This is a genomic window from Thaumasiovibrio subtropicus, assembly GCF_019703835.1.
In the GTDB taxonomy this organism is placed as follows: Bacteria; Pseudomonadota; Gammaproteobacteria; order Enterobacterales; family Vibrionaceae; genus Thaumasiovibrio; species Thaumasiovibrio subtropicus.
The window spans coordinates 1,729,546-1,786,911 of sequence record NZ_AP023055.1 but is presented as its reverse complement, the minus strand read 5'-3'; the positions used below and the strand labels follow the sequence as shown (position 1 = coordinate 1,786,911).

Annotated in this window: 53 protein-coding genes (1 of these 53 only partly in view); 25 read left to right on the top strand and 28 right to left on the bottom strand. The window is 47.1% G+C overall.

Annotated features, from left to right (window positions below; genetic code table 11):
• Positions 1-705 precede the first annotated feature (705 nt).
• Together TSUB_RS24270 and TSUB_RS24265 are read left to right on the top strand one after the other, a co-directional pair.
• Positions 706-2,271, top strand: coding sequence for an ATP-binding cassette domain-containing protein (locus TSUB_RS24270; protein ID WP_221274617.1), 1,566 nt, complete (start codon positions 706-708; stop codon positions 2,269-2,271).
• 413 nt (positions 2,272-2,684) lie between these two features.
• The gene (locus tag TSUB_RS24265; protein WP_087026343.1) at positions 2,685-3,428 is read left to right on the top strand and encodes a hypothetical protein; all 744 of its coding nucleotides are present in this window, start codon (positions 2,685-2,687) and stop codon (positions 3,426-3,428) included.
• A gap of 35 nt (positions 3,429-3,463) precedes the next feature.
• Here the strand turns inward: TSUB_RS24265 and TSUB_RS24260 are convergent, their stop codons facing one another.
• The 4 genes from TSUB_RS24260 to TSUB_RS24245 form a co-directional block, all read right to left on the bottom strand.
• Entirely contained in the window at positions 3,464-4,489 is a 1,026-nt protein-coding gene (locus TSUB_RS24260) for an extracellular solute-binding protein (RefSeq protein ID WP_087026340.1), read from the bottom strand.
• A 258-nt stretch (positions 4,490-4,747) separates the two neighbouring features.
• Entirely contained in the window at positions 4,748-5,230 is a 483-nt protein-coding gene (locus TSUB_RS24255) for a hypothetical protein (RefSeq protein ID WP_087026336.1), read from the bottom strand.
• Between the two features lie 368 nt (positions 5,231-5,598).
• Entirely contained in the window at positions 5,599-6,774 is a 1,176-nt protein-coding gene (locus tag TSUB_RS24250) for a MerR family transcriptional regulator (protein ID WP_087026333.1), read from the bottom strand.
• Positions 6,775-6,852: 78 nt separating this feature from the next.
• Entirely contained in the window at positions 6,853-8,055 is a 1,203-nt protein-coding gene (locus TSUB_RS24245; protein ID WP_087026330.1) for an MFS transporter, read from the bottom strand.
• 289 nt (positions 8,056-8,344) lie between these two features.
• Between TSUB_RS24245 and TSUB_RS24240 the strand changes: the two genes are divergently transcribed.
• Entirely contained in the window at positions 8,345-10,333 is a 1,989-nt protein-coding gene (locus TSUB_RS24240; protein WP_087026327.1) for an NERD domain-containing protein kinase family protein, read from the top strand.
• A gap of 39 nt (positions 10,334-10,372) precedes the next feature.
• On the opposite strand, the gene TSUB_RS24235 is transcribed toward TSUB_RS24240, so the two are convergent.
• From TSUB_RS24235 to TSUB_RS24215, 5 genes are all read right to left on the bottom strand, one after another.
• Positions 10,373-10,711, bottom strand: coding sequence for a tRNA-binding protein (locus TSUB_RS24235; RefSeq protein ID WP_087026324.1), 339 nt, complete (start codon positions 10,709-10,711; stop codon positions 10,373-10,375).
• Positions 10,712-10,960: 249 nt separating this feature from the next.
• On the bottom strand, positions 10,961-11,671 hold the full coding sequence (locus TSUB_RS24230; RefSeq protein WP_087026321.1) for a helix-turn-helix domain-containing protein: 711 nt from the start codon (positions 11,669-11,671) through the stop codon (positions 10,961-10,963).
• Positions 11,672-11,993: 322 nt separating this feature from the next.
• The gene (locus tag TSUB_RS24225; RefSeq protein ID WP_087026318.1) at positions 11,994-12,455 is read right to left on the bottom strand and encodes an RDD family protein; all 462 of its coding nucleotides are present in this window, start codon (positions 12,453-12,455) and stop codon (positions 11,994-11,996) included.
• Positions 12,456-12,457: 2 nt separating this feature from the next.
• Positions 12,458-12,865, bottom strand: coding sequence for a DUF4259 domain-containing protein (locus TSUB_RS24220; protein WP_159065052.1), 408 nt, complete (start codon positions 12,863-12,865; stop codon positions 12,458-12,460).
• 158 nt (positions 12,866-13,023) lie between these two features.
• A complete protein-coding gene (locus tag TSUB_RS24215) occupies positions 13,024-13,635 on the bottom strand; it encodes an HAD family hydrolase (protein WP_087026312.1) in 612 nt (203 codons plus the stop codon).
• Positions 13,636-13,969: 334 nt separating this feature from the next.
• Here TSUB_RS24215 and TSUB_RS24210 point away from each other — a divergent pair, with 334 nt between their 5' ends.
• Positions 13,970-14,692 carry a hypothetical protein gene (locus TSUB_RS24210; RefSeq protein WP_159065051.1) on the top strand — a complete coding sequence of 241 codons (723 nt, stop codon included), beginning with the start codon at positions 13,970-13,972 and terminating at the stop codon, positions 14,690-14,692.
• A 30-nt stretch (positions 14,693-14,722) separates the two neighbouring features.
• Here the strand turns inward: TSUB_RS24210 and TSUB_RS24205 are convergent, their stop codons facing one another.
• Genes TSUB_RS24205 through TSUB_RS24195 form a run of 3 tightly spaced genes read right to left on the bottom strand, consistent with a single transcriptional unit; the run spans position 14,723 to position 17,732 of the window.
• A complete protein-coding gene (locus tag TSUB_RS24205) occupies positions 14,723-14,956 on the bottom strand; it encodes a FeoB-associated Cys-rich membrane protein (protein WP_087026306.1) in 234 nt (77 codons plus the stop codon).
• Positions 14,957-14,971: 15 nt separating this feature from the next.
• Positions 14,972-17,452, bottom strand: coding sequence for a ferrous iron transport protein B (feoB, locus tag TSUB_RS24200; protein WP_087026303.1), 2,481 nt, complete (start codon positions 17,450-17,452; stop codon positions 14,972-14,974).
• Position 17,453: 1 nt separating this feature from the next.
• Positions 17,454-17,732, bottom strand: a complete 279-nt coding sequence (locus tag TSUB_RS24195; protein ID WP_246616497.1) for a FeoA family protein — start codon at positions 17,730-17,732, stop codon at positions 17,454-17,456.
• A gap of 210 nt (positions 17,733-17,942) precedes the next feature.
• Between TSUB_RS24195 and TSUB_RS24190 the strand changes: the two genes are divergently transcribed.
• The 3 genes from TSUB_RS24190 (at position 17,943) to TSUB_RS24180 (ending at position 20,300) form a co-directional block, all read left to right on the top strand.
• Positions 17,943-18,254: a hypothetical protein gene (locus tag TSUB_RS24190; protein ID WP_087026300.1), complete on the top strand. Its 312-nt coding sequence runs from the start codon at positions 17,943-17,945 to the stop codon at positions 18,252-18,254.
• A 65-nt stretch (positions 18,255-18,319) separates the two neighbouring features.
• Entirely contained in the window at positions 18,320-19,105 is a 786-nt protein-coding gene (locus TSUB_RS24185; RefSeq protein WP_087026297.1) for a DUF4198 domain-containing protein, read from the top strand.
• A 190-nt stretch (positions 19,106-19,295) separates the two neighbouring features.
• On the top strand, positions 19,296-20,300 hold the full coding sequence (locus TSUB_RS24180; RefSeq protein ID WP_087026294.1) for a Gfo/Idh/MocA family protein: 1,005 nt from the start codon (positions 19,296-19,298) through the stop codon (positions 20,298-20,300).
• A gap of 173 nt (positions 20,301-20,473) precedes the next feature.
• Here the strand turns inward: TSUB_RS24180 and TSUB_RS24175 are convergent, their stop codons facing one another.
• Positions 20,474-20,839, bottom strand: coding sequence for a hypothetical protein (locus TSUB_RS24175; protein ID WP_087026291.1), 366 nt, complete (start codon positions 20,837-20,839; stop codon positions 20,474-20,476).
• A gap of 638 nt (positions 20,840-21,477) precedes the next feature.
• On the opposite strand from TSUB_RS24175, the gene trpS reads away from it, so the two are divergent.
• On the top strand, positions 21,478-22,500 hold the full coding sequence (gene trpS / locus TSUB_RS24170; RefSeq protein WP_087026288.1) for a tryptophan--tRNA ligase: 1,023 nt from the start codon (positions 21,478-21,480) through the stop codon (positions 22,498-22,500).
• 69 nt (positions 22,501-22,569) lie between these two features.
• Here the strand turns inward: trpS and TSUB_RS24165 are convergent, their stop codons facing one another.
• Positions 22,570-23,385 carry a LysR family transcriptional regulator gene (locus TSUB_RS24165; protein WP_087026285.1) on the bottom strand — a complete coding sequence of 272 codons (816 nt, stop codon included), beginning with the start codon at positions 23,383-23,385 and terminating at the stop codon, positions 22,570-22,572.
• A gap of 96 nt (positions 23,386-23,481) precedes the next feature.
• Here TSUB_RS24165 and TSUB_RS24160 point away from each other — a divergent pair, with 96 nt between their 5' ends.
• A complete protein-coding gene (locus tag TSUB_RS24160) occupies positions 23,482-24,525 on the top strand; it encodes an aldo/keto reductase (protein WP_087026282.1) in 1,044 nt (347 codons plus the stop codon).
• 131 nt (positions 24,526-24,656) lie between these two features.
• Here the strand turns inward: TSUB_RS24160 and TSUB_RS24155 are convergent, their stop codons facing one another.
• Positions 24,657-25,250, bottom strand: a complete 594-nt coding sequence (locus TSUB_RS24155; RefSeq protein WP_087026278.1) for an HAD family hydrolase — start codon at positions 25,248-25,250, stop codon at positions 24,657-24,659.
• A 16-nt stretch (positions 25,251-25,266) separates the two neighbouring features.
• Positions 25,267-25,947 (bottom strand): HAD family hydrolase, encoded by a 681-nt coding sequence (locus TSUB_RS24150; RefSeq protein WP_087026275.1) that lies wholly within the window; start codon positions 25,945-25,947, stop codon positions 25,267-25,269.
• 185 nt (positions 25,948-26,132) lie between these two features.
• On the opposite strand from TSUB_RS24150, the gene TSUB_RS24145 reads away from it, so the two are divergent.
• Positions 26,133-27,017, top strand: coding sequence for a LysR family transcriptional regulator (locus TSUB_RS24145; protein WP_087016399.1), 885 nt, complete (start codon positions 26,133-26,135; stop codon positions 27,015-27,017).
• A gap of 5 nt (positions 27,018-27,022) precedes the next feature.
• On the opposite strand, the gene TSUB_RS24140 is transcribed toward TSUB_RS24145, so the two are convergent.
• From TSUB_RS24140 to TSUB_RS24130, 3 genes are all read right to left on the bottom strand, one after another.
• Positions 27,023-27,829, bottom strand: a complete 807-nt coding sequence (locus TSUB_RS24140; protein ID WP_087016398.1) for a HEAT repeat domain-containing protein — start codon at positions 27,827-27,829, stop codon at positions 27,023-27,025.
• A 138-nt stretch (positions 27,830-27,967) separates the two neighbouring features.
• Complete coding sequence (locus TSUB_RS24135) at positions 27,968-29,023, bottom strand: alcohol dehydrogenase family protein (protein WP_087016397.1); 1,056 nt, start codon at positions 29,021-29,023, stop codon at positions 27,968-27,970.
• Entirely contained in the window at positions 29,023-29,541 is a 519-nt protein-coding gene (locus TSUB_RS24130; protein WP_087016396.1) for a TetR/AcrR family transcriptional regulator, read from the bottom strand. The genes TSUB_RS24135 and TSUB_RS24130 overlap by 1 nt, the downstream gene beginning before the upstream one ends.
• 277 nt (positions 29,542-29,818) lie before the next feature.
• Between TSUB_RS24130 and TSUB_RS24125 the strand changes: the two genes are divergently transcribed.
• Entirely contained in the window at positions 29,819-30,787 is a 969-nt protein-coding gene (locus tag TSUB_RS24125) for an alpha/beta hydrolase (RefSeq protein WP_087016395.1), read from the top strand.
• 18 nt (positions 30,788-30,805) lie between these two features.
• On the opposite strand, the gene TSUB_RS24120 is transcribed toward TSUB_RS24125, so the two are convergent.
• Positions 30,806-31,717 (bottom strand): LysR family transcriptional regulator, encoded by a 912-nt coding sequence (locus tag TSUB_RS24120; protein WP_087016394.1) that lies wholly within the window; start codon positions 31,715-31,717, stop codon positions 30,806-30,808.
• A gap of 97 nt (positions 31,718-31,814) precedes the next feature.
• Here TSUB_RS24120 and TSUB_RS24115 point away from each other — a divergent pair, with 97 nt between their 5' ends.
• Positions 31,815-32,282: a DMT family transporter gene (locus TSUB_RS24115; protein ID WP_087016393.1), complete on the top strand. Its 468-nt coding sequence runs from the start codon at positions 31,815-31,817 to the stop codon at positions 32,280-32,282.
• A gap of 6 nt (positions 32,283-32,288) precedes the next feature.
• On the top strand, positions 32,289-32,699 hold the full coding sequence (locus TSUB_RS24110; RefSeq protein ID WP_087016392.1) for a DMT family transporter: 411 nt from the start codon (positions 32,289-32,291) through the stop codon (positions 32,697-32,699).
• Positions 32,700-32,735: 36 nt separating this feature from the next.
• On the opposite strand, the gene TSUB_RS24105 is transcribed toward TSUB_RS24110, so the two are convergent.
• Positions 32,736-34,382, bottom strand: coding sequence for a methyl-accepting chemotaxis protein (locus tag TSUB_RS24105; RefSeq protein ID WP_087016391.1), 1,647 nt, complete (start codon positions 34,380-34,382; stop codon positions 32,736-32,738).
• A 433-nt stretch (positions 34,383-34,815) separates the two neighbouring features.
• Here TSUB_RS24105 and TSUB_RS24100 point away from each other — a divergent pair, with 433 nt between their 5' ends.
• The 3 genes from TSUB_RS24100 (at position 34,816) to TSUB_RS24090 (ending at position 37,425) form a co-directional block, all read left to right on the top strand.
• Positions 34,816-35,484, top strand: coding sequence for a recombinase family protein (locus tag TSUB_RS24100; protein ID WP_159064754.1), 669 nt, complete (start codon positions 34,816-34,818; stop codon positions 35,482-35,484).
• 14 nt (positions 35,485-35,498) lie between these two features.
• Positions 35,499-36,308: a siderophore-interacting protein gene (locus tag TSUB_RS24095; protein WP_087016389.1), complete on the top strand. Its 810-nt coding sequence runs from the start codon at positions 35,499-35,501 to the stop codon at positions 36,306-36,308.
• A gap of 178 nt (positions 36,309-36,486) precedes the next feature.
• Complete coding sequence (locus tag TSUB_RS24090; protein WP_246616496.1) at positions 36,487-37,425, top strand: LysR family transcriptional regulator; 939 nt, start codon at positions 36,487-36,489, stop codon at positions 37,423-37,425.
• A gap of 64 nt (positions 37,426-37,489) precedes the next feature.
• Here TSUB_RS24090 and TSUB_RS24085 read toward each other — a convergent pair whose 3' ends face one another.
• Positions 37,490-38,455 carry a DUF2860 family protein gene (locus TSUB_RS24085; RefSeq protein ID WP_087016388.1) on the bottom strand — a complete coding sequence of 322 codons (966 nt, stop codon included), beginning with the start codon at positions 38,453-38,455 and terminating at the stop codon, positions 37,490-37,492.
• Positions 38,456-38,652: 197 nt separating this feature from the next.
• On the opposite strand from TSUB_RS24085, the gene TSUB_RS24080 reads away from it, so the two are divergent.
• From TSUB_RS24080 to TSUB_RS24060, 5 genes are all read left to right on the top strand, one after another.
• Positions 38,653-39,039, top strand: coding sequence for a hypothetical protein (locus TSUB_RS24080; protein WP_087016387.1), 387 nt, complete (start codon positions 38,653-38,655; stop codon positions 39,037-39,039).
• 404 nt (positions 39,040-39,443) lie between these two features.
• On the top strand, positions 39,444-40,406 hold the full coding sequence (locus TSUB_RS24075; RefSeq protein WP_221274616.1) for an efflux RND transporter periplasmic adaptor subunit: 963 nt from the start codon (positions 39,444-39,446) through the stop codon (positions 40,404-40,406).
• Entirely contained in the window at positions 40,403-43,456 is a 3,054-nt protein-coding gene (locus TSUB_RS24070; protein ID WP_087016314.1) for an efflux RND transporter permease subunit, read from the top strand. Before TSUB_RS24075 ends, TSUB_RS24070 begins: the two co-directional genes overlap by 4 nt.
• Positions 43,457-43,656: 200 nt before the next feature.
• Positions 43,657-44,949, top strand: a complete 1,293-nt coding sequence (locus TSUB_RS24065; RefSeq protein ID WP_221274615.1) for a MipA/OmpV family protein — start codon at positions 43,657-43,659, stop codon at positions 44,947-44,949.
• 244 nt (positions 44,950-45,193) lie between these two features.
• Positions 45,194-46,741 (top strand): sensor histidine kinase, encoded by a 1,548-nt coding sequence (locus TSUB_RS24060; protein WP_087016310.1) that lies wholly within the window; start codon positions 45,194-45,196, stop codon positions 46,739-46,741.
• Between the two features lie 22 nt (positions 46,742-46,763).
• On the opposite strand, the gene TSUB_RS24055 is transcribed toward TSUB_RS24060, so the two are convergent.
• The 3 genes from TSUB_RS24055 to pdxR all read right to left on the bottom strand — a co-directional run bounded on the left by TSUB_RS24055 (position 46,764) and on the right by pdxR (position 48,956).
• On the bottom strand, positions 46,764-46,925 hold the full coding sequence (locus tag TSUB_RS24055) for a TraR/DksA family transcriptional regulator (RefSeq protein WP_246616495.1): 162 nt from the start codon (positions 46,923-46,925) through the stop codon (positions 46,764-46,766).
• Between the two features lie 170 nt (positions 46,926-47,095).
• The gene (locus TSUB_RS24050; protein WP_246616494.1) at positions 47,096-47,467 is read right to left on the bottom strand and encodes a TraR/DksA C4-type zinc finger protein; all 372 of its coding nucleotides are present in this window, start codon (positions 47,465-47,467) and stop codon (positions 47,096-47,098) included.
• Positions 47,468-47,540: 73 nt separating this feature from the next.
• A complete protein-coding gene (pdxR, locus tag TSUB_RS24045) occupies positions 47,541-48,956 on the bottom strand; it encodes a MocR-like pyridoxine biosynthesis transcription factor PdxR (RefSeq protein WP_087016308.1) in 1,416 nt (471 codons plus the stop codon).
• A gap of 150 nt (positions 48,957-49,106) precedes the next feature.
• Between pdxR and TSUB_RS24040 the strand changes: the two genes are divergently transcribed.
• On the top strand, positions 49,107-49,823 hold the full coding sequence (locus tag TSUB_RS24040; protein WP_087016306.1) for a GNAT family N-acetyltransferase: 717 nt from the start codon (positions 49,107-49,109) through the stop codon (positions 49,821-49,823).
• 70 nt (positions 49,824-49,893) lie between these two features.
• Here TSUB_RS24040 and TSUB_RS24035 read toward each other — a convergent pair whose 3' ends face one another.
• Complete coding sequence (locus TSUB_RS24035) at positions 49,894-50,268, bottom strand: hypothetical protein (RefSeq protein WP_087016304.1); 375 nt, start codon at positions 50,266-50,268, stop codon at positions 49,894-49,896.
• Positions 50,265-51,320 carry a hypothetical protein gene (locus TSUB_RS24030; protein ID WP_159064749.1) on the bottom strand — a complete coding sequence of 352 codons (1,056 nt, stop codon included), beginning with the start codon at positions 51,318-51,320 and terminating at the stop codon, positions 50,265-50,267. The genes TSUB_RS24035 and TSUB_RS24030 overlap by 4 nt, the downstream gene beginning before the upstream one ends.
• Before the next feature lie 472 nt (positions 51,321-51,792).
• Between TSUB_RS24030 and TSUB_RS24025 the strand changes: the two genes are divergently transcribed.
• Complete coding sequence (locus tag TSUB_RS24025; protein WP_087016300.1) at positions 51,793-52,419, top strand: LysE family translocator; 627 nt, start codon at positions 51,793-51,795, stop codon at positions 52,417-52,419.
• A 10-nt stretch (positions 52,420-52,429) separates the two neighbouring features.
• Positions 52,430-53,038, top strand: a complete 609-nt coding sequence (locus TSUB_RS24020) for a class I SAM-dependent methyltransferase (RefSeq protein ID WP_087016298.1) — start codon at positions 52,430-52,432, stop codon at positions 53,036-53,038.
• Between the two features lie 39 nt (positions 53,039-53,077).
• Here TSUB_RS24020 and TSUB_RS24015 read toward each other — a convergent pair whose 3' ends face one another.
• Positions 53,078-57,076, bottom strand: a complete 3,999-nt coding sequence (locus TSUB_RS24015; RefSeq protein WP_087016296.1) for a response regulator — start codon at positions 57,074-57,076, stop codon at positions 53,078-53,080.
• A gap of 253 nt (positions 57,077-57,329) precedes the next feature.
• On the opposite strand from TSUB_RS24015, the gene TSUB_RS24010 reads away from it, so the two are divergent.
• Positions 57,330-57,366: the 5' portion of an HD-GYP domain-containing protein gene (locus TSUB_RS24010; protein WP_087016294.1), read on the top strand. Its footprint extends 1,049 nt past the window's final position; only the first 37 of its 1,086 coding nucleotides appear in the window; the start codon lies at positions 57,330-57,332; the stop codon falls past the right edge of the window.

Below are 57,366 nucleotides of genomic sequence, written 5' to 3'. Positions count from 1 at the left end.
TACCTAGGGCTCCTCCGTCGCCGTTCCATCATGATTTCCATCCGCTCGCCTTAAGAGAGGTAGCGGCTTTCATTCTACGGTGATGCATTAGGTGCGCAAATGATTTTGGTGTGACGTGTTTCAACTTGTTAACAGGTATTCTACATTGTGTCGTCAGTTAAAACGATGATATCGCGCTCGCTTATCTGAAATGTGTTCTGCAGATGGGATTAAGTCCCGCAGCGCTTGATGCTTTCCCTCGTGCGAGCTTTCTAGGCTCGCTAACGTTGTTACTGTTTTTAGATTTAGCCCACGAGACCTTCAAAGCAGACCTTCAAAACAGACCTTCAGAACTGATCCTCAAAAAAGTGCTTTGCTGGCACGCTTAGATTTCGCGGAATGCGCGTCTTGGGGGTGATAGAGTTCAAAAATCATACGCCATCGAGATTTAGTGATTGAGTTCCCTTCCGTTCCATGCTTCACTTTACGCACCATTCTTTAGGAGATGATGTCACGATGAATAACTAACGCCTGTCAGTCCATATCAAATTTTTCATTTTTGGATTCACAGGGTTAGTGGGCGTGAATATCGTCTTCTCTTTGCTATGCATTGCTTCTAATGGGCTTTGCTGCTGCAATTCATTCTTGCAGCGTGTATTAGCAAAGTATCGCAATCACCTTTATTTTCGATATCGCGTCTGTCCCTGTGTCAACAGGAGGCAAACGATGCCTAAGCTACAATTTTCGCAACTTTCTTTTCAGTTAGCCGATGGCGAGCCGCTATTTTCGGGCCTATCTGCAAGCTTACCGCATGGTATTACCGCATTAGTGGGTGACAATGGCGCCGGAAAATCAGTGCTTGCAAGGTGTTTGATGGGGTTGCTACCGCCTGATTCTGGCCACATACAATGCACACCGTCCGTGGGTTACCTGTCGCAACAAGAGGCTGCACATGCTGAACGACCATCGACGGCCTCGATAGGTCGCTATTTAGGCTTGGAGGAAAAGCTAAAGGCATTGCAACGCATCTCGCAAGGGGAGTATCGAGAAGCAGACTTTACCCTTGTGGGTGATGATTGGTTGCTAGAAGAGCAATTACACCAACGTTTACGGCAAGCGGGCTTGCCAGCAAACTGGCAGCATCATTGTGACTGTTTGAGTGGCGGAGAGCGGGTCAGGTTGCGTCTCTTGGCACTGCTAGAGGAAGCACCAAGTCTGCTCGTCTTGGATGAGCCAACCAATCATCTCGATGTCACGGGGAGAAAGTGGCTCGCTGAAGCGTTGAACGCGTATCAAGGCGATGTTCTCGTGATTAGCCATGATGTCGGGTTATTAGCGTTGGCAACGCAAGTTTGGAAGTTGGATACTTTGGGCTTGCACCTCTTTGAGGGCAGCTACCAAGCGTTTGTCGACGCGGAAACATTGAAAATAGCGGCATTGGAGCGACAGTATCAACACACTTTACGTCTGGAAAAATGCATCATTGAAGAGGCAAGACGGAGTGAAGAAAAAGCACAACGGCGCGCGCGACAAGGTGAGGCGGCTCGCCAACGGGGCGATCAACCGAAGATATTACTCAATAGCATGCGAAACAGTGCACAATCGTCAGCGCAAAGTCGACGAACGCAAACGCAAGCTCAGTTGCAGCGAGTGAAAGCTGAGCGCGCGGTGCTTGATAGCCAACGCATCGAACATGCAACTCAAACGCTCTATTTTGCTGAGGCACAGGCGAAACGTCAGCGTTTAAGGGTCTTGGAAGAGGTTGTGTTGCCATATGGCAATGCAACGCCACTCTCAATGCAGCTATTCAGTGGTGATAGGTGGCATCTTTGTGGCGCAAACGGGAGTGGAAAATCGACGCTTTTAAAATGCTTAATGGGCTGGCAGAGGCCAAAACATGGCTACATTAAGGGGAGCGCGCCACTCGCGTATTTAGATCAGCATTACAGTCTATTGCACCCTGACGAATCAATGCTGGATAACTTGCGCAGGCTCGCTCCGCACCTTGACCAATCCGCAGCACGGACCTTGTTAGCGGGTATTGGCTTTCGTCGAGACAGTGTTTTTCGTTTAACCCGTGATTTAAGTGGTGGTGAGAAGATGAAGTTGGCGGTTGTTGCCATCAGTCAGCAAGCTGACGTGAAGATGTTACTCCTTGATGAGCCCGACAATCACCTCGATCTACGCTCGAAACAGCTGTTGATACACACGTTAAATCAGTACCCGGGCGGCTTTGTCTTAGTGAGCCATGATGAGGGTTTTGTGGATGCGCTATCTATTGAAAAACACTAAGATTTTAATTTTATGTAAATAGAAGGTGATATTCGTGATGGTATTTCCATCACGAATATATTATTCAAACTTTACGATTTTAGTGGAAAAATAGCAATGTAAGCGATCCTGAAGCTTTTATTTTACAAGGCTTTCTCTTGCTATTAATTATGTTGTCTATGTTTGAAGATGAATGATTTAGGCGCAGTTACCCTCGTCACACAAGTAATCAATTTATACTCTGTAAACAGAGTTGTTTAAGGTGCACTTCCATGCTCTCAGTGTTCTTAATTCTGGGTGCTTTAGGAATTAGATGATGACAGATTTGATAAGTTTCCTGTTGAAGAAAGTGCGATAATAAGCACTAATTACTTTTTAAAGTTCAACACTTACATTATGAATGAGTTGTCAAAATTAATAACCAAGGCTGATGAATGTCATTTTTATTGGGTTTATCCTTTCTCTCGGCATCGATAAGTACTGAGATGGTATCAACATTTGATCAAGATATTGGGCCAAGCTGTGAAGTGGTCTTTTCCTCTGAAGAGAAAACACTGTTTGAACATCAATATGTTGGACCCTGTGGTGAGCTTGACGTTGAACATGTGAATAGAGATGTTGCTCTTGTCCGGTTTGCTGATAGCTATGGAGCGTTTCAACACTATGCCATATTGATGGCAAACGAACTCAATGGTTTGTCAGGTGAACTAATTGTGTCGACTGATAGCAGATTTAAAGGACAGCGGACTGTTGAACTAAACACGGTGACTATTGATGGTGAGAACCTTGAGGTTGATGAGTCAACATCTATTGAAGCGCGACTTATTGCAGCTAAGTTGCTAGAAAAACCGATGCCTTTATCGATGAGTGTGGCGGAAAAAAATGCTCTATATGAGCGTTCTGCGACGTTATTTATTGCAGAATTTGCAACGCAGCATGGATACAACATTTGTGAAGAAGATGAATCATTAGTTTACTATGCGATTGAACAGAAGGGATTGTTTAATCTATGTTGGCAACCTCACTTATCGTCAGTGAGGTTGGTTTGGTCGAAGGCAGAGGAACGCGTTAATCTGGGCGAAGGTCGCTTTCAGCCCGACGGTTCGATTGCGTTCAGTAATGGCGAATACACCGGGTACTTTGATCCTCGAACCATGACATTCGATGTTTCGCCGTGAAACCAATAAAATTCATTTTACAGAGACTGTGAGCGTTATTGCCCTGCTTTTAATCGAAGATAGAGAGACTCATACAGCGCGCTCATTTCACCCACATCATCTTGCCAATGGCCATTATCGAGTACCTCTTGGGGCGGATAAACTGCCGGGTCATCTTTGAGTGATTGCGGCAGCATGGCTTGCGCTGTTTTCACCGGGGTGAGGTAGCCGATTTCTAAGGCAATTTTCGCGGCGTTGTCTGGACGAATGAGAAAATCGATCATTTTATGTGCCGCTTCAACGTTTTCCGCCCCTGCGGGTATGGTGAGTACATCCATCCAGAGTATGGCGCCTTCTTTCGGCCACACAACATCAACCGGCGTGCCTTCTTGGCGCGCCATATACGCGGACCCATTCCAAATTGCCCCTAAGTCGACTTCGCCAGCCATGAAGGGAGCGGCAGGAAAATCAGAGTTAAAGACCACGACACTTGGGATCAACTTGCGCAGTTCCTCATACGCTTGCTTGATTTCTTGTTCATCAACACTGTTGGTGGAATAGCCGAGTTTGCGTAGGCCGAGATGGAAGACGCTGCGGGCGTCATCAAGCAGCATCACTTTTCCTTGATATTCAGGATGCCAAAGATCTGCCCACGCATTAATGTTGGCATCGGGGAGCATGGCTTGATTAACGCCAATCCCCGTTGCTCCCCACATGTAAGGCACTGTGTATTGGTTATCCGGATCATAGTCACGGCCGAGGAAGTTCGCATCAAGGTGATGGTAGTTAGTGAGCCTGTTAGTATCAATCGGCATCAGCATGCCTTCGCGGCGCATTTTAGCGACAAAATAGGTGGAAGGGACAACGATATCGTACCCTTTGCCGACAGTTTTGAGTTTGGCATACATGGCTTCATTCGACTCGTAGGTGGTGTAAATCACCTCGATGCCGGTTTCTTCTTCAAAGGCTTCAAGCAGTGATGGGGGAACGTACTCAGAAAAGTTATAAAAGTAGAGTGTTTCTGCTGATGCAGACAGGGATGTGCTAGCCAATAAGCTGGCGCAGAGTAGTGTTTTGAGCATACGACCTTCCTTGGTTAGGCGAGTTGTTTGGGAGAGTGTCGTCGTCAATATAGCGAAAGAATTTACGCTACTGATTGCTTATTGGGCGAAGCGTGACAATGGGCGTTGAATACGTTGCAAGGCTTCATCGGCTACCACAATGATTGTTAACAAGAACTGGTTTGAGGATGTCGTGGCTGGAAAGGTGTATCGCCGGGCCGTGTTCGTGAGTGGACAAAGGCACAACTTGCGTTGCGCCTTTAATGACCGAAAGCGGGGTTACTTAATGCGGTCGCAACTAAACGTATCGTTGGAGGTGTATGACTTTCCAACAAACTTCTCGTCGGTGAGTTCTAGGATCTCGGTCACTTGCGGCTCGAGCATGGCGTCAAATAGGCTTTGTACCATCGGCTTGATTGAGTGTGCCATGTCATTCTTGGCCGTGAGAGAGTAATCGACTATCTCCTCACGGACTTGGCTTGCCGACATGGTCCAGCGACCTTGATGGACAAACTCAAATTCAGCATCAGGTTTACCCGGTACAACACTTAGCCAGAGTTTCGTGATGCCGGTGGAATCATAAGTCTCTTTAAAGGTTGTAAAGCTCTCGACTTTGCTTTCCGCACCGTAGCTTGCAACACAATGCCAATCGCCAACTAAACGTTCAGCGCCACCGTTAGCGATGTTACTTGATGTAGTCTGACAGCCACTTAGGGTTAAAAATGAAAGCGCGATTGCTGCGCCGACAACTTGCTTTTTCATACCGTTCCTTGTTTCTTTACTCTCGCTTCGTATTGAGCTGAACCCTCACTGCTATAAGGGCAAAACCGAGCAGGTTATCCCTTTTCTAGAGATTGGAGTCGCTTACGCTGGGTGGACTTTTATTAAGTCAATTTGCCCTATTCTGCTGGCTGAGTTCACCTCGACAACCATACTGAATAAGAGGGCAGTTTGACATTATTGGCATGAATGTCTTTCTGTTAAAGTGTTTTTGCGAGTGATTTCACTTCTTATGGCACACAGCCATACTTGTGGAGAATGTTGGTCTTTGGAGTGGGCAAATTTGGATAATTAATTAGACTGGAAATGTGACATAAACCGCATCTGAGTGCCAGATGCGGTCGTGGTCGCTAGTCACGTTTTTGTACGATAAAAAAGTGATAGCCAAAGTCACTGAGGTAGTGACGGTAGATAGCGATTTCTCGCTCGATATCTGCCAAGGCAGCTGAGTTTGTCAATGAATCGCGTAACGCATCAACGCGCTCGGCAAGTGGCTCATAATAGGCCTGCCACGCTGCGTCGCTGAGCGGGTGGTCGCTAACTAATTCATACCCTGCTGCGGCAATCTGTGATTGTCGAGTGGCGACTGTGGTGATGTCGGGGTACTCGCCTTTCCAAAATTCGATAGCCTCTTGCGCAGGCGTGTCAGTGCGCCAGATGAGATCGCTAATCACCATGAACCCACCCTCATTCAGCAAGCGTCGCCACGATGTCAGTGCTTGGTTGAAGCCCATAATGTAGGCACAGCTTTCAGCCCATAGGGTATCAAAAGTGCCATCTTCAAACGGTAAGTCGGTCATACTGGCGCAGACAGGGGTGATTTGGTTAGCGAACGGCTGGCCTACGAGGGCTGCTTGGAGTCGGTCAAGGGCGCCTTGCTCATTATCCACGGCGGTTATCGCTACATTGCTCTCCGCCGCAATCAGCTTGGTCGACGTGCCATTACCGCAGCCGATTTCGAGAAGTTTGATCGGGGGGCAGGGTAAGGCGCGGAGTGCGTGCAATGTATCTTCGTCTGTGCCTGGTCCCCAACGATCGAGACCGTTGAAAACGTGCATAAAGTCAGCCATATATTGGTCGTGTTCGTTCATGTCTTTTGATAACCATTTCAGTCTCAGGGCTTCTTTCTCATTAAAACCCTGATGTTTTAACCATTCTAAGTGCGCTTGTGGCGCGAGTTTATCTGTCTCGGTATGCCACGCTTTTAAGTCATGTTCACCTAACAGCCCTGCCAAAAATTGGCGTGATTGCTGTTTTTGGGCAATTTCTTCATCTAAGAGGTGCAGGCGTTGTTGAAGTAGGCGTCGATCAATTTTGGCCGTGAGGCAGGCTTTGCATTCTTTCAGCGATAAACCGCCCGCTTGTAGCTGCTGAATCAAACGCACCCGTTGGATGTCGTTGTCATTATATTCTCGATAGCCATTGTCGCGCCGTCTGCCCTTAATCAGTCCTTGTTTTTCGTAATATAGCAGCGCCGTTCGTGATAGCCCGACCTGCTCTGCTAGTTCTGAAATACGGTATGCCAAGGTGATGCTCCCATGTCTTAGCCGTTGTGTATATTGAGTCAGCTTACGTACACGATAAACTATAAAGCAGTAGACAGGTCAAGGGTTGTCAGTGACTAAATCCGGTGTTGCTTCTAACTTGCCGAGTAAGACCATCATCAGCAATGTGGCAATGGTGATGACAACAGCCATGATAAGGAAGCCGTACTCTATCGCGTTGTAGTGAGCGAGTAGGGCGATCAATACATAGCTTAAGCTTTGCGCTAGGGTTGAGAACATCGCAAGTCCGCCATCGACACGTCCTCGGGTTTCAATGGCGACGGTATTGTGCATCCAAGTTGTGCGAGCAATACGATTGGCGGCATTGAATACCCCAAAACCTGCGGTAAATAAAACGATGTAGATCGGTGATGAGACACTGCTCATCGCGAACAGCACTAGAGTCACCATCGCCATGCCGTAGAACATGGTGCGTTGGTGGCTAAAGGTGCGCAAGATACGTGAAATGAGTAATCCACTGACCAATGAGCCGACAGCAAACGTGATGTTATAAACGGCTAACCAATGCCCCGCGACGTTTTCTTGCGCAAACCAAATCGGTACCAGTTTGCCAAGATAGGTCAAGATCGGATAGGTCAAACACGATAAAAGAATGAAGCCATAAAAAGTCGGTTGAGCGATGAAAATGGCTTTACTTTCTTTGATTTGAGCTAAGAACTTGGTCTTTCTTTGTTGGCGCAGCTTTCTGTTATAGGGGGTGAGTGCATAGCTGGTGGCCGAAATGGCCGATGCCAACATGGCAAACAAGGCAAATTCAGCGATTCCCCACATTTCTAACAACACAATACCTAAAGCGCCAGAACCCAGCGTGGTGCCCTGCAAGATAATTTCTTGCTGTCCCGAAATCTTCGCATATTCGTGTTTTTCGTAGTTTTCTTGTGTAAAGGCATTGTTGGCATTCCAGGCCACATTGCTGGATAGCCAGAACACAAACTGTGCGAACGCTAACAGCCAAACTGAGACATCACCGATGAAGGTAAAAGCCAGCACGCCAGCGGCGGTGCTCGATTGCAAGAGTTGCACGCTGATCAGCACGCCCTTGCGAGAGACTCTGTCGAGCAACGTCGCAGTAAACGGAGTCAGTATGAATGACGCGGCGGTACAGGTTAAAGCCGTGAGTGCAATGAAGGAGCCCATATCACCAGCTTTTAAGATAATCCAAGGCAATGCCATCATCATCATGCCAGAGCTAATGCCATCAAAAAATCGGCCAGTGAGGTAGGGCGGCGTTTTGTTTTTCATTGTCGAGTCCTTATTTACTGCGTGTGAGGGCACTCTAAAACCTCAAGCTAACTTTAGGTCAATAGTTTTCTTTGTTTTTTATCAATCTTTTATATTGTCTGCAGATGATGCGTGATGATGGTAATTCAATGTGATTCAAGTCGCGAGCCTTTCGATTCAATCGTCACGGGTGCTGTTAACAACTTGTTGGTTGCATTAACATGCTTGATATATTCAGGCACGTTGAAGTGACTTGAAGCGGTTTTAGTAAATCTAATTTTTGCGGCTGCAAAAGGGAGCACAACACGGAATGGCGAAGCACATTTCATTTGGAGATGCCGTCAACGACGCAGAACGATGGGCCTTCAAACTATTGGCTGATGAACTGCCAAATGACTACTTACTACTGACTAATATTGAAATCCCTACACAATCAGGGCAAGCCATGGAAGTGGATGCACTAGTGATTGGCGAGTGGGGCATTTATGTTGTTGATGTTAAAGGCTACATCGGCCGTCTTGATGCTGGCTTACATGCGTGGCAACTGGATGGCCGTGAAGTCGACAACAGTTTATCGAAAGCGAATTACGTCGCTCGTGTGCTTGCTGGGCGCCTTAAACATAAGATTCCGGTGGGTGTTTATGCCCCTTGGTGCCAAGGTATGGTGTTTGTCACTGGCCGAAAAGGCGAAGAGATTCGACTTGAGAAACAGTCGGATAAGCTCAGCGTTTATACCCCAGAAGTGATTGTCTCGGCGTTAACGAAAGAGTGGGGGCTGACAGCGCAGCATAAGCATCAAGTCACGGACAAACAGAAACAGTTTGTACTCGATACGATTGGGCAGGTCGCGCTTGTTGAACAACGAAACAACCGTATTCAAGATTTCGTTAAGCGCAAGTGCTTGTTTATCCAACATGGCTTGGAAGTGTGGTTGGCGGATTATGATCCCGGCCAGTGGTCGGCACACTGGCTATTAAAAATACTCATTCCCTCACAATTTGAAGATAGCGAACTGCAGCGACGCCATGAACAGCAACTCTCGAAAGAGTTTGTTCGTTTGCAAAAACTGGCCGGTTGCAGCGGCGTGCCTTACTGTGCGCCTTTAATTCACGATGGGGAACAGGTCGTGTTGCCAGTGCGTTTACCCATGGGAGAGCCGTTCAACGAATTTAACGTCGACCAATGTGATGCGTTGACCTTGTTGCGCATTTTACGCAGCGCGTTGACCTCGTTGCAGCAAATACATCGACGCGGCATTACCGTGTCCGGGTGGCGTGAAAACTGTGTGTTTGTTTCCGCAGAAGCCGATGTAGAGTTCATTGATATTCAAGATACCATGACGGTCAATGAAGACATTCAAGCGTTCGCTGCGCTTTTCTATCCACTTGCCTTGAAAGCGGGGCAGCCTGTTATCTATCAATGGTTTGCAAAGGCGAAACGTGGCGAAGGTGTTGAGCTAGATGGGATTCGGAGTGATATCTCTATCTATCTTGAACACCCGGAGTGGATGAGCCGTGATACAGGTGAACCCTTGCAATTAGCTGCGGGTGTGATCATTGATGGCCATACACGGCTCGAAGAGAGTCTAGTCAGCTATGAAAATAGCGAGCTATGGCGCGCAACCCACATTCATGGCAATTATGATTGTGCCATTTCGATCTATCGTCAGGCGAGTGAGCAGTGGGGCGAAGTCAGCAGTACATTCCGAAGTTTACACTATCTACATCACCCGCACATTGAGCAGGTAATGGCATTTGGACAGCTGCCGGGAGGGAATGATATTTATTGCACCCGTGCTTGGGTGGAAGGCCGCTCGTTAAGAGACTGGGCGCACGATTTTGCACCCGGCACTCCCGTCCGTTGGTTTTGTCAGTTGTTGACTGCACTGCAATTTATGCATCGGGTAGATATCTATCATGGCGCGATATGCCCTGAAAATGTCATCTGTAACCACTCCAAAGCCGTCTTGGTGAACTTTGGGCTGGGGCTGAATATCGCTCAGGCTAACTATGCCTCTCGGTATGCGGATCCTGACTTGTGGTCGGTAGAAGGGGCTGCCGAGAAGGACTTGTTTGGATTAGTGGCAAGTTTCCTTGATACGTTTTCTCAAGATGGCCTTGAAGGCAAGCACAGTGTGGAAGAACTTGTCGAACTGGCTCAGAGCTTAGAAGGTGACGTGATGACAGCGAAACTGGTTGCTGCCTGCGTCAAAGTGTTGCGGTTTGAGTTAATGGTTAAGCCCGGTGATGATTACCTCGCCGTGTTTGATTTACAAGATCAACCTTTTAAACCCGTATAACCCCACCAAGAAAATGATGGCACCTTATTGGTGCCATTTTTATGCTAAACGGACGCCGTTGGGGACAGGGCTATCGGGTGAAATCAGTACTACAGCCCCGTCTTCTTGGTGAAAACCAGTTACAAGGCATTCCGACATAAAGGGGCCAATTTGCTTTGGTGCAAAGTTGACCACGGCGATCACTTGCTTACCGATGAGGGATTCCTCCGTGTAGCGATCGGTAATTTGTGCGCTAGACTTGCGTTCACCTATCTCGTTCCCAAAGTCGATCCGTAACTTAAAGGCTGGGCGACGAGCCTCGGGAAAAGGGAGGACTTCTCGTATTGTCCCGACGCGTATTTCTACATCTTGAAACGTTTGCCAATCGATCGTTTTCATCTGTTTTCCTCGGTCATTAATTATTCTCAAGTCACCTCAAGAGGCATGTTCAGCGAGAATGTCTCGGTTTGCTATCGAGGCACTGCTTTGAAGGGCTAGTGGACTCAATCAAGAAGCAGTGTAAGAGAAGAAAAGTGCGTCATGTATGCAGATAAGACGCTGTCTTTGTCGATTGCGACGCATTAACTATCGAATTGTGTGGCACCACTTCTCATTCAACGAGTCTGAGGTTACTTGCGTGTTACAGCATTACTTGGGTTGGAATGCCGTCGGGTTTTGACCAAAGTGTTTCAAGAAGCGACGACTGAATGCGGAAGGGTCTTGATAGCCGACTTGTTCGGCAATCAGCGCAACTGGGAGATCGGAATGCATTAAAAGGGCGCGGGCTTTCTCCATGCGATGAGAGGTAATGTACTGAATAGGCGTAGACCCAGTATGTGATTTAAAACGTTTTTTAAACTGTGTCGGACTGAGGCAAGCCAGCTTGGCGAGGTTGTCGATAGAGAAAGGTGCACTGACATCAGCCATGATATGGGCGAGAACGGGCTCGATGCGTTGGTCGGCTCTGCGCGCTTTTTGTTGCGTGGCGAGCAGTTGAAAGAATAGGGCGAAGGCTTGCGTTTCTAAGGCGAGATCATGTTGATGGCCTAGCTGTCTTTCTATGAAGTGGAGGTAGGCGAGCAAAGGCGGTGTTACACTGAATACCGCCATCTCATCAAGATGAAGATTGTCGGGTAAGGTATGCATGTCCGCGACAATAAATCGGGCATTTTCGTCGGCACTAAAGGTGTGTTTTTGACCTGCACGGATCACCACGCAATCGCCGGGGGTGGCGATGCCTTGATAGTGCTCAATAGCAATATCGATAGCACCATGCAGCGGGAGCACCAGTTGATGATATTGGTGGTGATGACTGCGCATCTCCTTTGTATAAGCGCGAATCGAGAGTTTGTTGGGCATTGATAATTGGGCTCTTTATTATTGCTTGTCGTGTTTGTTGATTCGGTAGTGACGAAAGCGGTTTACGTGCTGCTCAACACAATGGTTTAGATAGGCATTGAAATTACACGCATAGGTCTTAATCATCAACAGTAGATGTTTAAGTATCTTGAAGTGGATATCGACAGCCAGCAAAAGAAGTGTTGTCTCTATCGCGAGACGGAAATGGAATATTGCGTAAAGACGTCAATAAGGTGTGACGAGGCAAGGGTGACATGAGCGTCTGCAGGATGGGGATCAAAACAGGCACCCTGAAGAGTGCCTGTACGCGGTGCTGTCTGGATTAGTTATCTAAAATAGCGTTGTTGTTTGATAACGGGCGTGTATCGACGACGACAGTTTTCGCCATTTTATCGTGCCAACCTTGGCGTCGTTTGTCCCAAAGCACCCAAAAGAGCCCAAGACCCAGCGGGATAGTGGCAATGATATAGCCGAGATAGCGAATGATGTACTGGCCAATGCTGGGTTTTCCGCCAGTGTTGGCATCGACAATGATCATCTTCATACCCAATTTTCCGGGGGTGGCTTGGCAGTACACCCAAAAGCCGATCACTGCAACAAGCGGAAGGATGTAGTTAATGATGGCATCAGCAGTGCCGAAAAAAACCTGATCGCTCGTGTAGTACTCTGTCCCATAAAACATCAGTAACAAAGGTACTGTTGCGACCATGATCAGGAGTGAGTCAATAATACTCGCAAGAATGCGGCGTCCGCGACTTGCGTAGGGTAGTGTTTGGTTATCCATTTTTAGTGTTTCTCCATGGCTTTAATAAGGCTGTCTATTTCTTGGCGCCAAGCATCATATTCATCGGTTTCTGACCAGAGTTCACTGAGTTCTGATTCTTCGCTGGCAATCGCTATCAAGGCTTCGCTGGCCCTGAGAATCAAAGGCTCTGATGTCGCGATGGGATGGTTAGCAACCCATTTATCGACCGCTTCGGTATACGCATTTTTTGTGCGTTCTATGCCGCGTAATCGTGCAAGCGTATCGATAGCCGCCAGTGCTTCACTGCCGACATCCGCATCAATGTAGTCTTCTTCGAATACTTCATCAATGGTGGATTCTATCAGTGACAAGTCATCGGACTCTTCTAATTGAAAGGCCCAGTCACATGCTGTGTCATTGTCAAAATTACCGGTTCCCCAAGCGCCCATCGTGTCCACTCCTACTATGCGGGTTGCTATGAATGTTATGCCTCGAAGCTCAATGAACTTACGAGGCATTTGTTTCATGAATGTGTCATGCGCCGCATTTAAATCTGGTTTGCGATGAAATTATCACGATGGACGGGCGGTTGGGTGACGCCGCTACCTTAGAGCGTTACCCCTAAGGCGAGCAGTTCCTCCTCGCATAAGTGGGCTTGCGTAAATTGAATACCTTTCATACCGACGGATTTTGCGCCATCAACATTGGCTTGAACATCATCAATAAAGACACATTCCGCAGGGTCAAGATCATACTGACTGAGTAAATGCTGGAATATTTCCGCACCCGGTTTAAGGCAGTTCACTTCAGCTGAAACGATAGCGCCATCAAAGAGCGGCCAGAATAAATAGCGCGATTTTAGAAAGGCGACAATTTCATGCACATTGTCAGTAAGAGCGTAGACTTTGTAGTCTTTCGCTTTCAAGCGATTGAGGAGATCCCGGGTGCCATAGATAGCGATTTGAGACTCATGAATATAGTAAAAAAGGCGATCAACGTCGTCACGGCTCAAGTCAAACGTTTGTTCAAAACGTTGTTTGGCTTCTTCTTCACTGAAGCGGCCTTTGTTGAGTTCAATCCAGATCTCGCTTTGAAACCAACGCGCTGCTGTCGTTTCAGGATCAAAACGTGACCCAAAAGCCAAACGCACGATTTCTGCTGGCGCCCAGCGCACGAAAACATTGCCGATATCAAAGACGATGTTCTTTATCTCTTTCATGATATTCCCTTTTTTTATGAATTTAGTCAGGCTCTCACCAACTTAGGTAAGAAACAATAAGGAAATTGTAAGATTGCCAAAGAGGGTATGGTTGCGTTTTTTAATGAATGTAAATGTGTAGCGCTGATGGTCAGCAAACGGACAGCAGTATGAAGGTAGACTAGGTGATGTCTAGATGATTTGAGAATAACCCAAAAGTGGTCGATTAATTGATTTCGTTGCGTGTATGTCAATAAATGAATGCGGTACAATTGCAATAATTTTAATAGGTTAGTCTCAAGGTTATCGCTTGTTTTTAGCGATAGTAAAGCAAGCACAGTTGGGGGTATCACAGATGTTTAAACAATTTAGAACAGGGTTTAAGGTTCCGTTTTACACCTTAGTTGCCGCGTTACCCATAGGTGGGCTCATTGCGTTGTTTCCAAATGAAGTGCTTAATCAATTTTGGCAGGCGCAGTACTCTGAGCATTTAGCGGTCATTTTCCCTTCGATCATCGGCTTGATTATCTTGTTTCAGTTTTTGATGAAGGTGCAGTCGAGTATTTGGCTCTCTTCAAACAAGCGCGCTGTTTCCATGCTAGGTAAGCTGACTGAGTTTGCAGCGAATGCCTGTCGCTTTGGCGTGCACACCCTATCTGGTGCATGGCCAATGTTGGTGATTGCAGCATGGCTATCAGGGCATCGCTCAGTAGAAGGGATCGATATTCTGGTGGGTATTATGATGGCTGTACTCGGTGGCTTAAGTGAGTTGATGAGTGATAAGCGTGAGCAGACAGCAAAGCAGCATCGCTTCGCGATATGGGCTCGCAATACCCTTGTTGTCTCTTTCATTAGCTTATTCTCCTCATTGCAATTGTTCTTACGCAATTGCTACGTGAGTGATGCGCGCGAAAGTCTGCTATTTATGCAGTGCCAAACTGTGGTCGATAACCCTTTCACTGTGTATCCGATCGCCATCGGGCTTATTGCCGCGCTTGTGACTGCTGTATGGGTGGGCATACGTCTTGTGATGAAAAAGCGTAATGGTGCCGTAGAGGCCAACCCAGAACCAGCATAGTCTGGATGAAAGGTATCGAAACAGCGCAGCTTAAGGCTGCGCTTTTTTGTTGGGGTCGAATTCAATCACATCGATGGACTGCTCAGTGCTTGGGTGGGGCTCTTGCGTTTTTTTTGAGTGGCAATCGCTGTTTCCTTTGCAGTTGCCACAACTTCCGCACTGGCCGCGTTTCTTAACGAGTTTCCAGTAGAGATAGCCAAGCGCTGCCGCGATGATGGCAGCAACGATGACAAACTCACTCCAATGTTGTTGGGCTTCGTACATACTCAACTCCTTCCGTTAAGTGGTAAGCGCCTCCGGCTTGTGCAAGGGTTTTGAGCGCTTAAAACCAAGATAAAGCAGCAGAATGAGCGCGGTGAAATAGGCCCCACTCATGGCTTGCACGCCAGATAAACTGAAATAGGTGCCGAGACTAAAGACCAGCGTCGCGACGCCAAAACCGATCACCGATGGCAGTGCTATCGCGAGTAGCATCCAGCGATATTGGCCCGTTTGGACACGGATCATCATGACAGTCGCTAAACAAGGCGGGTAAAGTGCGAAGAATAAAATCAATGCGACGGCGGATAACTCGCCTTTCGCACTAAACTCTTCAGAGCCGCCAATGCGTTGCTCTAGTTTCTCATTGCTTTCGTCATCTTGTTGAAACAACACCCCGAGCGTTGCGACGCTGCTTTCCCGTGCAGCAAAGGAGGACAGTAAGGCAACATTGATTTTCCAGTCGAACCCCGCATATTGACTGATGGGCTCAATCGCGCGGCCAAAGCTGCCAAGCATCGAGTTTTCGAGTTGTTGCTCTTTCATCTCTAAGCGAATTTGCTTTCGGGTTCGCGCTAACTTTCTCAAGGCGCGATGAATGCTTTTTAACACCTTGTCGCCACGTGGCGGCGCGACAAACTGAAACAACTCTGGGTCGCGTGCAGCAAAGGTGGCATTGACGGCTTTTGATGTCTCGGCTCCTTGGGCGTTGAGCTTCGCGCGTTTGTAATCGGTGTATAAGTTGATGAGTTGGGGCAAACGTTCTTGTGTGAGTACCGCTTCATAGTCAGTGCCGACAACCGATTTTTGGAAGATGGCGACGGCTTGCTCGGCTTGTTGTTGGTATTGCGCCTGTTGATCTTCGGGAACGCCAGGAAACTGGAGTAGGACGAAGATCACGACGGAGACGGCAACCACGATGGTGCCCACTTTGCGCACATAGGTCCATGTTCGCTCGATGGCGCGAGTGGCGACGCTGCGCAGAGTCGGAAGGTGATAACGAGGTAGCTCCATCACAAAAGGGGCGGTTTCGCTCTTCTTCAGTACGGTGTTGGTGAGTAGCTTCGCTACCAATAGCGCGGCAATGATGGTGATGGTCGAGATATAGAACATCATCAATGCCTTGTTTTTGTCAAAGAAGATCCCGAGCAGCAAGGTGTAAAGCGGCACTTTTGCTAAGCAGTTCATAAAGGGCACGGTAAAGATCGTTGCCATGCGCGCCCGATTATCCGGGATGCCTTTGGTTGCCATGATGCCGGGTACGGCGCAGCCACCCGCAAACACGCCACTGAGTATGAGCGGCAGCGTACTTTGTCCATGTAGCCCAAATTTGCTTAAGACTTTATCTGCGATAAAAGCGATACGTGCCATGTAGCCGGAGTCTTCGAGAATGGCAATCAACGCAAAGAGAATCAGAAAGATAGGGACATAATTTAACAGGGTGTTGGCAGAGTCGATTACCCAGAGTCCCAACGAACGCAAGTAAGGATCATGGAGAAAACCGGCCTCGGGTAATAAGGCGGCGACGATCTCTCGCAAACTGGCTAAATAGGGCCAAGTATAGTTGGTGAGTTCATAACCCCAGACGATGGAGCATTGATAGATAAAAAATACCGTTGCCAGCAAACACAGTGGTGCACAGTAGCGGTTGAGCACCAAACGATCTATTTTTTGCGAAAGGGTGGCAGTTGCGGTCTTATTTTGCTCGGTGACACAGGTCTCAAGGATGTGCATTACTGCTTGGTGACGGCAAGCAATAATATAGTCGCTAACGCTTTGCTCTAATTCAGCTTCTGCTTTGTTTTGTATTTGTGCAAGGGATGCGCGCCAAGCGGCTTCACATTCAGCGTCGACACTGTCTAGCAGCTCTTGGTCATTTTCTAGCAGGCGAAGCGCTAACCAGCGTGAGTAAGCGTCAGCCTTGTTCCCCAGTGACGGTATCTGTGTAAGAAGTGCTTCGGTCGCACGGATGTGTGTTTCGATATCTGGATACCGCAATAGAAAGCGGCTTTGACGGGATGTATTCAGGCTGTTGGCTACGTTGTCCACCCCTTTCCCTGTCCGACCTATGCAGGCGGTGACGGGCAGATCTAACGTGGTTTGTAACTTCTCAACATCAATATGGGTGCCCTGTTTCGCCGCGACATCCATCATGTTAAGCGCAATGACTAACGGCTGTCCCATTTCAATCAGTTGCAAGGTCAGATGCATCGATCGGCTGAGGTTAGCCGCATCCAAGATATTGAGCACGGTATCAGCGCGCTCTTCGCGAAGGGCTTTACGCGCGACCCGTTCTTCAAGTGAAAAGCTAGTTAGGCTATAGGTGCCGGGGAGGTCGACAAGTTGAAAGCGTTTGCCTTGATGGCTTAACACGCCGACTTTCTTATCCACGGTCACTCCGGGGTAATTCGCAACATGCTGCCGAGCGCCAGTCAGTCGATTGAATAACGTGGACTTTCCGGCATTTTGCTGCCCAGCTAACAAGATTTTCTGCTCGTACATATTACGCGTTCCGTTTCACTATCACTGTGTTTGCTTCTGTCTTTCTGAGGAGAACATGATTGCGTCCAATGCGAACTTCAATGGGGTCGCCAAGGGGCGCATAACGGACCATTTCAATGGAACTTTGGGGCATAAAACCGAGGTCAAGTAGTCGTTGCCGAACCGGCCCTTCAGCAAGATGCCGTGAGATAGTCGCAATTTCGCCTGGTTTAAGCGTAGAAAGAGTGCATTTCATGATATTCAACACAGAGAGGGGAGACACGTTAATGATGTTAATCATTCTCATCCATGTTGATCAATTCATAAATAATGAGAATGAGTCTCTGTTGATCTATATCAATCGAACTGCAAATGAGAATGGTTTTCCCTTGTGTTTATTATTCGTACCCCATTAGCATGATGTCCTCAAAAACGAGCTTGGGTTAGGCAATGATGCTCTTATTAAGTGCTGCTTTAACCCTTTCCCGATCTAAATGAAAAAGGACTTGTGATGAAAAAGCACGCTCTTCCCGTTTTGTTGGCGGCCTTGATTCCTGCTGCCGCGTTTGCCCATACGCCACTTTGCTCTTGCTATGACCTCGGTGATGGCGAAGTACTGTGTGAAGGTGGTTTTTCTGATGGTTCATCCGCAGCGGGTGTTGAAATGTCAGTCGTCGATGGCGCTGGTAACACAGTGCTGACAGGTAAGATGGATGAAGCTGGTGAGTACACTTTCCAAAAGCCGGAAGGTGACTACAAAGTGCAATTTAATGCAGGGCCTGGCCACTTGATTGAGATTCCGGGCTCAGACATCGTCGAATAACCTTTGCCCCGAGCGGCAACTCTGACCTTAGGTCGCTCGGCACACTACAACATAGGATGTACATAATGAACAAATTGGCGCTCTCTGTCGGTGCGGCGGCTCTGGCTGTTTCTGCTTCTTCTTTTGCACATTTTCAATTACTTCATACACCTGAGGCGATGGTTGATAAACCCACGACCGTGGATATGAAATTGGTATTTGGCCACCCAATGGACAACGGTCACGTGATGGACATGGGTCAGCCGGAAGCTTTTTTTGTTGATTTCAAAGGTAAGCGTACTGATTTGATTCCGGCGCTGAAAGCCGTGACTTGGACGGGGCCAGATAATCAAGCCGCAGCATACCAAGTGTCACACAAGATTCAGCGTAATGGCGACTACGTCTTTGCGCTCACACCTGCTCCTTACTATGAGAAGGGCGAAGATATCTATATCCAGCAGATCACTAAGCGAGTGATCAACAAGGCTGGTCTACCTACTGGTTGGGATCAGCCACTCGGTTTGAAAACTGAAATTGTGCCAAAGAACAAGCCATACCAAATCTTGGCAGGTAGCACCTTCACCGGTCAGCTTTTGTCTGAAGGCAAGCCAGCTGCAGGTGTAGAGTGTGAGATTGAGTTTATCAATACTAAGGTCGATCAAGCGGCCAATGCGTTCTCGAAAGATAACTTCCGTGAGCCACCGGCATCGGCGTTAGTGGCGATCACCGATGACAATGGGATGTTCACGTTTGGTATTCCTACTGCGGGCCAATGGGGCTTTGCTTGCCTAGGCTCGGGTCCAGATACTGAGCATGAAGGTAAGGAACTCTCTCAAGATGCCGTTCTTTGGATCGATGTGATTGATCTTTAATATAAAAATCAGATTACACGGAGTCTGATGCGTTTCCCTCTGACCGTGTGACCAATAGGGCTCTGCCCCGAACGCGCGTTTTCACAAGGATGTGAGAACGCGTTTTTGTGCGCTCCATCATTTAATCTAACATTACCTTACAGTCAATTGCGTTAATCTGGTGATCGACGTAGATCAGAGAAAGGTGATTATGGATAAGATTCGTTGGGGCATCATAGGCACAGGTAATATTGCTCATCAGTTTGCTGGTGCGCTGAATACGATATCCGATGTTGAAATCGGTGCCGTTTTAGCGACCTCTCAGGCAAAAGCGGATCAGTTCGCTTTCAGTTTCGATATTCCCCATGCATTCGATAACGTCGATCACTTCTTTGAGCAGAGTGGCGTAAACGTTGTATATATAGCGACACCGCATACCCATCACTACACATTCGCGCAGACCTGCTTGGAGCAAGGGATCGCGGTACTTTGCGAAAAACCACTCACCGTAAACTACCAGCAATCACTGGCGCTGGTTGCGCTGGCTAAAGCGCGTGGCACTTTCTTTATGGAAGCCATGATGATTCCAATGTTTCCGGCCATTCACTCGATGATGACTTTGATCCTTGAAGGCATTATTGGTGAGGTGAAGAGTGTGCAAGCGGGCATGGGCTTTAATGCGCCTCGTGATTGGGAGAGTCGGGTATTTAATCCGGCATTAGCGGGCGGCGCGTTGCTCGATGTCGGTATTTATCCGCTGACGTTTGTCCAGATGATTGCCCAAACGATGGGCAGTAATGCGATCAAACCCGAGAGTATTGTCAGTGAAGTTGAACTTGCGCCAACAGGTGTAGATATGCAATCTACAGCCATCTTACGGTATGCCAATGGTTTGGTTGCGACCGTATCAAGCAGCGTTGGTCACTACATCCCATGCCAAGCGACGGTGCTTGGCGATAAAGGCATGATTGAGATCCCGGACTTTAGTTTTGGCCCTAAACAATTGATTGTTAGAGACCAAGTTGGGCAGATCATTAAAGTACTTGAAGTTGGATTTCAAGGCAGTGCTTACGTATTGGAAGCGGAACATGTCCATGACTGTTTGCGCAATCAATACAAGGAAAGCCCGCGAGTCCCTCACCAACAAACGTTAGCGGTGATGGCGATAATGGACGAGCTGCGCGCACAATGGCAATTGCGTTACCCGGGAGAGTAGGTCTGTTTTTGTATGGAGAAAAAACGCCACGTTGCAGTGGCGTAAACGATAAAAGGGTAAACGGAATAGTCAAAAGAACACCCATTTCATCGAGCGTGTTGCTGCTTAAAATTTAAAGTTAAAATAGCAAGAAGGCGCTTTCCGCGCCTTCTTTGTTATTCATGAGCCTTTGCTTAGCTAGTCAAATTACCTACACAGCGATGTACGTCGCTGGCAGTGCCGCATTGGCGTGTTTCTTCGATATTGAATGCGCCCGCAAGGCTTGCTTCATTGCTTTCACCCTGATGTGCTCGCTGTGCAGCCACATGCTGGTGGAAGTTGCCTGATGTCGCAAACTGGCGCACTTCTTCGGCACTGAATAGGCTAACTGATTCAGCACCTGTATGGTTTGTGCCTTGCAGCGCACGGTGCTGTTCAACCTGTGCGTGGAAGTTATCAGAACCTGCAAACATCTGGGTCTCTTCAAGTGTGTAGCTCGCTTGTGCGCCAGCTGCAAAAAGACCGAAAGCCATCATAGTAGTTGCGATTACTTTTTTCATATTCAATTCTCCGACTAAACCGTTTGAGTGGCGTGATTGCCATTTTTAGGATGTTTGGCCTTGTTGTTGGCCTCATCTCTGTTTGATGCATTCATCTTATCAATGGGAGCTGAACATAAATTGAACGAATGTGATATTGGTCACGAGGAACTGTATGTATTGAAAAATTAGTGATGCTAATTCATTGAGTTAAATAATAATTCTTGTTAGCTTAAATATTATACTCAAGCCACCTTAAGATGCAGGATTCAGAAGCAGACTAGCGGTTCGAGTTCAAGGCAAAGGTGTGAAGGAATGGCTTTCCCCTTTCGAACACATTTAACGCAGAAATCGGGGCGCTAGTTGCTTCCCGAAGGGCGAGTTTTCTAGGCTCGCCACCTTCGTTACTGCTTTTTGATTTAGTCCACTAGACCTTCAAAGCAGTGCCTCGATGGCAAACCTAGACATTCTCGCTGAACAAGCATCTTAAGGTGGCTTGAGTATATGATCATTATTTCATCGCTTACTGCATTCTTCTGTTGGTGGCGCTCTCTGTAGAGCGGCACTGAATTCTTACATTCTTTAGCTGCTGGAAGGTAGCTAAGATTGTCATCGCTTTTTTATCTCCAGTAGCATTTTATCTAACTCGGAGATTACCCATGACGTTACAACACACACCCAACCGCTCAGACATCATACTGACAGGCGATCGTGCCACGGGCCCTTTGCATCTCGGTCATTATGTTGGATCGCTTAAACAGCGAGTGGAGTTACAGCATGCCAATCAGCAAACCATCTTGGTCGCGGATATGCAGGGGCTAACAGACAATGCTCACCAACCATCCAAAGTCGCGTCGAACATTCTCAATGTCGTCGCAGACTACCTTGCTGTAGGGATAGACCCCGATAAGACGACAATCTGTTTGCAGTCTCAACTGCCTGCTTTAGCTGAACTCACTATGTTCTACAGCAATTTGGTGACAATGAGCCGCCTAGAGCGCAACCCCACGGTGAAAAGTGAAATTCAAAGCAAAGGTTTTGAACGGTCCATTCCTGTTGGCTTTATGACTTATCCCATTTCACAAGCGGCGGACATATCGGCGTTTCACGCCACACTGGTGCCAGTGGGGGATGATCAACTGCCCATGATTGAGCAGACAAATGAAATCGTTAGAAAGCTCAACGGGTTGGCGGGTGAAGCGATTTTAACAGAATGCCGACCATTGTTGAGTAATGCACCGCGTTTGCCGAGTACTGACGGCAAAAACAAGATGTCGAAAACGATGGGGAATACGATCAATCTAGGCGCATCGGAGAGGGAAATCAGTGCTGCAGTGAAATCCATGTATACCGACCCTTACCATCTGCGGGTAGAAGATCCGGGCCGGGTTGAAGGTAACGTTGTTTTTACCTATCTCGATGCTTTTCATCCAGATAAAGGCTATGTCGATGAGTTGAAAGCACATTATCAGCGCGGCGGGTTAGGCGATGGCAAGACGAAGAAGATATTGGAAGAATGTCTGCAAGAATTGCTCCAGCCGATAAGAGCGCGGCGAGCCGACTACTTAAATGATAAAGCCCAATTGGTGGACATACTTCGCAAAGGTAGCCAGATATCAAGAGAGAAAACGGAGACAGTGCTTCACAGTGTTAAGGCTGTCTTCGGGTTAAACATTTTATGAAGTAATGCGTTTGGTCTGTTTCAGGTGTAGTTTGAGAATAAACGCCAGAAACAGACTGATCGCATGCGACTAATCTTGCAACATATCTCCCAAGCGGTTAATCAACATTCTCACTTCCGGTAAGTATCGATCTTCATGGTGGGTGACGAGCCATTGATCATGTCCTAATTCGTCAATGATGTTGCCGACACGAACTAAGGTGGGTTGGTTGTCGCCGATAAACGTGGGTAGTAAGGCGATACCTTGATGCTCAAGCGCAAGATCTAAACTATTGCGTGGCGTGCTGACTTCACAAATAGCGTCGTTTTCTACAAAACGATCTAACCAACGAGCAATTGGCGTATCAGACAACACTTTGATCCATTTTTGGGGTGCGTCGACAGTGGCATAAGGGGCAAATTCAACACTGTGTAATCGTCGGCACACAAGATTCTGGTCAGTTGGGCGACGATTGCGAATACCAATTACGGTTTCACGGTGAGTGATATCAAGAATATGCTCAGTCGAAATAAACCGGATTAAGGTGCTATCAAACGTTTCTGACAACTGCTTGATGTTTTTAATCAGGTGTAAGGTTGTCCATGTACCAGCAGAAATTTTGACGAGTGGCTTTTTTTGCTCGGGACTACGTGGAAGTAAAGTACCAAGATGAGACTCAACTTCGGTTAACTGGTCGAACAGTTTTTTCCCGTCGGTGAGTAACTCATATCCGCGATCATGGCGGATAAACAGTGCTTTACCTAAGCTTCTTTCTAAAGCTAGCATTCTACGTCCGAGTGTCGCGGGGCTGCGTTGTGTTGTTTTTGCCGCGGCTGACAATCCGCCTTCTCTCGCGACCGCGAGGAAAAGCTGTAGATCATTCCAATCCAAGTTCATTTCATTCATGAAAAGACCATTTCATTATATTTCATTGATGACGCCTTATTGTCTTGTAAGCTGGAAAATAAAGAAAGGTTATTTCATTGCTGAAGGATCACGATTATGGAAATTGGGTTGGGTACTGTTGGCTTTGGTACCGCGATTACAGCAAAGCCAACGATTAAGGATCTTAGCGTTGAACTGGGTAACACCGGTATCAAGGTAAGCCCATTAGGGTTTGGGACCATGTTATTGGGTTCAAGTGTCAGTGAAACACAGAGCTTTCGCCTACTTGATGAGTATTTAGCCTTAGGAGGAAACTTTTTAGATACCGCTAACTGTTATGCGTATTGGGTCGAAAATGGCTATCCCGATGCTAGCGAACGCGTGATCGGGAAATGGTTAGCCAGCCGCAACAACCGACAGGATGTGATTATTGCGACTAAGTGTGGTTGTCGCCCAAAAAATAGCGACATCATTGATGAGCATCCACATTCAAATATGGAGGGGCTGGCGCCGGAAACGATTTATGAAGGCATTGAACGAAGCCTAAATAATATGGGTATTGATTATGTCGATCTCTATTATGTTCACTTCGATGATCGTAGTCAGGATTTGTTTCAGATAATGAAAACCTTGGATGACTTAGTCAAACAAGGGAAAACCAAGGCAATCGCCTGCTCCAATTTTATGTCATGGCGATTTAAGGAAGCGCAAATGATTGCCAAGCAGCATGGATTTACACCATTTTGCGCGATCCAGCAGCATTTAACTTACTTGAATCCAAAGAAACGATCCGACTTTGGGGTGTGCGATTATGTTACCCGCGATCTTGAAAATATGCTTCAACATGAAACGGCAGTTAGCTTAGTGGCCTATTCACCGTTACTGGGCGGCTATTATACGCGACAAGATCGCAGAGAGAATTACTGGCGTAAACACGTTTATGAAAATACTGGGAATGAACGTCGCCTTGAGGTGTTATCTCGAGTAGCCGATAAATATGGTGTGAGCGAAAATGTCATTGTGCTTGCTTGGATGTGTCAACGACAACCCTCTGCATTGCCGCTGATTTCGGCAAGCAAGGTTGAACAACTGCGCGAGAACTTTAGCGCTTTGCAGATCAAGCTTCATGAGCCGGATTTACAAGCATTGGAAGAGGCTTAAGCGAGCGCTGTTACAACTTTTTTCAGGTTTTAAGTGACTGGATTAAATCGCGCACTAGGCTCGCCAACAGGTCTTTGAAGGCGAGTCTCATTCTCTTGCGTTTAAATGTTGTTTGAGTCCTCGCTTAATGGTTAGAAAACTCCTGCTTGTTTGAGTGCTAAGGTAACCGCGGCTTCCCCACTGGCATGGAGCGCATGGATCCCCATATTTCTGGCTGTTTGAATATTGGCGATATTGTCGTCGATAAATATGACTTGATCGGCTGTTGTGCCAAGTGCTTGCAACACATGTTCAAACGCTGCGAGATCGGGTTTGGCGAGGTGCATCAAGTGCGAAGCAAAGATATGATCAAAGTACGTTTCGAGTTTGAACTCATCGATTAATCTCGGGTAATGCAGTGAGTTGGTGTTGGTGAAGGCGACGAGGGTATAGTCTTGCTTCAACGATGTGAGAAGTGATGGCATGGACGGAAACAGGCCTACGGGCCATTGGGTGAACTGTGCTAGCACATCGCTATTGTCGACGTTAAGCCCCAGAGTTGCTTTGAGGGCGGATGCAAACGCGTCGGGAGAGGTGAGTCCACGTTCGAAAGAAAGCGCAATGTCTGACTGAAACCAATCTTTAAAACTAAAACTTTTCTCGGCGTCTAGCCATTGCGGTGGAATAGGGTGTTTACCGAGTTCAACAACGACACCACCTAAATCAAAAATTACGTACTTAGTCATCTTCTTTCCTTTTATTTCAGTCAGTTTTTCCGTTTAGGTAGCCGGTAAAGTCACGAACATGCGGTAGTGTTTCATCTATCTTTTCGTCATTGGGCTGGCTAATAACAACACATTCAGCGCCACTTGCAATCGCAGATTGCACCCCGCTTTGAGAGTCTTCAAAAATCAAACATTGCGTGATGGGCACGTTGAGTTGTCGCGCACATTGAAGAAAGCCTTCCGGGTTGGGTTTACCTTGGCTCACATTCTCGCGAGTGATGATGATATCGAAGTACTCGTCTAAACCATGCAACGCTAACACAAACGCGACGCGTGCCTGCCAGCTTCCGGTCACTAATCCGATTTTGATGTTGCTTTGTTTGAGTTGAGTTAAAAAACACTTGGCCCCATCAATGAGCGCTGGGCGTGAGGTCGCTTCATAGTCATTGACTATGGTCTTAATCTCCGCCAACTCTGTCGAAGAGAGATGGCCAAAAAAGTAGCGAAAGGTATAGTCGGCGTTACGGCCATGGACATGCGCCTCCATCTCTTCAGGGGAAATTTTACGCCCAATAGCCAGCGCCCCTATTCGCCATGCTTCTTCAATCACGGACTTGGAGTGAATTAACGTACCATCCATGTCGAACATAACGGCTTGCACATTATTGAACATGGACGGCCTCTCGCTTTGTGTGCCTTTCGATGAACGTCTTTTCATGGTTTAACCCTTCTCTTTGCAACCTGCTAGTTAAACTGGGTGTTCGCAGGTGTTGAGTGTGATGCAGTGGGCATCAGTCCATATCGTCTGTATAGATTGAAGCTGGCTTGAGGATAAGAGGCACTTTAACCAGAATTTTACATTCCGTATAATGATTAAAATTCTAATTTCAATGAGTAAATGGAATGGATAAGAGTGCAATTAGCGCTTTTTGTCAGTTAGCGAGCGATGGGAATTATCGAGTGGCGGCAGACCATTTATGCCTTACCCAATCAGCGTTAACGAAAAAGATCCTTAAGCTTGAAGAGACCTTGGGTGTCACCCTTTTTGAAAGAGGGCGGCATGGCGCTAAATTAACCCAAGCTGGGCAAATGCTCATCCCTGAAGCAGAGAAGATTTTGAGGTCTTACACTCACTTTGAAAGCTTAGCGACACATCTTGCTAATGGCTATTCAGGGAGTCTGAATATCGGCTTTGGTATCTCAACCTATTTGCGCGCGCCAGAGTATATTGCCCAGTTTAAAAAAGTGTTTCCCGAGGTACATATCCGTTTGAATGATATGCCTTCTTCTGTGCAGATGGTGAAGTTGAAAGAGGGTGAACTTAATGTCAGTTTCAATCGTTTAGATCAAGCTAGCTCGCCTTTAAAAACAAGGAAACTCTTTACTGACCATCTCGTGGTTGCGGTACATCGTGAAGCAGAAGTGGATGAAAAGCATCTATGGGAAAGTTTAACCAAACTCGACTTTATACAGATTAACCCTGAGCGTGGCAAAGGGCTGCATCAGCAAATCTCTCGCTATTTGTTTGCTCAAAATCAATCACCTGAGGTTGCACAAGAAGCAGATGACATTCTGACGTTGGTTGCCTTGGTCTCTTCGAAGTTGGGGTACACAATTCTTCCTGCCAGTTCGAAAGAGATCTGTCGAGACTGTGTGCGCTTAGTGCCCCTGAGCGGTGCTCATGCGAGCTGGGATGTTGGGGTCATTTGGAATGAAGCGACCGATAGCCGCGTGGTTGACCACTTTGTCGATTTTGTCTCCGGTGTTGATAGTAAGCAGGCTGAGTGAGCGACTTATGGCTTTTGGGGAACTCGGCACAGGTTGATCGCGTCGGTAATATGCTCTAGAAAGCGCGGTTCTATCTGTTCTGCTTCACGCTCATACAGTTGCTCTAGGAGAGGAACAAATGCCGTGTCGGCGAATAGCGCTGCGGCTTCGACTGCCCAATCACCATAAAATGGGCCGCAGAGCGCTTTGCTGATAACCTTTTTAACCCTTGGATCCTTGCGCTTAGCAAGTCCAATCATGGCTTCGCCACACACTTCCGGATCGTCGTCAATGGTATTTGCTAGCAATGCTTCTCTAACCGCGATTGAATCGACGTTAGATTGCGTGGCAAGCGCAAAGGTGGCCCAGCTTTTTACTTCCGTGTTTGAGTCTTGACTTAACTTAATAAGTGCCTTTGAGGCTGTGGCACTTTGGGAATGGCTGAGCCCTAACACGACGCCGTGACGCACATAAGAATTGGGGTGATCGACGTGTTGGATGAGATGTTTGACGGCTTTTTCGACTTGCCGATGCCCTAATGCGAAGGCGGCAGAGGCGACCACCTTATCATCCGTATCGGAAAGCACATCAATTAGGCGCTGGACTGATTCTGTCTGAAAGCGTTTCGTTGACCAGCCAAGTTGCCCAAGTATATCAGCCCCTATACGACGCGCTTGTGGTTCGGCTGATTCTAGAAGACGAGATGCTAAGTCAAACTCGATGTCAGAACCGCGTTGATGAAGCTCGGCAATCAGTGCCCAATACTTGTCTTCGTCGAGCTCAGCGCGGGCGGCCGCGACAATTTCTGCACTCGATTTAGCTTGCTTTGTCATATCAACACTCGCTTTCGATTTTAGACATGGGACAGACTTGGGTATAAAGACCTAAATGTGGGTGAAAGAAAAGCCCGGCAGATGCCGGGCTGGTTTAAAGTATGGGAGAGATTCCATTATTGTGAAACGTGACTGCGCTTAACTGTCGGTGACGGTTAACACGATCTTGCCTACATGTTGTTTTTCAGCAAAGCGGGTTTGCGCCGCGCAAATGTCTTTGAGGGGAAACGTCTCGGCGACAAGCGGGGCGATATCACCACGTTCTATCCGTTGAATGAGCTGCGCGAAGACCTGCGGTTCGAGTACGGTACAGCCAAAAAAGCTGAGATCTTTCAAATAGAGAGTACGGACATCCAGCTCGACAAGCGGCCCACCGATAGCACCTGAAACGGCATAGCGTCCTTTGGGCTTCATGACTTCCAATAGCTCGGGCCATTGCGGGCCAGCAACGAGATCAATCACGACATCCACACTGTTTTTACCGAGTGCTTCGATCACGTTTTCATCACGAAAAACCACCTTATCAGCACCAATATCTTGGATCAGTGCGGCTTTGCTTGGGCTGGTGACAGCAATAATGTTCGCCCCTCTGGCTTTGGCGAGCTGTATGGCCGCAGAGCCAACTCCGCCCGATGCCCCAGTGATCAATACCGTATCACTTTGGCTAACATTGGCACGGGTTAGCATGTTTTCGGCCGTTGAATAGGAGCAAGGAAAGGAGGCTAACTGGATGTCGCTTAACGAGGATTCAATCTTGAAGGCATGTTGTGCAGCGACGCGAGTGTACTCAGCAAAGCCGCCATCACACTCCGATCCAAAATACCAAGGTGTTGTCAGAGGGTTATCGTTGGCGAGAGTTAAGCAAGGCTCAATCAGCACTCGCTCACCAAGACGTGAATCGGAAACGGCACTGCCCACGGCAACAATATGGCCACAGACATCGGCACCTTGAATGCGTGGAAAAGTAAGGGCATCACCGGACCAGCTTGCGTCCTCAGCATCATTGTCGCCTTTGGAATACCAGCCAATGCGGGTGTTGAGATCGGTGTTATTAACCCCTGCCGCTGCGACACGAATAAGCACATCGTTTTCGCCCAGTGTGGGTATCGGCAGGTCTTCGCGAAATTCGAGCCTGTCCAGCCCACCATGGCCAATCAGTTGAACGCCTTTCATTGTGGAAGGTAGAGCAGACATTATCGGTTTTCCTCTTGCAATCGAATAAGGGTGTTTTTGGCAGCGTCTACAGCGGCTTGCCCAATAATAGGCCAACTATTCGAAATGCCTTCATGCAAGACGAACAAGGTATTCTCGTCGTCACGATGAGGATACCTTTGAGCTAAAAAGTCACGAACGGCTAACTTGTGGCTCGCCACAGCTTCTCGCACAAGTGGATTATCAGGAAATGCGGCCAATGCATTCATTGACATGCAGCCATTGGGTGCCGCTTCCGCCATCCATACCGCGAGTTGGTCAAAGATATGCAGTATCGCCTCTAGCCCATCTTGTGGGCACTGATGGGCCAAGAACGCTAAGTAGCGTTGATGACGGTGGTTAAGTGCACCCACGATCATCTCTTCCTTTGATGGGTAATGCTTGTAAAGGGTACGCAAACTGACCTTACACGCTGTTTTAAGCTGCGACACACTTGGTTCTGCAAACCCATATTGGGCAAAAGCGACTTCTAGGTCGGCAGCAATTTGCTCTTTCAGCATACATTTCTCTGTAGGTAGAATGATTGTTCTATATTAGGGTAGAGTGTTCGTTCTACTTCTGTCAACGATATTCTTTTTCACTTTGCCAATGTAATGCGTCCACAGTTTGCATTCACCTCTTAAGGCTGCTCGCAGGATCTCCTTTTTCTGTGCTTTTCTTCCTTATCTGCGCATTTTCAGGCAGGTGATGACGCAACAATTGAATAAGGTGATGAGAATGCTCATAGCTTCACCATCAATGTTGCCGATGGAAAAATCATTAAGGGAAGGGAATTAAATGTACCGAAAGCTATTACCTGTATTGGGGCTACTTTTTGCGCTATTGAGTGGCTTTGCTGTCGCTACCGAGGCGCGTCAAATTCATTTAAAAATTGACGCGCCATCACTAGCAAATAGCGTGGTAGAGAATGACCTCCAGCAGGAGATCTATCTCTATCTGCCGCCGTCATACCATACCTCTGAGCAGCGGTATCCAGTCGTTTACTATCTACATGGTTATGGTGGCTCGGTGAATGAAGCGAAAACCTTTGCTGACAACTTTTTGGACAAGAAAATTGCCAATAAGCAGGCGGTAGAGATGATCGTTGTCGGGATCAATGGTCGGAATCGGTTTGGAGGTAGTTTTTTCTATAACTCACCCATTACCGGGCATTGGGAAGACTTTGTTACCGAAGACGTGCTCAACTATATCGATAGTCACTATCGGACATATTCAGATAACACGCACCGCGGCATTATTGGCTTCTCAATGGGGGGATATGCGGCACTCAACATCGCATTTCGTCATCCCGATAAGTTTCAATATCTCTTCTCCCTTAGCCCTGGGCTGTTTGACAGCAATGGCTTAGATAAAGCCTTTGCACAATGGAAACGCAGTGGTTGGTTTAATTTTCTCGATGGTTATGCGGCAACCTTTGCTCCCGATCTCAACGCCGAAGGCGACCCTTGGCAAGTGTGGGATGGTGAGTCACAGCAGGTCCGTGAACGCTGGGAACAAGGCTTTGGTAACGTTGAAGGCAAGGTTGCCGAATACTTAAAGCAACCTCAAAAACTGGCGGCGATTCATCTCGAATATGGTGGTTATGATCGGTTCAAGTGGATTCCGGAAGGTACACGGTACATGGCTGAAGTGCTAACAGCGAATGAGGTGGACGTGACGCTACACGATCATGAAGGCAGTCATGGATTAGGGCCAACGCAAGCCGAACATATTGTCACTTTTTTCAGTGACGCTTTCGCTGAGTAAGCCACACATCTCGCCACACTATTGAGGGGGAAGTGGTGACCATTTCGCCCTCAGTTTCTTGCTGATGAACTCAATAAATACCTTCACCTTCTCGGGGAGGTGTTTTCGTTCCGGATAAATGGCATAGATTGCATGTTCAGGCAATTGGTAGTCGGTCAGCAATACGGTTAATGCGCCAGAATGAACAGCGTCTGCAACAATAAATAACGGCATTTGGCCGATGCCTAAGCCTTGTGTGAGCACCTCTGCGATTGCCTCACTATTGTTCACGACAAAATTGCCTTTTGGGGTGACTTTGTGTGTTTCCCCTTGGCGATAGAAAGTCCACTCTGTGCCAGCTTGAAACAGGCTGTAGTAAATACAGTTATGAGAGGTTAACTCAGCCGGCGTCAACGGTACTCCATACTGTTCTAGGTATCTCGGCGCGGCACAGAGTACAGATGGGCAATCGAGAATCTTTCTTGCAATGAGTGAAGAGTCTTGCAAAGCGCCAATGCGAATACCAAGGTCAAACCCACCTTTCGTCATGCTTACAATGTTGTCATCCATATTAAGGACGACATTCAGTTCAGGGTATTGGGTCAGAAATTCAGGAATATAGGGCGTGATGTGAAGGCGAGAAAAAGACATGGGCGCGTTTATTTTCACTGTGCCTTTAGGTGTGCCTTGATACTCACTGAGTGTCGCAAAGCCCTCTTCGGCGATGAGCAGAGCTGTTCGAGCTGAGTCCGAGAACTTTTCCCCAGCCTCGGTGAGAGAAAGCTTGCGTGTGGTGCGGTGGAACAGCCTTACACCCAAGCTATCCTCTAGCACCGAGATACGTTTGCTAACGGCCGATTTTGTCATGTTAAGGCGCGTCGCCGCAGCAGAGAAGCTGCCGCATTCAATCACAGCGACAAAGACGGGAATAGCGGCGAAATCAGTCTTCATTGTTTACTTTTACTCATCAATGTTTTTCGAAATGCAAGATTATCATCTTTTTGTGTATCAATTAAAGTGGCGGTATTTCATAAAGAGCGGGAAGAACATGTTGAGAACGAAAGGGTTTGAGATGCTAGCGTTGTTAGGTGGTGGCCTGCTTGCGCTGATGATTTTTATTAATAGTCAATTAGCCGCGCAAACGAGCGCACTCCATGCGTCGTGGTTGGCACATGGTATAGGCGGCATCACGGCTTGGGGATTATTGGCCGGCATCAGGTTAGTGAAGCGATCTGACACTGTGCTTCCAGCGAGGGCAGAACGTCGCGTTCCATTGCTTTGTTATTTAGGAGGAATACCCGGCGCCATGACGGTCATGTTGGCGGCGATAACGGTGAACAGTGCACTTGGCTTGTCTGGTACCTTGGTATTGGGGTTGGCCGCCCAGATGGTGTTTACCTTAGTCAGTGAGCAAAGAGGCTGGTTTGGGATAGCGAAACAGCAGATCTCGTTCTCTCAAGTGACCGCGCTGTTTCTGGTCATCTTGGGTGCGGCAATATTGATTTACGCGAGGTGAAGTCGCATGGCGTTGTTTGTTTTACTCGCGTTGCTCAACGGCTGCTGTATTGCATCAAGTCGTATTTTAAATGGACAGCTAAGTCTCTATACCGGCGTTTTTAAAGCGTCGTTGGTGAATCATTTTGTCGGATTTGGTCTACTTTCCCTTGTTGTGTTTACTGGCGTTTCAATACCGGATCTTGGTGCGGTTTCTTTTGCGCTTTATATTGGTGGCGCCATCGGTGCACTGTATGTTGCGCTAAACAGTTTTGTCATGGTGCGGCTAGGGGCGACTCAGACGGTAACTTTAGTCATCAGTGGGCAGATGCTCACCAGTCTTCTCTTGGATGGAACTGATGATCACATCTTGCTGCAATTGCTGGGGGTGGGGTTGATTGTGCTGGGCGCTTGGATAAGAGCGAATGAATCGTCATGAGGTTGAGCCCACCATGTTGTGGGCTCATTTTTAGATTTAAACCTTAAACTGCGAGACGAGTTCATCTAACGCTTGGCTTTGGTTAGCGAGACTGTCGCACGCTTGACGTGCATGCTGCACACTGCTCAGGGTCGCTTCGCTATCATTTACAATCTTCTGAATGCCCGAGAGCAGCTCTGAGCTCACATGCTGTTGTTGTGCAGAGGCGGTGGCCATATGGCTGTTCATTTCATTGATGGTTTCTAATGCTTGATTCATACCTTCAAGAGAGGTGTGAGTATTCTCTGTGTGCTCGACGGTATCCCCGCCAGATAGGGTATTGGCCTGCATCGCTTGCACGGTTTGATTGGCGAGTTTCTTTAGTTTTTCGATCATGTTCTGGATTTCGGTGGTGCTCGACTGGGTTTTCGTCGCGAGTGAGCGAACCTCGTCTGATACAACCGCAAAACCACGTCCTTGCTCTCCGGCGCGTGCAGCCTCAATGGCGGCATTCAGGGCGAGCAAGTTGGTTTGCTCAGCAATACCTTGGATCACATCAAGAATAGAATCGATTTCGCCGACACTGGTTTCAAGCGTTTGAACCAGTTGTGAAGAGCTATCAATGTCACTGGCAAGTTGCAACACGGATTGCTTCGTATTGTTCAAGCTAGCATCGACTTGCTGAGATTGTTGGCTGATTTCTTGAGTAGCTGCTTCCGCATCTGCGGCATGGTGACTCACACTGTCTGCCATGCTGGTGAGTTCATTCGCCGCTTCAGATAGCTGTTGGTATTGCGCTTGTTGCGCGTTACTTGTGCCCACTAATTGGCGAGTGAATGAGGTCAGTTCGGTGGCTTCATTTTTCACTTGGTGGGTTGTCGCGACCACTTTTTCTAAGGTGAAGTGAATCTTACTGATGAAGGTATTAAATGCTTCGGCCAGTTCGCCAATTTCATCGCTGCTGTTGACTTGCATCCGCTGTGAGAGATCGCCGCCACGGCTAGCGACTTGTTTCATCGCATCGGTCAGCTTAGTAATAGGCCGGGTGATGAAGCGGTGGGTAGTATAAATAATCGCAGCAGAGAAAAGCACAATAGCAATCATGCCAAAGATTAAAATCTGATTGGTGCGTTTGGCATGGTCGTGGACGTTATGAAGTGTTTCAAGTTGCTTAGCTTCAATCTCGCCTTGGACTGCTTTCAACTGGGATCGAATGGCTTCAAACTCGTCTTCAGCCTTTAAACCATAATTTCGGTAGTACTCGAGGGCTTGGGTTGGCGCATCGACCATGGTTTTGTAGTGAAGCTGCCATTGATTGTAGTTGTTCAGTAAGGTATCAACCTTGCTTCGACTTTGTGATGGCAAGAAGCCAACATCGATGAGCTGATGGACTGAGGAGATGCGGTCTCCTACTTTTGAGGCTTCGTCTTTGTAGTTCTCTGTATGGCGTTGAATGGTGGCTGTGTCGTCGGCGGAAGTGAGCGCAATTCCCATCCCTGCATTCATGATCTGGTACATATCGCGATACGCGCCATCAAGATCATTGAGGACTGGCTGAACTTTCTCACTCAACAAAATATTAGCGTCTCGTTGTTGGTTATAGACACTAAAAATTTGCGAGACCAGCACAATGAAAAGCATCGCCACAAATGCGATGGGGAAAGAGAGTTTGTATTTGAGTGAAGTGCGATGGAACCAGTTCATAATTCAAATCCTTGCTATATCTGTCTGCTTGGATAAATGCCGCGTCTTATGCGGAAAATGGGTGTTGCTTTCTTCCCTACTCGGCAAACTAGCCGCTTGGTGGAGGCATGAAGAGCAAGTACACCTTCAAGTTGTAAAGGTATATTCCCATCTATCGAACGAATTATTTTTTTCTTAATCACACAAAGCTTAATTATTTGTTATCAAATGGAATTCTGTCGAGGCATGTAACACTTTTGCCTCTTATTATTACAGTCATTGCTTATGGTTGTGATGTTAAACATTGCCCAGGGTAATGCCTTGCGATTGGCTCTAGCCTGTGATGGGTTCTTTTGAAAAACTCCGATTAAGAATAGGAATTATTGTCGTTTACACGGGCTATTGAGTAGCTTATTATGAGCTAAACAACTAAATGAGCCATGTTGATATCCATATGAGTACTGTTGCGAACTATGTTGGCTATGTGCGTCGATCGCCGATGAACCATGCCCTTGAGGCGCATATAGAAGAAATACGCCATCAATACCCAACGGTTGAGATTGAGTTTGAGCGCGGTGTACGCGGAAATGTTATCGCAGCAGAGCGACCCGTACTGAAACCCTTGCTGGATCGTTTGTCCGCTGGGGACTGTTTGATTGTGTGGTGGATTGATTGTCTCGGGGGGCACGGAGAAGATTTGCTCAACAATCTCAATGTGTTACTTGCACGTGGGGTGGAAGTTCGTACCATTCATCACGATATTGTACTAAAGGCGGATGACCCCAGTACGGTGGCTCAACTCGCACTCTTAGCGGGTATGGCGAGTTTTGAGCGCAAGCGCCGTTTAGGCTTTGCTGAGGCTGGTCGAGAAGCGTTGCGTCAACGGCCACAAGAGTGGCAGCGGCGATTTCGAGGTCGGCGTCCAGATACCGCCCGCCATCATCGTATCGCAGCCCTACTGCTAAGTGGCTGCACATTACATGCGACGGCAGAAGAAGCGGGGGCAAGTGTCTCTACGGTGAAGCGTGTTAAAGCGAAACTCGTCGCGGACGGAAAAATGGGTGAAATGCGTGGTCGGGGTGAACCGAACACTATTCTGCCAGTGACAGAACAAGAACAATAATTTAAGGGTCGCAAATGATCGTAAAGAAAAAGCCAGCAATGAAGCCAAAACGTTTGATTGTTGAACGCAGTGAACGTGTGACACCGTATATGCAGCGGATAACGTTTTCAGGTGAAGATATTCGTCAGTTTCCCGCTGAGAGTTTAGGCGGCTACGTGAAATTCATGTTTAACGATGGCGGTGGAACCCACATTGAGATCCGAGATGATATGCCTCGCCCGACGTTGCGGACTTATACCATCAAAGCGCTGGATACAGATAAAGCTCGGCTGGTGGTCGACTTCGTTTGCCATGGCGATGGTGGCAATGTAGAGACATCAGGCGTTGCTGGTAGTTGGGCAATGCGAGTGAAGCCCGGAGAAAGCTTATTTGTTGGTGGCCCAGGTGTCCTTCAACCGATTAATATGGACACGGATTTTAAAGTATTTGCTGCTGATATGACGGCGTTGCCAGCGGTGTCAGTACAGTTGAGTAAGTTAGCGCCTGAAACGAAAGGTATCGCGGTCATTGAGGTCGCGACGAAGGCGGATGTACAACCCTTAGTTTCCCCAGAAGGCGTGCAAATTGTTTGGGTTTTTGCTGATGGTGAGCACGCGTTGTCGGAAGTCGTTCGCGATCAGGTATTACCTGAAAACCCGTCACTTACCGTGTGGTGTGCTTGTGAGTTTAATCAGATGCGAGCCATTCGCCGCTTTATCACCGATAACTATACGTTACCGCGCGAAAACACCTATTTCAGTAGTTATTGGAAAGAAGGGGTCACGGAAGATGGCCACAAAGTGTTTAAACGTGAAGATGCAGAATCGTTGAAAGCGCAAAGTTAACGCAAACGCCAGTCTATGCATGATAAAACAAAGCGGCTTACCTCGAGATAAGCCGCTAGATTCTATATCTTGTCTATTGAGGTGGCATTGAGTACACCGCAATGACAGACTTTGCATACGCATTGATCTCGCTATGTTATATTGTTGGGGTGTCTATTAGAGGGTGGAGTGGCTATTTGTGATCAGTTCAAAACTTGAGGAGCTTGACCTCAATTTATTGAAGCTACTAAGAGTCGTCGTTGAGACGCGAAACACTTCGCTTGCCGCTGAAAAGCTGGGGATTTCACAAACCAGTGTGAGTCGGGGACTTGCAAAGTTGCGTGAAGTTTTTGGTGATCAACTTTTTATAAGAAAAGCACACGGTGTTGAGCCATCAGAGTTAGCGGAAAGGTTAGCGGAAGCCTCTGAACAGATGCTTAATCCTATCATGAACGTTGTTGATTCTTATCAGCGCTTTAATGCCCTAGAGTTTGAAGGCCAAGTGACCATTGCATTAGAGCTCAGCCTTTTGGATATCTTTGGCCATGGTATTCATCAAGCGTTACACAAGGTGTTGCCGAAAGCGCGTTTAGAACTCGTCTATTGGCAAGAAGAGACCTTGCATCAGCTGCTAGACCGTCAAATCGATTACGCTGTGCAGTTCTCATTGCTGCCTATGCCGCAAGAGATTTACATGCATCATCTCTCTGATATAAAAATCTGTCTGCTAGCGCGTAAGGAACATCCAGTGCTCTCTCATTCTAGTGATTGGGAAGCAATTCATCAGCTACCTTTGGTGCTGCATAAAGTGAACGCGCTGAATTCAAAACGGCAACTTATCGAAGAGTTTTATTTAGATAATGGCTACAAGCCGAATGTGTGTTTGGTGAGCCATAGTACTTCAGCATTAGTGCATCATCTTGTTAATTCTGATGCCATCCAGTTTGGTAGTAGCTATCAAAGATGTCAAAGTGAGCATTTGGGTTGTTATTCTTTGCCCAAAATTCCCTCTCAGTATACCAGCTTTAGTATCTCAGGTTGCTACTTGCAATCGAAGCGTGGATATCCTCTGAATCAGCTTCTGCATCAATCTATCCAAACGTTTTTTGATTCAGTTGAACAACCTGAGATGCGTTAACAGAAGGGGGAAAGTGGTTCAGACTATCATCAGTCGAAGCACTTCCCTCCTAATGTAATAGGACTTAGAACTTGAAGCTCAATCCAACGGTAGCCAAATATTCGTCGCTCTCATAGAAATCAATGTTTGAGCGTGTAAAGTTGGCCCCTGCCAATGAAATCAGGCTCCAGTTATCCCAGCCTGCAAAGTCAGTATACTCATACGCGACAAAGAGTTTTATTTTGTCATCAGAGCGAGCTCGATGGTTGAAGGTGGTACTTGCGCCATCATAGTCACGATATGTGTAAGCACCTGTGAGACTAATACTTTGTCGATCAAACTGAGAAAAATAGGTTAACTCACCTTTGTATTGATTATAGGTTTCAGCCTTTCCTTCGGCATCAGCGTGGGTATACGCTAACGACGAAATAATGCCGGAATGCCCATTAAGTGGCTTTAGATACGCGCCTTTAACATAGTAAGTATGACTATCTCGAAGTAAGGTGCTGTCTGTAATCGCTTCATTGTCGATTTCGGTTTTGGCGTAAGCCATATCCAAGGATAAGCCTGACCCCATTATATCGTTGAGTTTAAGGCGAAACGCGTGTCCATCTACATCCGTTACTTGACGTTGTTGACCTAAAAGATAGGGATTCGACCATGCTTCTCCCTTTACGGCTGTTGGCAAAAATGCAACGTCAAGTTGCGTGCCGTTAATAAAGTCGTATTGATAGCCAATTTCGAACGCGAGATCGCCGACAGCAATATCATCTCGAGAGGTTCCAAGGTAAACACGATGATGACGAAGCTCACCCAAGTCGTAAGCGAGATGTCCCAGCGGAATGGCGACAAATTCGTCTTGGCGTTTGCCTTGATTAGAGTGATCTCGAAGCGTTGCGGGTGTATCGGTGTTCAAATTAGAGTTGGTAGAAAACACGCCAGTAGCAAGAGCAATTTCTCCGCTTAGTCTTGAGTCGCCATTTGCATAAATAGATGCAGAGAAAGTCGCGATGGTTAATAGCGTCAGTAAGTTTACTTTATTCAATTTCATTATTGTCTCTACTATTTCGGTATTAGAGGGAGAGCACAGCTCATTAAGTCGGAGTGATTCTTACTGAAATGACTATGTCTGACTATGGGTAACAGTTATTCATTTGTGAAAGTGCTGTGCAAAAAGAATAACTCATATTCATTGCGCTTGGATTAGGGCATTGCTAGCTTTTTAAAATTACTAAGTTGGAGTAGAAAATGTTTTATGATGACCTAGAAAGTGATTATGAGTTGAACATTTACATCAATGACCGTCCCTATATGATTGCCGATTTAGGTAGAGGGGAATGCACTATTTTTTTAGTTGATAGCACAAATACCAGCGATCACAGATCTTTGGTGGCGGGAGAGATAGAGCGAGCTATCATCGTTGATGCTTCACTCGCTTGGCAAAACTGCGTGGCGATGCTCTCGGCTGATGAGCTGTTTGATCTCGTCTCAGATATTCACTTACTCGTTGATATATATTGGTTAGAAAGCTTCAAAATCAAGGATCTATGCTCGGGTGGGAAGATATTTACTCCTCTTAAAAACAAGATCAACCAGAAACGGTTCAATGAATCATTGGATGAGTGTTTGACTTAAATAGCCTAGGAATACGACCAATGAAATATTATTTATACATTGAAGTGCTTATCTGGGGAGTCGTGTCGTTTCTTGCCCTTAAACTGGAAATTGCATGGCCACTGATGAAAATGTTGACAGGTATATAGATAGGATTTTCGTGTTTTATCAAAAATGAATATCTCTTATACATAGACTGATAATTTTCGATTAAATAATATCCTCCTATCAAGAGGGCACTTCGAATTAAATGAATTCGCCTGGTGGAATTGTCTTTTGCTAGAAATTAAAGAGAGTGAAATAATGAACTCGGAAAAGTTTACCCCGAAAGCAAAATCTTATTTCTTAATGAATAATATTACTGTGGCATTGCTGTTTTTAGTCGGTTGCCAGCCAGAAAAGGAATAGAAAGCAATGACGTAAAATTGCGACCGGCTTTGACAGAAATTGCAGCGCCTATCGAAATACAAGCAATGGCATTACATGGGGTAGTTCAGGCTAAATCTCGCGCTGAGTTGTCGTTCCCTAGCAGTGGTCGCCTTGTTGAGGTGTTAGTGGATGAAGGCGATACAGTTAAACAAGGGGAAGTACTGGCACGGATTGATCCAGATGAAGCCAAGAATAGATTGGCGTCAGCAACCGTAGAGTTGAGGACTGTTCGTGCAGAGTATCAAAGAGCAAAATCGATTTATGACACCAGTCAGGCGATTTCAAAAAGCCAACTGGAAGAGGTTGAGACGCGATTTCGGTTAGCAAACTATCGGTTGGATGAAGCAAGACGTTTGGTTGAAGATACTGAACTCTTGGCGCCATTTGACGGCATGATCAGTGAAAGAAATCGCGATAACCATGTGCTTGTACAGGCGAATGAAACTGTATTGTCACTGCATGATCTCTCGGTAATGGAAGTCGTTGTTGATGTGCCAGAGCACCTTATGGTTTCGGGTGATAGGCCTGAAAAAGTTGTGGCAGAAGTGCCTGCCTTGGGCAATGCCCAGTTCGAATTAGCCGTAAAAAACTATTCAACCCGCCCAGATCCTGTCACTCAAACCTATTCGGTCACTTTTGGGTTTGTAGATTTAGGGACGAGCACCCTGTTTCCAGGTATGGCGGTCAAAGTCTTTTCGCAATCAAGTAATCGCTTTAGTGATAGTGTTGCAGTGCCACTGTCTGCCGTGCTACCCAATAATCAAGGCGAACAATATGTTTGGGTTGTCACGGAACACAATGTATTAGAGCAGCGACTTGTAAAAACAGGCGCGTTACGGGGCGATAGAATTGAAGTTCTCGACCGTCTCTCACCTGGAGAGCATGTTGTTGTATCAGGGACCAATGGCCTTATTCACAATATGTCCGTCAGACCTGTTCTAGCGGAGTCGAATCAATGAATATTGCAAGTATAACACTGGCTAAGCGCACAAGTGTGTGGGTATTGATTGCGCTAACTCTGTTAGGTGGGTATCTCAGCTACCTGAACCTAGGTCGATTTGAAGACCCTGAGTTTGTTATTCGGCAAGCGGTCGTTGTGACGCCATACCCGGGCGCGACTGCACAGGAAGTGGCAGATGAAGTGACTGACATCATTGAAGGTGCGGTGCAATCTCTGCAAGAAGTTGATGAGATCACTTCAGTGTCAAAACAGGGGATATCTGAAGTAACTATTGAAATAAAGCGTCAGTTTTCCAACACAGATGCTGAGCTACAGCAAGTCTGGGATAAACTGCGCCGCAAAATTCATGATGCGACAAGGCAATTGCCACCAGGTGCTGGTCAGCCAATCGTGAATGATGATTTTGCTGATGTTTTTGCACAGTTCTATGCAGTGACTGGCGAAGGCTACACGGATAAACAACTTCAAGATTATGTCGATGAGTTGCGTCGAGAGCTCGTTTTGGTACCGGGGGTATCGAAAACGGCAACATTGGCAGAAAAGCAAGAAGCCATTTTTGTTGAGATCTCGCATAGTCGCTTGAGCCAACTCGGGCTATCCGTCGATGAGATCTTCCAAGCACTGCAAAAGCAAACCCAAGTGACGGTGGCTGGCTCATTGCAAACAGAGCAAATGCGTGTTGCAGTGGTGCCAACCTCATCGATTCAGACGTTCGATGATTTAAAGCATCTTCAAGTCGGTATTGGTGAGCGAGGTACTGTCGTGCGCCTTGGTGACTTAGCTGCGGTTGTTCGCGGTTATCAAGAGCCATCATCTGTGCTTATGCGTTACAACGGAATGCGAGCAATTGGCCTTGGCATTTCAAACGTTGCGGGCGGCAACGTGGTTGAAATGGGTGACGCTGTTACCGCACGGATCTCTGAGCTAGAAAGTCAGCGCCCAATAGGTATTGAGCTACACGATATTTCGATTCAATCGGAGTCGGTAAAGGCGTCGGTTGCAGATTTCATCAATAACTTGATTGCTGCCGTCGTGATTGTGTTTGTCGTATTACTCTTTTTCATGGGGGTCAGAGCTGGAGTCATCATCGGCTTTGTCTTAGTACTGACAGTCGCGGGGACGCTGATCGTCATGCTGATTGATGATATCGCGATGCAGCGAATTTCCCTTGGTGCTTTAATCATTGCCTTGGGCATGCTTGTTGATAATGCCATCGTTGTCACAGATGGGATGCTAACACGGTTTCAGAAAGATCCATCCGCTGATCGTAAGAAGATCGCTGCAGACGTAGTTGAAGAAACGAAGTGGCCACTGTTAGGCGGAACGATTGTTGGTATTTGCGCATTCAGTGCGATTGGTTTGTCGCCATCAAACATGGGGGAGTACGCTGGCACACTCTTTTGGGTGATTTTGTACTCGATGCTGTTGAGTTGGGCGTTGGCAATCACCGTGACGCCGATGTTGTGCCATGACTTCATTAAAATCAAAGAAGCAAAGAGCGATCAGAGTTCAAGTCGTCTATCAATTTTTTATCAGGCAGCACTCAATAAGGTACTTCGTCATCAGAAAAAGAGCATTGGTGTCATGATTGCTGTATTCATCGTCGGAGTGCAAGCCTTTGGCTATGTGCCGCCCGGTTTTATGCCTGAGTCTCAGCGAGAGCAGTTTGCAATCGATGTCTATCTACCACAAGGTTCAGATATTTCTCGCACTGAAAAGTTGCTGTTAAGTATTGAAGAAGATATTTGGGAAAAAGAAGGGATAAAAGGGACCACAAGCTTTATTGGCTCTGGTGGGCTACGTTTCATGCTGACTTACGCGTCAGAGCCGCAGAACCCAAGTTATGGACAGATTCTGGTAGATGTAGACGATTTTAATCTTATAGAAACACTGGTTTCGGAGTTGCAGGTTGAGTTGGGAGAGCGTTATCAAGACGCGTCAATCAATGTGTGGAAGTTCATGTTAGGCCCGGGGGGCGGTAAGAAAATTGAGGCGGCCTTTCGTGGTCCGGATAGCCGCGTGTTGAGAGAGTTAGCGGAGCAAGCGAAAGTTGTGATGCAACGCAATCCCAATCTGGTGGCTGTGCAAGATGATTGGCGTCAGCAAGTGCCTGTATTAACACCCGTTTATTCAAAAGAGAAAGTGCAACAGTTCGGGTTGACAGTGCAAGAACTCAATCTTGCCATCGAGCAGACATTGTCAGGCCGACGCGTGGGTGTATATAGGGAGGGCAACGATCTTGTCCCTATTGTTGTTCGGGCACCTGTTGAAGAGCGAATGAGTGAGTACGCAATAGAAAACACGAGAGTGTTTAGCTCAAAAGTGGGGAGTTTTATTCAACTGAGTCAACTGATTGAGTCAAGTCGTGTTGAGTGGCAGGATGCGATGATAAGGCGTGTCGATCGTGTGCCGACCATTATGGCGCAAGCGGATCCTATTGCTGGTGTGTTGACGTCAGTCGCGTTTGACTCTATTCGCCAAGAGATTGAAAGCATGCCGCTGCCTGTAGGCTATGAGCTTACTTGGCATGGTGAGTTCAAAGAGGCACAAGAAGCTGACGAGGGTCTGATGGCAGCAGCGCCTTATGGCTTTGGCGCAATGATTCTGGCGGTTGTATTCATGTTTAATGGTATACGACAAGCGCTTGTGATTTGGTTGACTGTGCCGTTAGCGATGCTAGGCGTGGCGATTGGACTCATTCTGTTCCAAACGCCTTTTGAATTCATGGCAACGTTAGGTTTCTTGAGCTTAATCGGTATGATGGTAAAAAACGCCATAGTTCTCGTCGATCAAGCTGACAATGAAATTCGAAGTGGGAAAAAGCCCTATGATGCTATTATTGATGCCGCTATGAGTCGAGCGCGTCCTGTGATATTGGGAGCCTCAACAACCATTTTAGGTGTTGCGCCATTGCTGATTGATCCGTTCTTCAAGAGTATGGCTGTGACGATAATGTTTGGGTTGCTGTTTGCAACGGTGTTGACATTGATTGTCATTCCTCTGAATTATGCAGTCTTCTTTAAAATTAAACCCGATGATAAAGAATAACGTTAACTGAAATTTAAATAAAAGCCTGAGCAGTGACTCAGGCTTTTCATAAATGAATATCTGATATCCATTCGCCTTACTCCTTCGATGACTTATCATTAATACGCTTTAATAATGGCTTGGAGTATTACCATTAATGTAATGGAGTATATGTACTAAGAGAAGGGACTGCTTCTTATCAACGAGATACATATTTATTAGTGAGCAGAAATGAAAGTTCTTATTGCAATTTTTTATTAATCTCTTCCACCGCTTTTGCAAAAAATAGTGATATATATAAAAAGGAAAGCTGGGGAGTTGGTATAGGGTATCGTACTACGAATGTTTTATATGACACCGATGAGGGCCATGTTGGCGATGTTATTCCACTTTTGTTTTATCAAGGTGAAAACGTCTATTTAGACGGACTCTCAGGTGGTGTCTATATTTACCAAGGTGAAAGATTCTCATCTGGATTAGAGGCCAAGGCTAGACTATTTGATTTACCTAAGCGTTATCAGAATCTTATACAAGCAACTCAGCTTGATTTTGGTGGGGGGATCACCTTTCACTACACGCCTGAAATGGATATTAAGTTAAGCTTGCTCTCTGATGTAGATGGTCGTACTTACTCAGCATTATCGACACAGTATCAAATAAATGGTGGTCGCTGGGATGCGCAGCCATTCGCAATGATTGAGGCCAAAAGTAGTCGATTTAATAATGCTTACTACGGGCTATTTCATAAAGATATAGGTTCTGGATTTCAATATACCGCGGGCATTAAAGGCAGATATCAGTTATATGAAAACTTATATGCGGTAGGAAAAAGCAGTGTAACACTATTGGATGGTAAAACGTATAGAAATGGTGCGGTAAATGAACGTGTTGATTGGGATGCGTTCTTAGGGGTAGCATTTTTTAATTCTCCTGGGCAGAAGACACACTCGCAGCTAGACAATAAAGCGTATATTCGCATGGCCACTGGTGTTGCAACAGAGTCTAGCTTTATGGATATCCTTGGTTTTCATAATAAGACTGACCCGAATAGAAACAAAATGAGTTCGCTTTTCTATGGTCACCCTATAGCGGATAGTTTATTCGGAATGCCTATCGATTTTTATTTAACCACAGGTTATGTGCATCATCATAAGTCAAATGTACAGAGTAGTTTCAGCGAATATGTATTGGCGATAAAAGCTTACTACACATTTAAATGGCCTACGCGATGGCGACTCGGTTTTGCCGAAGGTGTCTCTTATAGTGAAAAAATCAGTTATATAGAGCACAAGGGGGTTATGAATAATGGTTACTACCCAAGCAGATTCATGAACTATCTTGATCTTTCTGTTGATGTGAATGTTGGTGATCTAATTGGGAATAAAACCCTAAGAAATTTATGGCTTGGTTACAGTGTTCATCATCGCTCTGGTATTTTTACACAGTCTTCAGCGTTCGGAAGGATTAAAGGGGGGAGTGATTACAATACCTTATACTTGCAGTGGGACTTTTAATCGCGACTGCTCTATAAATCTTATGGTATGAACATGTCGTGTTTTACAGCTCGGCTCTGAATAGAGCTGAGCCATTCCTTCACACCTTTACCTTGAACTCGACGCGCTAGCCCGTTTCTGAATCCCGCATCTTGAGGTGGCTTCCGTGTATTGGATGGTTTTTCTCACACAGAGAGGCAGAACCCACCTATCCTTATTATTCATCTACACTTTTAATGACAATTCACGGTTTCGCGGAGTAAAAATGAGCCGACTTGTTACTTACTCAGATGACGCCTCAGCGGAGCTCGCTGCGGATAGTGAGCATGCGGCAAGCTTCTATAAACAGCTCTTTTTGCTTCACGAGATCTCCATCGAACTCTCCAGAGCACAGTCGTTAGATGACTTATATCGCCTTGCCGTGACCGCCTGCCTCAATCACCTAGAAATTGACCGTATGGGCATTTTGATGATCGACAAAGAACGAGACTGGATGATAGGGACGTGGGGTACCGATGAAGTCGGTAACGTGCGTTCTGAAGCGGATTTTGCCGCCCCCATGCTGGATGATATTCAAGAAGTGATTCGTGAGATGTCCACGAAAGGCAAAGTGTGTGTTTGGCATGATAAAGAGTTGTATGAGTTCAGTGAAGAGGCGGGTGAAATCAGCACTGTAGGATACGGGTGGAATGCCGCACTGGCGATTTGGGATGACGAAGAGGTGATCGGCTGGATAGCGTGTGACAATTTACTCAATCATAAGCCGTTTCAGACCTATCAAAGTCACACATTACGGTTGTTTGGCTCTTTGCTGGGAGAGTTCATTAAGCGTCTGCATGCGGAAGAAGCGATCAAAGAGCTCAATGATGAACTCGAAAATCGCATTTTGGCGCGCACGTTTATGCTGTCGAGTGCGCAAGAAGAGCTAAAAAAAGTGAATGTGCAGTTAGAGCAGAAAGTGTTGGAGCGAACAGCGTTGTTGCACGAGAAAACGAATCGCCTGCAAGACACATTGGACAACTTGCAACATACGCAAAGCCAGTTAATTGAGGCGGAAAAGCAGAGTGCGATGGCAAACCTCGTTATGGGCATGGCGCATGAGCTAAATACACCGCTCGGCAACATAAAAACGGCAGCCAGTCTGCAGCCAGATATCTTCCAAGATTTGCAACGTGCGTTAGATTCAGGCCAGTTGTCACGATCTAAGCTGGTAGAGAGTATTCATCTTGGTCTGGAGTCTTATCAGATCATTGATCTCAATATCATTAAGATGGCTGACTTAGTGGCGGAGTTTAAGCGTCTCTCTGTGAATGAAAATCAGAGAGATTGGAGTGAAGAAGTCCAAGTTGGTATTTGGCTGGGACAAGCTGTCAAAGTGGCGTTTGAGCGCTTCGAGGGGCTGTATAGCGCCAAGGTTTCTATCGATGTTTACCCGGAAGATGCTCGGGCGAGTTTCAACACGTGGCAAATGGGACAAGTGGTCGAAGACTTGGTATTGAACGCGCTTGAACATGGCTTTGATAATCAGGTTGAAGACCGTATTTCCATTCAAGCGACCGTCACCGCCGTAGAGCTAAAAATTAAGTTTGAAGATAACGGTCGAGGCGTCGCTGAGGATATTGAAGGCAAGATGTTTGATGCCTTTGTCACCTCGACACGTGATCGCGGCTCTAAAGGATTAGGGCTTAACTTAGTGTTTAATCTGATTACACAAGGGATGCGAGGTGAAATCCGCCACTATTGTCCCCCCAGTGGCGGTTGTGGCTTCATTGTTTCCTTGCCGTTAATGGTTGAGTTGCCTCGCGCGCATTGAAGGCAACAATGCCCCGTTTTGATTAGGCATCGCGTGTTGGCTTTTTGAACTGATGCTCTTTGGTTTCTTTTTGCGCTTTCACTTCGGCACAGTATTCCGCTGTCGGTCTAGCCAAGAGTCGACGAACACCAATGGGCTCACCAGACTCCAAACAATAGCCGTAGTCTCCCTGACGTATACTCAAACCGCCTCAAGATGCAGGATTCAGAAGCGGCCTAGCGCGTCGAGTTCAAGGCAAAGGTGTGAAGGAATGGCTTTCCCCTTTCAAACACCTTTAACGCAGAAATCGGGGCGCTAGTCGCTTCCCGAAGGGCGAGTTTTCTAGGCTCGCCACCGTCGTTACTGTTTTTTGATTTAGTCCACTAGATCTTCAAAACAGTGTCTTGTTGACAAGCCTAGAAACTCTCGCTGAACAAGCATCTTGAGGTGGCTTGAGTATAAGCGAGTAAGAGATTGCTGGATCTTGGGGAGGAGCTTCTGCTCTCTGTCGATGATACGCAGCGCTATCATGGATTGTTCCTCGCTGGAGGCGCGATCCAGCTCATCGCTGAATCCCATCGGCGCTTCCATCTCTTCTTTTGCGTGCTGGATATGATCGCAGGTCGCCTCATAAAGATCTAAAAGTCGTTGTTTGAAAAAACGCTGTTGCGCTTCGTTCATGTAATCTGACTCTGGGGCTGATAGGATTTCTTCTTCTGTCATGACAGTGGTTATCGTGTCGCTCATCATCACGCCTCTAAAACAAGTGTTATGTTATAACAATAAGTAAAAGATTAGCATATCTTCTCATGCTTGGTGCTTAACTTAATTCTGCTATAAGTCGCTCTATCCCCTTTTCAATCTCGTCAAATGAATAGTGCGTAAAGCCAAGCAGCAGCCCGTTGTATTCGCCATCATTTGAAGGAAAGCGTGACAAAGGAATCGGATTGACCGCATGCCGGGATAGCCTTTCGGCGACCTGTTTGTCTGGAATGTCAGGGTTGAGATGGAAAACAAGGCTCATTCCAGCATGGTGAATCGCGGGCTTACCATAGCGAGATGCGCGTTCTTTCAGTAACTGCACAAGGTATCGGTACCGCTCAGCATAATGGCGTCTTGCGCGCCTGAGATAGCGATATAAATGCCCCTCACGAAGAAAGTGCGCCAATGGTTGCTGAGGCATGACAGTAGCGCTAGTAGAGGTGCTCTGAAGCTGTTGCCGAAACGGGGTAATGAGCGTGGGCGGTAAGATTAAGTACCCTAAGCGAAATTGATTTGAGAACAGCTTACTAAAGCTGCCAAGGTAAAGGGTTTTGTGATGATGGTCTAAGCTCGCAAGGGCTGGGATAGGGTGGCCTGCGTATCGAAACTCGCTGTCATAGTCGTCCTCAATCAACCAATGGTCTGGGTGGTTTGCCCAATCAATGAAAGCTTGTCGTCGCTGTGGATGCATAGCGCCGCCTAAAGGGTATTGGTGCGACGGCGTAATGACCGCAAGGCGGGTATTTGCGTTAGGCAGTTGGGCGCCGTGATTGTCGATAGGGAGGTCGTCAATGTGCAAGTGTGTGTCTTCTGCGTGCCGGTGAATCGCGGCGTAGCAGGGCGACTCAATACCCACTTGTATCTTTGGTTTAGCAAGCGTTCGAAAACAGAGCGCGATACCCGCTGTTGAACCCGCTGTGATGAGGATTTGCTCAGGCGTTGCATCGATACCTCGCCAATATTTTACGTAGTTTGCAATTTCTTGCCGTAAATCCCATTGACCAAAGAGATCATCGCAAAGCGTGAGCTGTTGGGGTTGATAGCGACAAACATGGGCAACACTAGCAGCCCATTGTCGATGAGGAAACAGCGACATATCGGCTTTCCCCGGTACTAACAGTGGCTTCGCCTGCGCTGCATGAGGCTTTGGAGTCGCAGCATGTGATGAGGCGAGAGGGGAGGAGGGAGGATTGAGTTCACTGTGACTTACCGGGCAGAGATAGCAGCCTGAACCTTGCTTACTCTCAATGTAGCCCTCAGCGGTGAGCTGGTCATAGGCTTGAACCACGGTCGCACGAGAAATTCCGAGCTGTAAGGACAGTGCTCGAGTGGAGGGGAGGCGGAAAGGCGCCATTGCGCCACGCGACACCTCTTGCGTCAGTGATTGATGCGCAAAATGGCGAATTTGATGGCAAAGCTGCTCAAACAGTGGCGCGGAAGCGGTTTTGTCAATGTGAAAGTGGAGAACGGCCATGCACTTCCTTAAATTGGACTGGTCAAATACTCAATAACTGGACATTATCACCATGCCAATGCGGCGGCAAGATAGGGGTGTTTTCTGTTGTTATCCACCACTGTTTTACGGGTGTAGTTGCAGCAAGTTAGTTGATAAAAGGAGTCTTTGATGAGCGAGTGTGTTTCCAACCATTTAGATCAACCAATTGGGATCGCCATGCCCCGTTGGCAAGCCGTTTCTGTGCCTAACGCGATGTTGTTAGAAGGTGACTATGTTCGACTTGAGCGGATTGATCCCGCTGCGCATGGTGATGACCTGTATGCCGCTTATGCGATCGATACCGATCTCAGGATGTGGACTTATCTTTCTGTCGGCCCATTTAATGAGCGTGTCGCGTTTCAGCAGTGGTTGCAAGAGGTGGCACAGATGAATGACCCTTACTTTTTCACTGTGGTAGATAAGCGAACGGGTAAAGCGTTGGGGGTATTATCGCTGCTGCGCATTGACACTCGCCATGGCGTGGCAGAAATTGGCTACGTGATTTTTTCCCCTCAGTTACAACGCACACGCCAAAGCACGGAAGCGTATCACTTAGTGTTGTCTTACCTGTTCGATGAGTTGAAATATCGCCGCTGCGAGTGGAAGTGTGACAGCTTGAATCACCCTTCACGCAATGCTGCTGAACGTCTAGGGTTTGAACATGAAGGGACTTTTCGCCAAGCGATTGTCTATAAAGGGCGCAATCGAGATACTGCGTGGCATTCGCTACTGGATCGCGACTGGCCAACGCATCGACTTGCGCAGCAGAGATGGTTAGCGTCGGCCAACTTTGATGAGGGTGGGCAGCAAATCGCCCGTTTGAGTGAACTTTATGCCTCAGTGTAGCGGTGTCTGCATTGACGTGAAAAAGCTAGCCAAGGTTGGCTAGCTTTGTTTATTGTTGGCAAGCGCGAGATTAAAACCGTTCAATAATCACTTTGGCCAAATAGATACCTTGCTTTTTGTCGACAAAAGTCAGTCGTATTGGCTCTCCCCACTCGCCGAGCACAGCGTCGCGACCGACGATTTTATAGTCGCCGTCAACGTAATCAACGTAAGCGAAGTCGAGGTAAGGTTGCCCTCTCTTCTCTGTTACCGTGTAGTTTAAGCTTACTCTGTTTTCGATTGATGATATGTGCTCATAACCGAAGTCGTTTTCAGTTTGAAGGACATAGGTACACAGGCAATCGTCTCGATAAGAGAGCATGTCAACCTCAATGCTGTAGTCGTAGTTAATGCTGGCACAGCCACTTAGCCCGATGAGACACATTAAGATAACCAGTATTTTCATTGTTGTGCCCCTGTCGTGCGAGGATCATTGAGTGAGTTGAGCGAGAGCGCATCTAATCGTGCTTTGCATTGAGACTGAGCTTTGGGATCGGCAGTCTGGGTACAGATAGCCTGTGCCTGTTCATAGGCGGTGGTGGCTTGTTGTTTTTGATTCAGAGCGAGGTAACCTTGGCTTAGTTTGAGATAAGAGGTGGCCATTTCACTTTGTACTCGGTTAGGCGTGCCTAACAGCCAGTCGATGTGCTGCTGTAAGTGATCCATGCCTTCAGAGTAGCGATTAAGTGCGAAAAGCGTGTCGATTTTCAACATGACGACTTCGTTGAAGTGGTATTTCTTAGACGTGCTATTGTGACTAACTTGCTCAATGAGGTCATCAATGCCTTCAACGATCACGTGATAGTTTCCGTCTTGAGCAAGAGAAAGGTAATTCAGTATCTCAGCATGAAGGCAAGCATGATGCTGAGGTCGGTTGAGTTCATCACAAACAACAAAGGCATCGTCGAGGAGTGAGAGGCGTTGTTCGTGGTCATCAGATTGACGAGAAAGCGTGAGGGTGTGGGCCAGTCCGTTCAATCTTTCTATTTGATTCTCGGGCCTGAATTCCGCCTGCATGCTGAGTTGGGTTAAAGCGAGTTCGTAAGCGATGGCTTGATGGCCGAGCTGTGATTTAAGGTGAGCCAAATCGTAGGTGAGATCTGATGCAGATAGGAAGTCTGAATTCTGAATTCGGGGCCAATTGAGAAGCAGGTCATAGATGATGTCGTGCGCTTGCTGATAGTGACCTTGTAGATTTAGCCTACTTGCCTTCCGAAACGATAACAGGGCGTCTAAATCGGTATAAGGTGCTGGCATTTGCTGGCTAATGGCTTGCATTTCATCTAACAATGCGACAGAACCCTCTAAGTCATCGAGTTGCTCAAGGGCAGTGGCGAGCAGGTACTTCACATAAATGGTTTCATAGCTAGCGTAACCATAGTCAGCAATCACTTCATTTTTGATGGCCTCCAACACTGGACGCGCTTTTTGATAATCACCATCGTTGATAAGCTGCATCGCTTTAGTGAGTTCCTGATGACAATCCTCGCTGGCTGCACTGGGCGGAGTGGCAAAAAGTGCAGCGATGAAGATAAAAAGAGAAAGAACATTGAAAAATTGTATGGGCCTGTGTTTTTTCGCCCTGATATTGGTCATGAAGAGAGTGCCTTTGATCGCCTATTTAAGTGCTCTAGGCTAAGGTGCTGGTGACTAAATCGTCAATAAATGCAGGGGGATTGTTGAAGAGTGTTGCGCTTTGATACAAGCAAAGTCACGACGTAGACTTTTGTGACAGCGGTGTCGCCTATTTCTATGAAAAATAACTACTTTTTTAGATGTTTACCATGATTTAGGTATCGATAATTCATGTTGTTATATCGATTGCTTATATGAATCAAAAACCGATTCTTTAAAGTTATGTGACTGGTAATCTGTGTGTTTGCATTTATCCAGCTTAGATAAACTTGGCATAGTATTAGGGAGAATAGTGGTGTCGCTAGAGTTTTTGATGATGTTTACAACGACGGTGTTCGTGGTTTCGATTATTCCTGGCCCAAGTATGTTGTTGGCGTTGACGCATGGCATGTCATACGGCGTGAAGCGCGCTGCATTTAGTGGTTTAGGTAATATTTCCGCGACAATGTGCCAAGCGATCATCTCAGTTATTGGTTTAGGCGCGGTTCTCGCAGCCTCAGAAACCGCCTTTATGATCATTAAGTGGGGCGGAGCAGCGTATCTTGTTTATATGGGCTATAGCATGTTGAAAGCGGCGCGACTGAGCGGTGGTGCAGATGTGCAAGTCAGTAGAGAGCCTGTCACAGCAACGCGGTTGTTTGTTCAAGGTGTGTTGGTGACTGCGGGTAACCCGAAAGCGATTGTTTTTTTTAGCGCGGTGTTTCCGCAGTTTCTCGATACTTCGCAAGGGGTTTGGCTGCAATCGACGGTCATGATTGCTATTTGTATGGCGGTTTCGTTTTTCTGCTTCATGCTCTACGCGGTGTGCGGTAAAAAAATTGTTTCTCTCTTTTCTTCCTCGTCTGCAGGTAAATTCTTGAAGCGCTTGATTGGTTCGACATTTATTGGCTCAGGTATCGCGTTAGCAGCGAGTCAACGATAGAGGGCGCGCCATGGCAGATAAAACCGCTTCCGATCAAGCGATATTGTGGCGACAATATTATGAAAAAGTCTCGCTAAAGCCCCATCGTCCCATCACAGAGCGTGCCGTAGCGAGTGATCAGTCTCGATATCCGGTTGCCCTTGACGCGGGATGCGGCACGGGCAGTGACCTCGCTTATTTGTCACGGCACTACGGGCAAGTCTATGGCTTTGATGTAAATGATGATGCGGTTCAGTTGTGCCAAACGCGCTTTGAACCGCAAGACGCTGTCCGTGTGGAACAGGCAAGCTTTGAGCATTTTGACTATCCCGCAGTGGGCGTACTGTTGGCGCATTCGAGTTTGTATTTTGCTGCGCCGCAGCGTGTCGAGATGGTTTGGCAACGGATGCGTGACGCCATCATGCAAGGGGGCGTTTTTGCGGGTGATTTTCTGGGTGTCCGAGATGATTGGGCGAAAGGATCCCATCATGTGACGAGCCCATTCTCGATGCGACAAGTTGAAAGGTTGTTTGATGGCTTTGAGCTCTTAGAGTTTGAAGAGCGTGATGAACGAGGTATGACAGCCCTCGGCCATGAAAAGCATTGGCACACGTTTACGGTATTGGCGCGAAAGCGCTAACCTCTTTTGCTAGCTGACCCATTACCTAGCGTTACTGCATTATTTGACGGTTTGAGATTGCTGTATTTCGGCATACAACGTCTGGGCAGCTTCAAAGTCAAATTGCTCCAACGCCTCGGCCATTTTTTGAATATCATCAATCGTCCAAACCCCATAGGTACTGATGGTTTCGAGTAAGGTTTGGGCGTTGACATCATAGCTCTCAATCGCGGCCTCAAATTCGGTATACAAGCTTGCTAATGTGGCTTTGTTCATCGGGAGTTTAGTGATATTGCTTGCTGAATCGTCGCTATTCGTGCTGGATTTCCAATCTTGGTAGCTCTCTAAAGCGAAGTGTAACGAGTGTTGTACCTCATGAATAAGGTGGGGTGGCGGTGGTGCTTGATGTTGAAGGAGGTCTTCAAGTTGCGCCGCAAGCGCATTGAGTTTCATCGCACCTAGGTTGGCAGAAGAACCTTTCAGCGTATGCGCCAGACGTTGTGCCGTTTCCCAGTCGCCCGCGGCAATGTCGTCATCAATGGTTTGGAAAAACTCGCTTTGAGATTGAAGGAAGTTCTCCAATATTTTCCAGTACTTAGCCTCATTGCCGCCAAGTCGCTTAATGCCTGCATGCACATCGATACCGGGTAAATCGGGCAGCTTATTGGTCATACTCGAGAGCGAAGGCTGAGCTTTTTGCGGTGCGGTGGCCGGAATGGTTGATGAAGGCGCAATGTATGCGCTGAGCTTTGCATAGAGTTGATGGATATCGAGGGGTTTGGCAATGTGATCGTTCATACCAGCGTCTAAACAACGCTCGACATCGACTTGCATGGCATTGGCTGTCATCGCAAGTATGACGAGATCCTGATGCTTGGCATTGAGACGGATTTTCTTTGTCGCGGTAATGCCATCCATGACGGGCATTTGCATATCCATCAGCACCATTTCATAGGTCTGTTTCTCGAGTTTCTCTAGGGCGATGAGGCCATTGTCAGCGATATCAATGTTGAGCCCGACCGCTTCTAACACGCCTTTGGCAACCTCCTGATTTGTTTCATTGTCTTCGACCAAAAGGAGGGTTTGTCCGTCGAATTGAGGCAGTTCATACTGGTTAGCCGGTTTGGTGTGTTTCGCGAGATCAACGAGACCATAGGCGTCCATAATGGCATCGAGTAAGTTGGAAGGATTGACTGGTTTGATGATCAAGCCATCGACGAGGTTTTCTATCTCGGCATTGAGTCCAACTTCTCTGCCATAGGCGGTGACCATAAAAATTTTCGGCATCGATTTGTGTGGCTGTTCGGTGATTTTCTTGATCGTTTCAACGCCATTCAGCCCTGGCATGTTCCAATCGACGAAGATCATGTCAAAGTTTTCTGTCTCCAAAGTGGCTAGCGCCTCCGCACCACTGGCGACGGCCTCGGTATCAAAGTGCATCGCATTCAGGAGTGACAGCATGATGTAACGAGCAGAGTCGTTGTCGTCGACAACGAGTACGCGTTTGTTGCTTAACGACGCGACAGGTTGGAAGATCTCGCGAATCTTCATCTCTTGTAAGCCACATACCACGCTGAAGGTAAAGTTAGAGCCGCGTCCTTCTTTGCTTTCAACACGAATTTCTCCACCCATCAGTTCAACCAGGTGTTTACTGATACTCAAGCCCAGGCCTGTGCCACCGAAACGTCGTGTGATGCTGCCATCTGCTTGAGAGAAGGCATTAAAGAGACTGGCTTGCTTCTCATCAGAAATGCCAATGCCAGTATCTCTGACAGAAAAGTCGAGGACCACATTGTCATCTTGGCGACGGTTGAGTTTAACACTAACCACTATTTCTCCGTGCTCGGTGAACTTGATCGCGTTGCCGCAGAGATTGACCAACACTTGTCCGAGTCGCAAAGGATCGCCGATAAGCGCGGGTGGAATCGCGGGGTCGATATCGAACAGAAACTCAAGAGATTTTTCTTGGGCTTTAAACGCCACAATGGTGGCGACGTTGTCCATGACATCATCGAGAATGTAATCAATATGCTCAATGGCGAGCTTGCCCGCTTCAATTTTCGAGAAATCGAGAATGTCATTGATAATGCCGAGGAGGCTCTTTGCGGAATCATTGATTCGACTGACATAACGATGCTGTGTGTCATTCAGGTCGGCATTGAGGGCGAGATGGGCCATACCGAGAATGGCATTCATGGGGGTGCGAATTTCATGACTCATGTTGGCCAGGAATTCGCCTTTTGCGCGGCTCATGTCATCAGCCGTTTCTTTCGCTTCACGTAACGCGATCTCCATTTGCGTTTGTTCAGTGAGATCATGTAGTAGGCCGACAATACCTGCTACCCGCCCTTCCGCGCTCAAGAATGTCGCTTCATAGACTGTCATGTTGCGGGTTTCTTCACCAATGGGCAGATCAAAGGTGAAGCGATTGCTACCCGGTTCAGCAAGGAGAATCGCTTTGCTTTCATTAAAGTGAGCACCAATCTCTTCATTGAAAAGCGTTTCAGGTGATTGACCAATGATATCGACTTCAAACATGCCAACCAGGTCGGCAAATCTTGCATTAATGGTTAAATATTTACCCTCAGGGTCTAGGCAGTACATTGGGTTGGGGGTGGCATCCAAGATCTCTTTGTTCAGTAATGACTGCTCTAGGACACGTTTTTCGACGGCGCGTTGATTCTCGAAGTTATTCAGCAGCTGGAGGCTGACACTCAGATCATTAAGAATTGAGATTATCCATTCATAGCGCAGGCTGTTCAGTGCCTCGACACAACCAATTTCCAATAAACCAAGCGGTTTGTCATTGATAATCAGAGGGAAGTAATGCAGCTCTTGAAGTTCGATAGTCCCACCATTGAGTTTCACTGTATAGGCGCCGTTGAGTCCGCGCATGGAGTGATTTTCTTTGGTGTGCAGGACGCTGACCTGCGTGGTTGACGGGTGACTATAAACGTCGCGTGATTTGTCACCGTAGCCAATGCCTGCGATGCGGGTTAACTTGGGGTCTTGCCAATCATAAAAGCCGACCATGACTGCGTTTAACTTGTGGCGCAAAAAGCTGGTGACGTCGGCACTCAACTCTTCTGGCGTTTGGCTATTTCTGAGAATGATGTTGAAGTCTTTCACCATGTTGTTGCGTTGCATCTGCGAGGTAATGCGCGCGAAGACGCGGTTGAGTGCGGTGATGAACTGGCGAATTTCACCATGGGCTCGTTGCTGTATTTCGATATCAAAGTTGTCGCTTTCGACTTGCTTCACCACCGTATTGAGTAGGCGAGACAGGGGATTGATATAAAAGCGCATGAGCAGCAAGAGCGAGAGAATGGTACTGAAAATAAGCAGTGAAACCACTACCATTTCATAGTGGGTTAGCTTGGTGGCATCGGATTGCACACCTTGAAGAGAAAGCTCAAGTCGCTTAATGATGGATTGGTTGGCATTACTGATCGCTGCCATGATTTTCGCTTTCTCGTTGAAGTAGGTGTTGCTAAACAGCAGGGCTTGCGCGTGTTGGAGATCGGCAGTGCCAGTATCGACATAGTTGCCGAACGGATCGAGTCTAAACCCTTTGATGGCTTGAAAGGCTTCTTCTTCTAGATTGACTAAGGCATCTGAGAGCTCTAATGCTCGGCTGAGATCCAGATACTCCTGTTCATTGATGCCCGAGAGCTTGATGCGCTCAAGCAGGGTAGGAAAGCGCACGATGTCATCTTGTCGGTTTGGGACAATAAAGAAGGGTTGCGCGGCTTTATCCCAGAAATCAGTGTGATAATTCTTTGGCAAGGGAAGGTAGCCGTTGCGAATATTCAGCACATAATAGAATAAGTCCGCGTAGCGGTCATTGCCTGTCACTGCATAGGCACGGGCAAATTTGGTGAGATGATCTGAGCTCTGTTTGAGCTCTTGAGAGAGCAGATAAAAAGAGGTGCGATAGCGTTGGATATCATGCTCTTCTTGAAGTTTCTGTGCTGTGACGACAATGGTTGCACTGAGTATCAAGGTAAAGATGATCATTAATCCGAACAAAATAAGGAATAACCCTCGGATTGAGCGCATTGTCTTCTCCATCTAAGTTGTGTGTCACACAACGGAAGGCTTGATTTTGAGAACCTGCTTCTATATTGAAACAGTACATCTTGAGTATAGGTTATCTTTCATGGGTATTAATTCTTGCTACTTGATTCTTTTGATGCGCTAAAAAGCATAAAAATAAGATTAATGCCTATACTCAAACCAACTCAAGATGTTTGTTCAGCGAGGTTTCTGCGTAGAAACGAGCGTTGTGGCTGGGAGGGATAACAAGCGCGTCATGATAAGTGTAGAAAACAGTACTATTTTGATTGTTG

Coding starts and splice junctions, on each gene's coding strand:
- TSUB_RS24115 (WP_087016393.1), top strand. CDS start 31,815: ATGTTGAGAACGAAAGGGTTTGAGATGCTAGCGTTGTTAGGTGGTGGC.
- TSUB_RS24230 (WP_087026321.1), bottom strand. CDS start 11,671: ATGCCCAACAAACTCTCGATTCGCGCTTATACAAAGGAGATGCGCAGT.
- TSUB_RS24100 (WP_159064754.1), top strand. CDS start 34,816: ATGAGTACTGTTGCGAACTATGTTGGCTATGTGCGTCGATCGCCGATG.
- TSUB_RS24150 (WP_087026275.1), bottom strand. CDS start 25,947: ATGAAAAGACGTTCATCGAAAGGCACACAAAGCGAGAGGCCGTCCATG.
- TSUB_RS24120 (WP_087016394.1), bottom strand. CDS start 31,717: ATGAAGACTGATTTCGCCGCTATTCCCGTCTTTGTCGCTGTGATTGAA.
- TSUB_RS24160 (WP_087026282.1), top strand. CDS start 23,482: ATGGAAATTGGGTTGGGTACTGTTGGCTTTGGTACCGCGATTACAGCA.
- TSUB_RS24260 (WP_087026340.1), bottom strand. CDS start 4,489: ATGCTCAAAACACTACTCTGCGCCAGCTTATTGGCTAGCACATCCCTG.
- TSUB_RS24145 (WP_087016399.1), top strand. CDS start 26,133: ATGGATAAGAGTGCAATTAGCGCTTTTTGTCAGTTAGCGAGCGATGGG.
- feoB (WP_087026303.1), bottom strand. CDS start 17,452: ATGTACGAGCAGAAAATCTTGTTAGCTGGGCAGCAAAATGCCGGAAAG.
- TSUB_RS24060 (WP_087016310.1), top strand. CDS start 45,194: ATGAGCCGACTTGTTACTTACTCAGATGACGCCTCAGCGGAGCTCGCT.
- TSUB_RS24185 (WP_087026297.1), top strand. CDS start 18,320: ATGAACAAATTGGCGCTCTCTGTCGGTGCGGCGGCTCTGGCTGTTTCT.
- TSUB_RS24155 (WP_087026278.1), bottom strand. CDS start 25,250: ATGACTAAGTACGTAATTTTTGATTTAGGTGGTGTCGTTGTTGAACTC.
- TSUB_RS24095 (WP_087016389.1), top strand. CDS start 35,499: ATGATCGTAAAGAAAAAGCCAGCAATGAAGCCAAAACGTTTGATTGTT.
- TSUB_RS24205 (WP_087026306.1), bottom strand. CDS start 14,956: ATGTACGAAGCCCAACAACATTGGAGTGAGTTTGTCATCGTTGCTGCC.
- TSUB_RS24140 (WP_087016398.1), bottom strand. CDS start 27,829: ATGACAAAGCAAGCTAAATCGAGTGCAGAAATTGTCGCGGCCGCCCGC.
- TSUB_RS24015 (WP_087016296.1), bottom strand. CDS start 57,076: ATGCGCTCAATCCGAGGGTTATTCCTTATTTTGTTCGGATTAATGATC.
- TSUB_RS24255 (WP_087026336.1), bottom strand. CDS start 5,230: ATGAAAAAGCAAGTTGTCGGCGCAGCAATCGCGCTTTCATTTTTAACC.
- pdxR (WP_087016308.1), bottom strand. CDS start 48,956: ATGGCCGTTCTCCACTTTCACATTGACAAAACCGCTTCCGCGCCACTG.
- TSUB_RS24235 (WP_087026324.1), bottom strand. CDS start 10,711: ATGAAAACGATCGATTGGCAAACGTTTCAAGATGTAGAAATACGCGTC.
- TSUB_RS24105 (WP_087016391.1), bottom strand. CDS start 34,382: ATGAACTGGTTCCATCGCACTTCACTCAAATACAAACTCTCTTTCCCC.
- TSUB_RS24135 (WP_087016397.1), bottom strand. CDS start 29,023: ATGTCTGCTCTACCTTCCACAATGAAAGGCGTTCAACTGATTGGCCAT.
- TSUB_RS24270 (WP_221274617.1), top strand. CDS start 706: ATGCCTAAGCTACAATTTTCGCAACTTTCTTTTCAGTTAGCCGATGGC.
- TSUB_RS24210 (WP_159065051.1), top strand. CDS start 13,970: ATGTTTAAACAATTTAGAACAGGGTTTAAGGTTCCGTTTTACACCTTA.
- TSUB_RS24175 (WP_087026291.1), bottom strand. CDS start 20,839: ATGAAAAAAGTAATCGCAACTACTATGATGGCTTTCGGTCTTTTTGCA.
- TSUB_RS24225 (WP_087026318.1), bottom strand. CDS start 12,455: ATGGATAACCAAACACTACCCTACGCAAGTCGCGGACGCCGCATTCTT.
- TSUB_RS24215 (WP_087026312.1), bottom strand. CDS start 13,635: ATGAAAGAGATAAAGAACATCGTCTTTGATATCGGCAATGTTTTCGTG.
- TSUB_RS24110 (WP_087016392.1), top strand. CDS start 32,289: ATGGCGTTGTTTGTTTTACTCGCGTTGCTCAACGGCTGCTGTATTGCA.
- TSUB_RS24265 (WP_087026343.1), top strand. CDS start 2,685: ATGTCATTTTTATTGGGTTTATCCTTTCTCTCGGCATCGATAAGTACT.
- TSUB_RS24125 (WP_087016395.1), top strand. CDS start 29,819: ATGTACCGAAAGCTATTACCTGTATTGGGGCTACTTTTTGCGCTATTG.
- TSUB_RS24180 (WP_087026294.1), top strand. CDS start 19,296: ATGGATAAGATTCGTTGGGGCATCATAGGCACAGGTAATATTGCTCAT.
- TSUB_RS24040 (WP_087016306.1), top strand. CDS start 49,107: ATGAGCGAGTGTGTTTCCAACCATTTAGATCAACCAATTGGGATCGCC.
- trpS (WP_087026288.1), top strand. CDS start 21,478: ATGACGTTACAACACACACCCAACCGCTCAGACATCATACTGACAGGC.
- TSUB_RS24220 (WP_159065052.1), bottom strand. CDS start 12,865: ATGGGCGCTTGGGGAACCGGTAATTTTGACAATGACACAGCATGTGAC.
- TSUB_RS24240 (WP_087026327.1), top strand. CDS start 8,345: ATGGCGAAGCACATTTCATTTGGAGATGCCGTCAACGACGCAGAACGA.
- TSUB_RS24165 (WP_087026285.1), bottom strand. CDS start 23,385: ATGAATGAAATGAACTTGGATTGGAATGATCTACAGCTTTTCCTCGCG.
- TSUB_RS24130 (WP_087016396.1), bottom strand. CDS start 29,541: ATGCTGAAAGAGCAAATTGCTGCCGACCTAGAAGTCGCTTTTGCCCAA.
- TSUB_RS24190 (WP_087026300.1), top strand. CDS start 17,943: ATGAAAAAGCACGCTCTTCCCGTTTTGTTGGCGGCCTTGATTCCTGCT.
- TSUB_RS24195 (WP_246616497.1), bottom strand. CDS start 17,732: ATGATTAACATCATTAACGTGTCTCCCCTCTCTGTGTTGAATATCATG.
- TSUB_RS24070 (WP_087016314.1), top strand. CDS start 40,403: ATGAATATTGCAAGTATAACACTGGCTAAGCGCACAAGTGTGTGGGTA.
- TSUB_RS24020 (WP_087016298.1), top strand. CDS start 52,430: ATGGCAGATAAAACCGCTTCCGATCAAGCGATATTGTGGCGACAATAT.
- TSUB_RS24030 (WP_159064749.1), bottom strand. CDS start 51,320: ATGCAGCTTATCAACGATGGTGATTATCAAAAAGCGCGTCCAGTGTTG.
- TSUB_RS24080 (WP_087016387.1), top strand. CDS start 38,653: ATGTTTTATGATGACCTAGAAAGTGATTATGAGTTGAACATTTACATC.
- TSUB_RS24245 (WP_087026330.1), bottom strand. CDS start 8,055: ATGAAAAACAAAACGCCGCCCTACCTCACTGGCCGATTTTTTGATGGC.
- TSUB_RS24035 (WP_087016304.1), bottom strand. CDS start 50,268: ATGAAAATACTGGTTATCTTAATGTGTCTCATCGGGCTAAGTGGCTGT.
- TSUB_RS24085 (WP_087016388.1), bottom strand. CDS start 38,455: ATGAAATTGAATAAAGTAAACTTACTGACGCTATTAACCATCGCGACT.
- TSUB_RS24050 (WP_246616494.1), bottom strand. CDS start 47,467: ATGAGCGACACGATAACCACTGTCATGACAGAAGAAGAAATCCTATCA.